54 protein-coding genes and 3 pseudogenes (1 of these 57 only partly in view) are annotated in these 57,671 nt (G+C 61.9%); 19 read left to right on the top strand and 38 right to left on the bottom strand.

The window, feature by feature from the left end:
* The first annotated feature begins 315 nt into the window (after nt 1-315).
* The 3 genes from DFR67_RS23645 to DFR67_RS23635 all read left to right on the top strand — a co-directional run bounded on the left by DFR67_RS23645 (nt 316) and on the right by DFR67_RS23635 (nt 3,442).
* Nucleotides 316-1,017 carry a GAF and ANTAR domain-containing protein gene (locus DFR67_RS23645; protein ID WP_110471933.1) on the top strand — a complete coding sequence of 234 codons (702 nt, stop codon included), beginning with the start codon at nt 316-318 and terminating at the stop codon, nt 1,015-1,017.
* Between the two features lie 254 nt (nt 1,018-1,271).
* Complete coding sequence (locus tag DFR67_RS23640) at nt 1,272-1,976, top strand: GAF and ANTAR domain-containing protein (protein ID WP_245938113.1); 705 nt, start codon at nt 1,272-1,274, stop codon at nt 1,974-1,976.
* Between the two features lie 200 nt (nt 1,977-2,176).
* Nucleotides 2,177-3,442 carry an IS256 family transposase gene (locus tag DFR67_RS23635; RefSeq protein ID WP_110471932.1) on the top strand — a complete coding sequence of 422 codons (1,266 nt, stop codon included), beginning with the start codon at nt 2,177-2,179 and terminating at the stop codon, nt 3,440-3,442.
* A gap of 77 nt (nt 3,443-3,519) precedes the next feature.
* Here the strand turns inward: DFR67_RS23635 and DFR67_RS23630 are convergent, their stop codons facing one another.
* From DFR67_RS23630 to DFR67_RS23615, 5 genes are all read right to left on the bottom strand, one after another.
* Nucleotides 3,520-4,161, bottom strand: coding sequence for an RES family NAD+ phosphorylase (locus tag DFR67_RS23630; RefSeq protein WP_110471931.1), 642 nt, complete (start codon nt 4,159-4,161; stop codon nt 3,520-3,522).
* Between the two features lie 4 nt (nt 4,162-4,165).
* Nucleotides 4,166-4,759, bottom strand: coding sequence for a hypothetical protein (locus DFR67_RS23625; RefSeq protein ID WP_110471930.1), 594 nt, complete (start codon nt 4,757-4,759; stop codon nt 4,166-4,168).
* Between the two features lie 202 nt (nt 4,760-4,961).
* Entirely contained in the window at nt 4,962-5,336 is a 375-nt protein-coding gene (locus DFR67_RS23620; protein WP_110471956.1) for a histone-like nucleoid-structuring protein Lsr2, read from the bottom strand.
* 78 nt (nt 5,337-5,414) lie between these two features.
* Entirely contained in the window at nt 5,415-5,579 is a 165-nt protein-coding gene (locus tag DFR67_RS30630) for a hypothetical protein (protein ID WP_158540022.1), read from the bottom strand.
* Between the two features lie 412 nt (nt 5,580-5,991).
* Nucleotides 5,992-6,198: a hypothetical protein gene (locus DFR67_RS23615; protein ID WP_110471929.1), complete on the bottom strand. Its 207-nt coding sequence runs from the start codon at nt 6,196-6,198 to the stop codon at nt 5,992-5,994.
* Nucleotides 6,199-6,865: 667 nt separating this feature from the next.
* On the opposite strand from DFR67_RS23615, the pseudogene DFR67_RS31245 reads away from it, so the two are divergent.
* A pseudogene (locus tag DFR67_RS31245) lies at nt 6,866-6,992 on the top strand (heat-shock protein HtpX); the annotation flags it as partial.
* 8 nt (nt 6,993-7,000) lie between these two features.
* Here DFR67_RS31245 and DFR67_RS23605 read toward each other — a convergent pair.
* A complete protein-coding gene (locus DFR67_RS23605) occupies nt 7,001-7,678 on the bottom strand; it encodes a TetR/AcrR family transcriptional regulator (RefSeq protein ID WP_425451327.1) in 678 nt (225 codons plus the stop codon).
* Between the two features lie 109 nt (nt 7,679-7,787).
* Between DFR67_RS23605 and DFR67_RS23600 the strand changes: the two genes are divergently transcribed.
* The 4 genes and pseudogenes from DFR67_RS23600 to DFR67_RS31240 all read left to right on the top strand — a co-directional run.
* Nucleotides 7,788-9,359: an MFS transporter gene (locus DFR67_RS23600; protein WP_110471928.1), complete on the top strand. Its 1,572-nt coding sequence runs from the start codon at nt 7,788-7,790 to the stop codon at nt 9,357-9,359.
* A 25-nt stretch (nt 9,360-9,384) separates the two neighbouring features.
* On the top strand, nt 9,385-9,906 hold the full coding sequence (locus tag DFR67_RS23595) for a PaaI family thioesterase (RefSeq protein WP_110471927.1): 522 nt from the start codon (nt 9,385-9,387) through the stop codon (nt 9,904-9,906).
* Between the two features lie 146 nt (nt 9,907-10,052).
* Nucleotides 10,053-11,477: an adenylate/guanylate cyclase domain-containing protein gene (locus DFR67_RS23590; RefSeq protein ID WP_245938112.1), complete on the top strand. Its 1,425-nt coding sequence runs from the start codon at nt 10,053-10,055 to the stop codon at nt 11,475-11,477.
* A gap of 211 nt (nt 11,478-11,688) precedes the next feature.
* Nucleotides 11,689-12,256 (top strand): annotated as a pseudogene (locus DFR67_RS31240) (GmrSD restriction endonuclease domain-containing protein); the annotation flags it as partial.
* A gap of 91 nt (nt 12,257-12,347) precedes the next feature.
* Here DFR67_RS31240 and DFR67_RS23575 read toward each other — a convergent pair.
* Nucleotides 12,348-12,554 carry a hypothetical protein gene (locus DFR67_RS23575; protein ID WP_110471925.1) on the bottom strand — a complete coding sequence of 69 codons (207 nt, stop codon included), beginning with the start codon at nt 12,552-12,554 and terminating at the stop codon, nt 12,348-12,350.
* A 643-nt stretch (nt 12,555-13,197) separates the two neighbouring features.
* The gene (locus DFR67_RS23565; protein ID WP_425451329.1) at nt 13,198-14,394 is read right to left on the bottom strand and encodes an alkane 1-monooxygenase; all 1,197 of its coding nucleotides are present in this window, start codon (nt 14,392-14,394) and stop codon (nt 13,198-13,200) included.
* A gap of 877 nt (nt 14,395-15,271) precedes the next feature.
* Between DFR67_RS23565 and DFR67_RS23560 the strand changes: the two genes are divergently transcribed.
* On the top strand, nt 15,272-15,646 hold the full coding sequence (locus DFR67_RS23560; RefSeq protein WP_342766753.1) for a hypothetical protein: 375 nt from the start codon (nt 15,272-15,274) through the stop codon (nt 15,644-15,646).
* Nucleotides 15,647-15,974: 328 nt separating this feature from the next.
* Here DFR67_RS23560 and DFR67_RS23555 read toward each other — a convergent pair whose 3' ends face one another.
* A complete protein-coding gene (locus DFR67_RS23555) occupies nt 15,975-16,568 on the bottom strand; it encodes a TetR/AcrR family transcriptional regulator (protein WP_425451328.1) in 594 nt (197 codons plus the stop codon).
* A 15-nt stretch (nt 16,569-16,583) separates the two neighbouring features.
* Here DFR67_RS23555 and DFR67_RS31235 point away from each other — a divergent pair, with 15 nt between their 5' ends.
* Entirely contained in the window at nt 16,584-16,724 is a 141-nt protein-coding gene (locus tag DFR67_RS31235) for a hypothetical protein (protein ID WP_230461868.1), read from the top strand.
* 81 nt (nt 16,725-16,805) lie between these two features.
* On the opposite strand, the gene DFR67_RS23550 is transcribed toward DFR67_RS31235, so the two are convergent.
* The 5 genes from DFR67_RS23550 to DFR67_RS23530 form a co-directional block, all read right to left on the bottom strand.
* Complete coding sequence (locus DFR67_RS23550; RefSeq protein WP_110471922.1) at nt 16,806-17,723, bottom strand: alpha/beta fold hydrolase; 918 nt, start codon at nt 17,721-17,723, stop codon at nt 16,806-16,808.
* Nucleotides 17,713-18,783, bottom strand: coding sequence for a ferredoxin--NADP reductase (locus DFR67_RS23545; protein ID WP_110471921.1), 1,071 nt, complete (start codon nt 18,781-18,783; stop codon nt 17,713-17,715). The genes DFR67_RS23550 and DFR67_RS23545 overlap by 11 nt, the downstream gene beginning before the upstream one ends.
* The gene (locus DFR67_RS23540; RefSeq protein ID WP_110471920.1) at nt 18,780-19,649 is read right to left on the bottom strand and encodes an SDR family NAD(P)-dependent oxidoreductase; all 870 of its coding nucleotides are present in this window, start codon (nt 19,647-19,649) and stop codon (nt 18,780-18,782) included. The genes DFR67_RS23545 and DFR67_RS23540 overlap by 4 nt, the downstream gene beginning before the upstream one ends.
* A gap of 41 nt (nt 19,650-19,690) precedes the next feature.
* Nucleotides 19,691-21,214 (bottom strand): flavin-containing monooxygenase, encoded by a 1,524-nt coding sequence (locus DFR67_RS23535; RefSeq protein WP_110471919.1) that lies wholly within the window; start codon nt 21,212-21,214, stop codon nt 19,691-19,693.
* Nucleotides 21,215-21,372: 158 nt separating this feature from the next.
* Nucleotides 21,373-22,341, bottom strand: coding sequence for an AurF N-oxygenase family protein (locus DFR67_RS23530; protein WP_110471918.1), 969 nt, complete (start codon nt 22,339-22,341; stop codon nt 21,373-21,375).
* Nucleotides 22,342-22,474: 133 nt separating this feature from the next.
* Here DFR67_RS23530 and DFR67_RS23525 point away from each other — a divergent pair, with 133 nt between their 5' ends.
* Together DFR67_RS23525 and DFR67_RS23520 are read left to right on the top strand one after the other, a co-directional pair.
* Nucleotides 22,475-22,816, top strand: a complete 342-nt coding sequence (locus tag DFR67_RS23525) for a DUF4873 domain-containing protein (protein ID WP_110471917.1) — start codon at nt 22,475-22,477, stop codon at nt 22,814-22,816.
* Between the two features lie 43 nt (nt 22,817-22,859).
* Nucleotides 22,860-25,970 carry an MMPL/RND family transporter gene (locus DFR67_RS23520; RefSeq protein WP_425451326.1) on the top strand — a complete coding sequence of 1,037 codons (3,111 nt, stop codon included), beginning with the start codon at nt 22,860-22,862 and terminating at the stop codon, nt 25,968-25,970.
* Between the two features lie 248 nt (nt 25,971-26,218).
* Here the strand turns inward: DFR67_RS23520 and DFR67_RS23510 are convergent, their stop codons facing one another.
* The 10 genes from DFR67_RS23510 to DFR67_RS23465 form a co-directional block, all read right to left on the bottom strand.
* The gene (locus DFR67_RS23510) at nt 26,219-27,862 is read right to left on the bottom strand and encodes a fatty acid--CoA ligase (protein ID WP_110471915.1); all 1,644 of its coding nucleotides are present in this window, start codon (nt 27,860-27,862) and stop codon (nt 26,219-26,221) included.
* A gap of 27 nt (nt 27,863-27,889) precedes the next feature.
* On the bottom strand, nt 27,890-28,369 hold the full coding sequence (locus tag DFR67_RS23505; protein ID WP_110471914.1) for a hypothetical protein: 480 nt from the start codon (nt 28,367-28,369) through the stop codon (nt 27,890-27,892).
* Nucleotides 28,370-28,622: 253 nt separating this feature from the next.
* The gene (locus DFR67_RS23500) at nt 28,623-29,555 is read right to left on the bottom strand and encodes an MlaD family protein (RefSeq protein WP_110471952.1); all 933 of its coding nucleotides are present in this window, start codon (nt 29,553-29,555) and stop codon (nt 28,623-28,625) included.
* Between the two features lie 26 nt (nt 29,556-29,581).
* Complete coding sequence (locus DFR67_RS23495) at nt 29,582-30,619, bottom strand: MlaD family protein (RefSeq protein WP_110471913.1); 1,038 nt, start codon at nt 30,617-30,619, stop codon at nt 29,582-29,584.
* Complete coding sequence (locus DFR67_RS23490; RefSeq protein ID WP_110471912.1) at nt 30,619-31,668, bottom strand: MlaD family protein; 1,050 nt, start codon at nt 31,666-31,668, stop codon at nt 30,619-30,621. Before DFR67_RS23490 ends, DFR67_RS23495 begins: the two co-directional genes overlap by 1 nt.
* The gene (locus DFR67_RS23485; RefSeq protein WP_110471911.1) at nt 31,662-32,657 is read right to left on the bottom strand and encodes an MlaD family protein; all 996 of its coding nucleotides are present in this window, start codon (nt 32,655-32,657) and stop codon (nt 31,662-31,664) included. The genes DFR67_RS23490 and DFR67_RS23485 overlap by 7 nt, the downstream gene beginning before the upstream one ends.
* The gene (locus DFR67_RS23480; protein ID WP_110471910.1) at nt 32,654-33,652 is read right to left on the bottom strand and encodes an MlaD family protein; all 999 of its coding nucleotides are present in this window, start codon (nt 33,650-33,652) and stop codon (nt 32,654-32,656) included. The genes DFR67_RS23485 and DFR67_RS23480 overlap by 4 nt, the downstream gene beginning before the upstream one ends.
* Nucleotides 33,653-34,687 carry an MlaD family protein gene (locus DFR67_RS23475; protein ID WP_110471909.1) on the bottom strand — a complete coding sequence of 345 codons (1,035 nt, stop codon included), beginning with the start codon at nt 34,685-34,687 and terminating at the stop codon, nt 33,653-33,655.
* 8 nt (nt 34,688-34,695) lie between these two features.
* Nucleotides 34,696-35,559, bottom strand: coding sequence for an ABC transporter permease (locus DFR67_RS23470; protein WP_110471908.1), 864 nt, complete (start codon nt 35,557-35,559; stop codon nt 34,696-34,698).
* Between the two features lie 10 nt (nt 35,560-35,569).
* Nucleotides 35,570-36,277: an MlaE family ABC transporter permease gene (locus DFR67_RS23465; protein WP_211325145.1), complete on the bottom strand. Its 708-nt coding sequence runs from the start codon at nt 36,275-36,277 to the stop codon at nt 35,570-35,572.
* 696 nt (nt 36,278-36,973) lie between these two features.
* On the opposite strand from DFR67_RS23465, the gene DFR67_RS23460 reads away from it, so the two are divergent.
* Nucleotides 36,974-37,852, top strand: coding sequence for an SDR family NAD(P)-dependent oxidoreductase (locus DFR67_RS23460; RefSeq protein ID WP_425451325.1), 879 nt, complete (start codon nt 36,974-36,976; stop codon nt 37,850-37,852).
* A gap of 308 nt (nt 37,853-38,160) precedes the next feature.
* Here the strand turns inward: DFR67_RS23460 and DFR67_RS31615 are convergent, their stop codons facing one another.
* Genes DFR67_RS31615 through DFR67_RS23445 form a run of 4 tightly spaced genes read right to left on the bottom strand, consistent with a single transcriptional unit; the run spans nt 38,161 to nt 41,280 of the window.
* The gene (locus DFR67_RS31615; protein WP_425451324.1) at nt 38,161-38,379 is read right to left on the bottom strand and encodes a mycothiol-dependent nitroreductase Rv2466c family protein; all 219 of its coding nucleotides are present in this window, start codon (nt 38,377-38,379) and stop codon (nt 38,161-38,163) included.
* Between the two features lie 39 nt (nt 38,380-38,418).
* On the bottom strand, nt 38,419-38,829 hold the full coding sequence (locus tag DFR67_RS23455) for a DUF302 domain-containing protein (protein ID WP_110471906.1): 411 nt from the start codon (nt 38,827-38,829) through the stop codon (nt 38,419-38,421).
* Between the two features lie 38 nt (nt 38,830-38,867).
* On the bottom strand, nt 38,868-39,098 hold the full coding sequence (locus DFR67_RS23450; protein ID WP_110471905.1) for a YgaP family membrane protein: 231 nt from the start codon (nt 39,096-39,098) through the stop codon (nt 38,868-38,870).
* A gap of 28 nt (nt 39,099-39,126) precedes the next feature.
* Complete coding sequence (locus DFR67_RS23445; protein ID WP_110471904.1) at nt 39,127-41,280, bottom strand: MMPL family transporter; 2,154 nt, start codon at nt 41,278-41,280, stop codon at nt 39,127-39,129.
* 154 nt (nt 41,281-41,434) lie between these two features.
* On the opposite strand from DFR67_RS23445, the gene DFR67_RS23440 reads away from it, so the two are divergent.
* On the top strand, nt 41,435-41,701 hold the full coding sequence (locus DFR67_RS23440; protein ID WP_010843899.1) for a metal-sensitive transcriptional regulator: 267 nt from the start codon (nt 41,435-41,437) through the stop codon (nt 41,699-41,701).
* 659 nt (nt 41,702-42,360) lie between these two features.
* Here the strand turns inward: DFR67_RS23440 and DFR67_RS23435 are convergent.
* From DFR67_RS23435 to DFR67_RS23420, 4 genes are all read right to left on the bottom strand, one after another.
* The gene (locus DFR67_RS23435; protein WP_110471903.1) at nt 42,361-43,428 is read right to left on the bottom strand and encodes a BtrH N-terminal domain-containing protein; all 1,068 of its coding nucleotides are present in this window, start codon (nt 43,426-43,428) and stop codon (nt 42,361-42,363) included.
* Between the two features lie 134 nt (nt 43,429-43,562).
* Complete coding sequence (locus tag DFR67_RS23430) at nt 43,563-44,765, bottom strand: NAD(P)/FAD-dependent oxidoreductase (RefSeq protein WP_110471902.1); 1,203 nt, start codon at nt 44,763-44,765, stop codon at nt 43,563-43,565.
* Nucleotides 44,762-46,150, bottom strand: coding sequence for a cytochrome P450 (locus DFR67_RS23425; protein WP_110471950.1), 1,389 nt, complete (start codon nt 46,148-46,150; stop codon nt 44,762-44,764). The genes DFR67_RS23430 and DFR67_RS23425 overlap by 4 nt, the downstream gene beginning before the upstream one ends.
* 20 nt (nt 46,151-46,170) lie before the next feature.
* Complete coding sequence (locus DFR67_RS23420) at nt 46,171-46,491, bottom strand: 2Fe-2S iron-sulfur cluster-binding protein (RefSeq protein WP_110471901.1); 321 nt, start codon at nt 46,489-46,491, stop codon at nt 46,171-46,173.
* 118 nt (nt 46,492-46,609) lie between these two features.
* On the opposite strand from DFR67_RS23420, the gene DFR67_RS23415 reads away from it, so the two are divergent.
* Nucleotides 46,610-47,620 (top strand): helix-turn-helix transcriptional regulator, encoded by a 1,011-nt coding sequence (locus DFR67_RS23415; RefSeq protein WP_110471900.1) that lies wholly within the window; start codon nt 46,610-46,612, stop codon nt 47,618-47,620.
* A 90-nt stretch (nt 47,621-47,710) separates the two neighbouring features.
* On the opposite strand, the gene DFR67_RS23410 is transcribed toward DFR67_RS23415, so the two are convergent.
* On the bottom strand, nt 47,711-48,322 hold the full coding sequence (locus DFR67_RS23410; RefSeq protein WP_170135272.1) for a TetR/AcrR family transcriptional regulator: 612 nt from the start codon (nt 48,320-48,322) through the stop codon (nt 47,711-47,713).
* 215 nt (nt 48,323-48,537) lie between these two features.
* Here DFR67_RS23410 and DFR67_RS23405 point away from each other — a divergent pair, with 215 nt between their 5' ends.
* The 3 genes and pseudogenes from DFR67_RS23405 to DFR67_RS23395 all read left to right on the top strand — a co-directional run.
* The gene (locus DFR67_RS23405) at nt 48,538-49,077 is read left to right on the top strand and encodes a PaaI family thioesterase (protein WP_342766752.1); all 540 of its coding nucleotides are present in this window, start codon (nt 48,538-48,540) and stop codon (nt 49,075-49,077) included.
* A complete protein-coding gene (locus DFR67_RS23400) occupies nt 49,074-50,291 on the top strand; it encodes a cytochrome P450 (protein WP_110471898.1) in 1,218 nt (405 codons plus the stop codon). The genes DFR67_RS23405 and DFR67_RS23400 overlap by 4 nt, the downstream gene beginning before the upstream one ends.
* Before the next feature lie 455 nt (nt 50,292-50,746).
* Nucleotides 50,747-50,953 (top strand): annotated as a pseudogene (locus DFR67_RS23395) (TetR/AcrR family transcriptional regulator); the annotation flags it as partial.
* A gap of 365 nt (nt 50,954-51,318) precedes the next feature.
* Here the strand turns inward: DFR67_RS23395 and DFR67_RS23385 are convergent.
* The 5 genes from DFR67_RS23385 to DFR67_RS23360 all read right to left on the bottom strand — a co-directional run bounded on the left by DFR67_RS23385 (nt 51,319) and on the right by DFR67_RS23360 (nt 56,852).
* Nucleotides 51,319-52,104: a DUF2637 domain-containing protein gene (locus DFR67_RS23385; protein ID WP_158540021.1), complete on the bottom strand. Its 786-nt coding sequence runs from the start codon at nt 52,102-52,104 to the stop codon at nt 51,319-51,321.
* A 580-nt stretch (nt 52,105-52,684) separates the two neighbouring features.
* Nucleotides 52,685-53,401 (bottom strand): ParA family protein, encoded by a 717-nt coding sequence (locus DFR67_RS23375; protein ID WP_110471894.1) that lies wholly within the window; start codon nt 53,399-53,401, stop codon nt 52,685-52,687.
* A 368-nt stretch (nt 53,402-53,769) separates the two neighbouring features.
* Nucleotides 53,770-54,966: a hypothetical protein gene (locus DFR67_RS23370; protein ID WP_110471893.1), complete on the bottom strand. Its 1,197-nt coding sequence runs from the start codon at nt 54,964-54,966 to the stop codon at nt 53,770-53,772.
* A 182-nt stretch (nt 54,967-55,148) separates the two neighbouring features.
* Nucleotides 55,149-55,442, bottom strand: a complete 294-nt coding sequence (locus DFR67_RS30965; RefSeq protein ID WP_211325144.1) for a hypothetical protein — start codon at nt 55,440-55,442, stop codon at nt 55,149-55,151.
* Nucleotides 55,443-55,667: 225 nt separating this feature from the next.
* Nucleotides 55,668-56,852, bottom strand: a complete 1,185-nt coding sequence (locus tag DFR67_RS23360; protein ID WP_110471892.1) for a beta-ketoacyl synthase N-terminal-like domain-containing protein — start codon at nt 56,850-56,852, stop codon at nt 55,668-55,670.
* A gap of 132 nt (nt 56,853-56,984) precedes the next feature.
* On the opposite strand from DFR67_RS23360, the gene DFR67_RS23355 reads away from it, so the two are divergent.
* Nucleotides 56,985-57,671 carry the 5' portion of a sensor domain-containing protein gene (locus tag DFR67_RS23355; RefSeq protein WP_110471891.1) on the top strand. It continues 1,833 nt past the right edge of the window, so 687 of the gene's 2,520 nt are visible here — the first part of the coding sequence; it begins with the start codon at nt 56,985-56,987; its stop codon lies beyond the right edge, outside the window.

The raw sequence follows: 57,671 nt of genomic DNA, 5'->3' as shown, positions 1-57,671 counted from the left end.
GCAATTTTGAGGTCACCGGGATCACTGTCACCTCCAAACGCTCGGTCGTTGACACCCTGGCCCCCACCAACGACGATGCCCGCACCTTCGACATGCTGCAAAAGCACTGCGGGCAGGGCCCGTGCCTTGAGGCTGTGTGGCAGCACCGCACCGTCCGGGCGCCCCTTGTGTTTTTGACGCCGCCCGCAGACACGACCACCATCTGTCCGCCCTGTCCTCCCGGGACGTCATGGGCCAGGCCAAGGGAATCAGGCACGACGTAGTGTTGATGTCATATCGCGCACCCCAGCTCGGTGGTGACGAAGGGCTCAAACAATGGGCACTGCCCGCGATGACGGCTACCGTCGTCTGGCCGACCTCGCGCACGAGATGAGCCAGCACCTGCCCGACACCACGGCAACCGCGTTTGACGACCTCATCGCCGGCGCCGTCACCCACATCCGCGCCGCCCAGTACGCTGGCGTCACCGTCGTCGCCACCGACGGCGCCGTCACGACTCCCGCCTCCACCGGCGATCACCCCCGAACGCTCGACGCGCTGCAGCAACAACACCGCCAAGGCCCCTGTTTTGATGCGGCCACCGACCACGACAGCTACTTCATCGCCGACCTGCACACCGAAACCCGCTGGCCCCGCTTCTGCTCCGACGCCCTTTCGTACACACCTATCCGCGCCATCGCGTCCTACCAACTGTTCAACACCCACAACAGCGTCGGAGCACTGAACCTCTACGCTGAGGACCCGAACGCGTTCAACCAGCACGACCGCGACCTGGGCTACATCTTCGCCGCCCACGCCGCCATCGTCTGGGCCGCGGTCGAGCGCGGCGAACAGTTCCGCAGCGCCCTGGCCTCCCGCGACATCATCGGCCAAGCCAAAGGCATGATCATGGAACGCTACAACCTCGGCCCCATCCAAGCCTTCGAACTCCTGCGCCGACTATCGCAAGAGACCAACACCCGCATCGCCGACCTCGCCCAGCGACTTGTCAACAACGAGCACCCCGACAGCCTCTGACAGAGATTCTGACCGAGTGCACCGACTGCATCGACCTGGCCGCAGGTCGTTGGGTGCTTGCGGCGGTTGCGGAGATAGTAGAGTCGGACACGCGCAGCAATTTGCTGCGTTAGGACCGGCGGAAGGCTGTGGTCGCACAGAGGACGCCGCGACGGGCCTGTTCGCCTGGGCGTGCGCCCGCCGCACCTGGGTGATCAGAGCCGTGGTCGATGCTCCGTCGCCTGCGGGCGGGCAGAGAGATGGTGACAACCCTGATGACCACCGAGCAGCGCGGTACCCAGACGCATTTGATGCTCGCTGACCTGGCGCGCGCGATGCACGCGAAAACTCGCCTGGGAACCGACGCCGTACTAGCCGAGATCACCGCCTCCGCATTACGGATCGTCGACGGAGCCGTCTCCGCGGGCATCACCGTCACCAAAAAACGCAGAATCATCGACACCCTGGCCCCCACCGACGACGACGCCCGCCACTTCGATCTGCTGCAGCAACAGTGCGGACAAGGCCCATGCCTAGATGCTGCCTGGCAGCACCGCACCGTCCGCGTCCACGACCTCGTCGCCGACAACCGCTGGCCCGACCTGGCCGACGCAGTCCGAGGGCACTCACCCATCCGGTCTTCAGTGTCGTACGAGCTGTTCACCCACGTCGAAGGAATGGGCGCGTTAAACGTCTACGCCAACCACCCCGACGCCATCACCGACGAAGCGGTCGAAAAAGGCTACGCGCTGGCCGCGCACGCCGCGCTGGTCTTCGATGCCGCCCGCAAACACGACGACTTCCACAGCGCCCTGGCCTCCCGCGACATCATCGGCCAAGCCAAAGGAATGATCATGGAACGGTTCAACATCGACGCCACCGCCGCATTCGAACTGCTGGTCAAACTATCGCAGGACTCCAACGTCACAGTCGCCCAGATCTCACGCCAGCTCGCCGACACCAAACCCGAGGACACCTGACACACCTGACACACTCGCAGCGGCGCCACCACAACCGTCACGACGCAAAGCAACCACCGCCTCCCGCCCACCACAGCCTTACGTAATATTTATTCTCGGCGTACTACGTTGTGGCGCAGGGGATTTGGGACTGTCTGAATAACGGTGGATCCGGTCCTTGATTCAACACGCCGAGCTGAGCTTGGCGGGAAGGATCGACGATGACCGAAACACTTGATCCCATGGTAGAGACTGAGGTGGATCAGAAGCAGTTGGCCGAGCAGCTCCTGGCTCAGGCCAAGGAGCAGGGCGTGGAGTTGATGGGCCCGAACGGACTCCTCAATCAACTCACCAAGAACGTTCTAGAGACCGCGTTAGACGCGGAGATGACCGAGCACTTGGGCTACGAGAAACATGATGCTGCCGGCCGCGGCAGCGGCAACTCCCGGAACGGTACACGGTCCAAAACCGTACTTACCGAGATCGGGCCGGTGGAGATTGAAGTGCCACGTGACGTCGACTCTTCGTTCGACCCGCAGATCGTTAAGAAGCGTCAGCGACGCTTGACGGGTATTGATGAGATCGTATTGTCCTTGACTGCAAAGGGTTTGACGACCGGCGAGATATCCGCGCACTTTCAGGACATCTACGGAGCGTCGGTGTCGAAGGACACGATCTCACGCATCACCGACAAGGTCGTCGGGGAAATGACGGAGTGGCAGAACCGGCCACTTGATCGGGTGTATCCGGTGATATTCATCGATGCGGTGCACGTGAAGGTGCGCGATGGGCAGGTCACAAACCGGCCGATGTATGTGGCGATCGGGGTCACCGTTAATGGCGAACGCGACATCCTGGGGATCTGGGCCGGCGAGGGCGGTGAGGGCGCCAAGTTCTGGCTTTCGGTCCTGACCGAGATCAAGAACCGTGGTGTGGCGGACGTCTGCATCGTGGTGTGCGACGGACTCAAAGGATTGCCTGAGGCGATCAACACCGCCTGGGAACTCGCCGTGGTGCAGACGTGCATTATTCATCTGATACGCAACACCTTTCGGTTCGCATCACGGAAGTATTGGGATGCGATGGCACGTGATCTCAAACCTGTCTACACCGCTCCGTCGGAGTCTGCGGCCAGGGAACGATTTGCAGAGTTCACGCAGAAGTGGGGTCAGCAGTATCCAGCGATCATCAAGATGTGGGACAACGCGTGGAGTGAGTTCGTTCCGTTCCTGGACTACGACGTCGAGATTAGGCGGGTGATCTGCTCGACGAACGCGATCGAGTCTGTCAACGCTCGCTACAGGCGCGCGGTACGGGCGCGTGGGCACTTCCCGACCGAACAGGCGGCGCTCAAATGCTTGTATCTGGCCACGCGTGCTCTGGACCCGACAGGGAAAGGTAAGGCACGATGGGCAATGAGGTGGAAGCCCGCGCTCAATGCGTTTGCGATCACCTTCGAAGGACGCATCACCCCGAACGGTAACTAACCGACATCAAGGTCGGATCCACCGTTAATCGGACACTCCCGGGGATTTACAAATCCTTGCGGGTTTGCATGTCGTTGTCAGGGCGATAGGGGCAATGCTGCGTTGTGTTCGGCGAGCAGTGGGGTCAGTAGCGCGCGGCCTTGGGGGGTGTCGAGTTCGACGGTCCAGGTGGCGGCAAGTGCCTGATGATCGTCGGCGGTGGGGGTGGCGAGCATCCAGGCGGTCTGGTTGTCGTTATGGCGTGGTCGGTACTGCAGTCCCGCGAGATGGGGGTGGGCAGTGAGGATGGCAGCGGCCCAGCGCCGTGTGGTGAGGTAGCCCGATGGGTCGCTGTGGGTGAGCCAGGATCCAGCGTTGATGCGAGCGGAGCCTGTGCCGGTGAGGTCGGCGACGTGTAAGTCTGTGAGAATCTCTAGCTCGGTCAGTGATCGACCGGCTATTTGACTGTGAGGCAGTAGCCGTGGGGTTTGGTCGACAGGCAGGTTTCGGCACAGTGTCTCGGCCACAGCTGCGTTGGGTGTGTCGCCGAGGTAGAGGTAGGCGTAACTACCGTCGAGGCTGTCGAATCTTCCGCCGCGGCGTGGGCTGGGTTGAACGGTGGGATTGGGTGTGTTCGGACGGCGAGTCGTCGAATGAATACGCCAGAGCCTGGTCCCGGTTGTGATGGTTGTGGTTCGGGGGGCAGGCAGGGCTGCGGGCGGATCGGGCAGCGTCGACATATGCCTAGTCGGCGAGGAGGTCGTGGGCCATATCGCGCAGATCGTCGTCGCGGCGACCGTCGACGGCCAGCTCCGCGGGAGAGCGTGGGTCATCGCTGAAGTCGGTACGGTTCAGCCACCACGATGCCACCCCCCACGGATCGTTCTTGGCATCGAGGAGCTTGTTCACTTCAGCGACGATCGGTCGAACCCGGGAGGACGCGGCGTCGAACTGGAACTCGGGGTACAGCCGGCGCTGTCCCACGGGCAGCGCAACCACCACGCCGGCAGCGAGCAGTCGACTCGCCGTGTTGCGACTGGTGGCCGCTTTACCCAGAACCCGGCTCACCGACGCAGAGTCGAGCATCGGATGGTCCTCGAGCAGCGGGGCGGTGGCCTCCCCGACGATACGGGCACGTGTAGCCGAGGCAGTCACGTCTGCCAGCCGCTGAGCCAGCGAACGTTCCAGACCCGGGCCCATCGCCAGAAGGGCACTGACTTGATCGCGCACCGACCGCAGACTGTGACGAGTCGCCAACTCGTGACTCAGAACGCCTAACAGAGCATCATCAGAGAGGGCACTGATGGATTCCTCTACCGCACGCGTGTCGATCGTCATGGGCCTACCTCCTACGTGCCACCAGAGTACCGCGTACCGACTGTGTCGGCACGTTGTGTCGCTGCCCCACGTCAGAACCTGGCTGCGGACCCGCACGACCGCGGGTTGGCGCAGCATCCCACAGCAGTGGGCGGACTACGCGGCTCTATTCTCGGCGCTGGGGTCGGATCGGAATCACGGCGCGCACAGCGTGACGGCGGGTTCAGTTCTGTTGGGTGTAGGCCTCGATGATGTCGGTGGGGATGCGGCCGCGGCTGCTGAGTTCGTAACCCTGCTCTTGGGCCCAGGCGCGGACGGTTTTGGTGTCGGCGGGAGCGTTCGAGTCGCTGGCAGCGATGCTGCTGTTGCCGGTTTTCTTGTGTCCGGGGCTGCGTTTGCGGCCGCCGACGCGGCGGGATTTGGCCAGCAGTGTTGATATGGGCACTCGGCCGGTTTCGATGCGGTCGAGGTTTGTTGTGCTGGTGTCGAATTCGTAGTCGACACCGAGCCAGGACCAGCTGACGGTGTTGATGTCGTCCACGTCGAGAGCTTTGCCGTCGAGGTCGTCGGTGAACTCGAGCCGGGTCACGGTTGCCACGAAAAGCACGTCCTTCACGATCGCAGTGGTGGGTTGCTGTGTGCCGGTGACGATAGCTCAGACCTTCGGACCTGGTGGTCAGGCGGCGACGGTGTCGAAATAGCCGTCATAGTTCGTGTCGTAGTCGGTGACATCGCTCCAGCCGTCGTAGTCGACATCGGTCATCACGGTGTCGACGATCCCGTCGAAGTTGGTGTCGTACTCCTCAACGTCGGCCCACCCGTCGCCGTTGGTGTCGGTCAAGACGGTGTCGATTTAGCCGTCGCCGAGGCTGAGTTCGACCTCCGGTTCGCTCCAACGCTCAACGAGTACCAAAGCGGTACATAAGAAAAAGGCCGTGCGGAGCCAACGTGCGCCCACCGACGTCTAACCCGCATGGACGACGAGCTACCCGAAATCGCACGCCAGGCGACCGCGACCGGCCTCCACCTGGTCCGCTGGGATCAGGAACTGCAGGACGATCAGGAGCCGCCCGACCGCACCACGTGATCAAAGCCGTCGAGGTACCTCTTCGGATACCACGTCGCGGCGCGCGCAAAGCGAGCATCTAGACCTCGAACACACGAACAACAGCTACCCCATCATGGCGCCAGAGAGCCCAGATTCGTCGAGAAATGCTGAAGCAGCTGCCCAGCGACACTCGCCCGACACTGCATCACCGAAGATTATCGAGGTGCCAGTCGAGTGCGGCTTCCCAGAGATCGATCTCGTAGGCACTGAACAGGTGCAGGGTGTCTTCGGTGAGGATATAGCCGACGTCTCTGCTGGCGAGGACTTTGGCCTTGATGACCGGGTCATCAACCCCGGCGGCAAGTCGGTCGAGCATAGCGTCGAAGGCATCCGCCGACAGCGGGGTCGGCACGGGCGCATCGGGTCGACCAGGAGCGGATCATTCGGTCCAGGTTCGCGGCCGAAGCGCTCCACGAAATCTCGCCGCAGTGCGGCGAAAACATCGGCCATCTCCGAGGCCTGTGGATGCTCCGGCGACATCGCCAAGGTGACATCGCCCGATGTTGGGTCAACAGCTCGCTGGACATAGTGCGGATCGCCGTGGCGCTCGAGGACCAGCCGCGCGTGTTCTTCGCGTCGACGTTCCTCGGCGGCGAGCCGTGCTTTGCGGGCACGATTCTTGTCGGCGCGGGATCTACTCACGGACATAATGTTACCAAGCGAGAACTACGAATAGTGCCCTCTTGCAGGACTTTCGAGCTTCTACCTTACATAAGGTATCTTATCGTCGTGACTACTTGTGCCACAACACGTTTCGTCACCAGTGACGAAACGCACCGCGCTCTTCGTCTGCGCGCGGTAGTCCCGGTACGTCACACCGTCCAGGCTGACAATGACTTCGGGGTTTCTGTCGAACGGTGTCGCCGGTCGACTACGGCCCGACGACCGCGTGTTCGAGGCGATGTTCGACTGCTGCTCGGTAGAACCATGTTGTAGTTAACTATTGACGGTGCGTTCGACGGTGTCTGGTGTCAACTATCCGTGCGCTGCCAAGCAGAAACCGGGCCCCAGACATGATGGTCCTTGACGACCCGGCCGGGCCAGGGCGTGGAAGCGTTTCGCCCGATCCGCGACGAGATTAAGACCCGCGTCGAGGCGCTGATCGCCGAATTGACGTCCCAGCCCGCCGCCTCGGGCGGGTGCTGAATCAGAGATCAGTCCGGGGTCACTGTCAGCGCGCGTTGCGCGGAGCGTGCAGCGAGGAAGTCGTCGACGAGTTGCTGGCGTTCAGCCGGGCCGATCGGCGGGAGTGCGGTGAGTCGGGTGAAGACGATGGGTCCGACGAGTTGGGTCAGGGCGAGATTGGTGTCGAAGCGACCGAGCTCCTGCTGGGCTCCGGGGCTGCCCAGGATCCGGTCGAACGGTTCGCGGTATTGGTTGACCACCCGTGCGCGAAGGGAACTGACCGGGTTCCGGTCTTCTTCGGGATGCGATGTCGCCCCGGCCGTGCTGGGTTGGGCGGACCCGAGGGCCAGCCACCCGAGCATCGTCAGTTGGGCGGGGGCTTCCTCGATGAGCTTGGCCTGACGGTCCAGCAGTTCGATCAACTGTTCACGGATCGTTCCGGACGCCGGCGGCGCGGTGACCGGGGGCAGCAGACGCTCGAACGCCGCGGCCAGGAGCTGGGTGCTGTCGGTGAAGTGCCGGTAGAGGGTGGTCCGCGCGACCTTGGACGCCTTGGTGACCGCGTCGATCGTGACGGCCTCGATACCGCCGGTCGAGAGCAGGGATGTCGCCGCGTCGAGCAGTCGTGCGCGTGAGCGTGCCTTCCGGGGATCCACGAGCCGGTCCTCGTCGTCGTCGGTGTTCTGGTTGATCAACTCTTCGCCCACCTCGTAATTGTGCCCTCGGATCAGTCGCAGGCACTATCCCCGCACCCCGCATTGTGCTACTCATAGTAGTGGAACGCTACCAACTGTAGCGTTAAGTGGAGGTGGCTGCATGACCGCCGATGGTCGAGTGCTGCTGTCGCGGGCTCAGAAGTGGACGTTGGTGGTCTCGTGCCTGTCGGTGGCCCTGGTGGTCGCCTCAATGGCGGCCCTGTACACCGCGCTTCCGAACATTGCGGTGGCCACCGGGGCGACGCAAACCCAGCTCACCTGGGTGGTCGACGGGTACACGCTGGTGTTGGCGTGTCTGGTGTTGCCCGCCGGGGCCCTGGGTGACCGCTACGGCCGGCGGGCGGTGCTGATCGTGGGGTTGGCGCTGTTTTCTCTGGCCTCGGCGGTGCCACTGTTGGTATCGACACCGTGGTGGTTGATCGCGGCGCGGGCGGCGGCCGGGGTGGGGGCGGCGTTCATGATGCCGTCCACGCTGTCGATCCTGACTGCGGGATTCCCCGAGCAGCAGCGGGGGCGTGCGGTCGGGATCTGGGCGGGGGTCGCCGGGTCCGGGGGCCTGCTGGGGATTCTCGGGTCGGGGCTGCTGCTCGACTACTGGTCGTGGCAGTCGATCTTCGTCGGCCTGACCGCGGTGGGGGTGTTTCTGCTGTTGTGTGCCTTCACCATTCCCGAATCCCGCCAGGAAAATCCGCCGCTGATGGATGTGATCGGATCGGTCGCGGTGGTGTTCGCGGTCGGACTAGTGGTGCTCGCCATCATCGAAGCCCCAGTACGCGGCTGGTCGGATCCCGTGGTGGTCGCCGGGTTCGGGCTGGGGGTGGTGGCCACAGTGGTGTTCGTGGCGTGGGAGTTGCGGGCGGATCATCCGCTGCTCGATGTGCGGTTCTTCGCCCGTCGGGGGTTCGGGAGCGGATCGTTCTCCATCACCATCCAGTTCCTGGTGACGTTCGGTGTCTTCCTAGTCCTCGTCCAATACCTGCAGTTGATCTTTGGATACAGCCCGTTGGGTTCAGCGCTGGCCTTGGCGCCGATGATGGTGCCGTTGGTGCTCTTGTCGGCGGTCGCACCGTGGATGACGACCCGGCTGGGGTTGCGGTTGATGACGGTGACCGGTCTGCTCGCCATCGCCGCGGGGTTCTACTTCATCAGCCGGCTCGATTTGGACTCCACCTACGTCGACGTGATGTGGCCGACGCTGATCTTGAGCGCGGGTCTGGGCCTGACCGCGGCGCCGGCGACGGCGGCTATTGTCGCGGACACCGCGGTCGAAAAGCACGGGGTCGCCGCGGCAGTCAACGACGCCACCCGCGAGATCGGCGCGGCGATCGGCATCGCGGTCGCCGGCAGTGTCCTGGCCGCCGGGTACAGCCACAACATCGCCCCGGCGATCGCGCGGCTCCCACCGGAGGCGCGGGGCCCGGTCGCCGACTCACTCGCCGGTGCCCTCGAGGTCGCCGATCGGGCGGGACCGGCCGGCAAGCAACTCGCCGACTTCGCCAAGTCCGCGTTCCTGCACGGCGTCGAGCAGTCCGCGATCGTCCTCGCACTCATCGCGGCGGCGGGTGCCGCGATTCTGCTGGTCTGGGCACCCGGCCGCGCTTCCCCGGACGCAGGCGCATCGAGGAGCCCGGCTGAACCGGCCCAGCGCAGTCGATCCCGCGCCCGCGGCTAGCCAGCACCGTTGAGAAGGAACGCCCATGACCCAGCTACCGCTGCCGCCGCACTCGCCGACCTGCATGGGGTGCGGGCCAGACAATCCCGCCGGCCTGCAACTGGTGGTGTTCCGCTCCGGCGACGAGGTCTACACCGATGTGACGTTCGACGAACGCCACATCGGTGCGCCCGGCCTCGCGCACGGCGGGGCAGTAGCCGCCGCCTGCGACGACCTGTTCGGCTTCGGCCTCTGGATCGCCCGCACCCCGGCAGTGACCCGGAGCCTCACCGTCGACTACCTCGCCCCCGTCCCGCTGCACCGGCCCCTGCGCATCAGCGCCCACGTCCGGGAGATCGACGGCCGCAAACTGCACCTTAAGGCGACCGCCACCGCCGACGACGGCACCGCATTGTTCACCGCCCAGGCGGTGTTCATCGCCGTGTCGATCGAGCACTTCGCCCAACATGGCGCCCCCGGCGCCGTCCAGGACCTACTCGACCGCCTCACCTCCGCGCTCGACCACGACGGGCCGGACAGACCGTCACCGCACCCGCCGGACCGCTGACACGACCGAAAGAAGATGCATCGGTAATGCGGCACACCACCAGTGCCCGTCCTCACCCCGGGCGGCCACACCCACCAGAAGCCCACAATGCGGCCCGGCCAGTTCCGGTGCTGTTACGCACGAAGTGGGGTCTACCACTGCTGACCGTGGGCTCGAGCGTGGGCGGGGCCGTCGTCGTCGCGCTGCTGATCGTTCTAGGCGGCGCACCGCACCGATTCGGCGCCCAGCTCGGAACGCTTCTGCAGATCCTGGCGGTCTACGTGGTCGTGGCTCTGCTCACCGCAGTTCGCGGCGTCCTCGCCCTGCGTCGACGCAGCCTCGGGTGGCTGGACACCTCCTCTGCGCCGACACCCGACCACGCCCGCCACACCCTGCGATTGCCCACCGAGTCCACCGTCCTCATCGGATCTCTGTGGGCCGGGGGCATCCTCGCGATGTCCGGCTCGGCCTTCGCGCTCCTGCCCGTCTGGGAGGCCCTCGGCGGAACCCTACTCATGACATTGGGCGGACTTGCCACCGTCGGATACAACTACCTCTTCGTCGAACGTGCACTCCGTCCAGTGATGGCCACGATCCTGGCCGTCGACACCCCACACGCGCCACCACGAACGTCAGTCATCTCCCGGCTCATCCTGACCTGGGCGCTAACCTCCGCGCTGCCATTGGCCGCGGCCATCGCGCTCCTGCACTATCCAGATGCGGCACCGCCCGACCGCATCCGCGCCGCGACCTACCTCGCCGCCCTCGGACTCGTATCCGGAGCCCTCGCGGAAACACTGCTGGCCCGCGCCGTCGCACAACCGATCCACCAGATGCGCGGTGCACTCCGCCGCATCGGGCAAGGCCGGCTCGACGTGCGCGTGCCCGTCAACGACAGCAGCGAAATCGGGGTACTGCAATCCACCGTGAACGACATGGTCCGCGGACTCCAGGAGCAGGACCGATTGCGCGACCTGTTCGGACGGCACGTCGGAAGAGACGTCGCGCAACGCGCACTCGACCGAGGAGCCGACCTGACCGGCGAAATCCGGGAGATAACAGCACTGTTCGTCGACGTAACCAATTCGACGGCACTCGCCCACCAGATCTCACCGCAAGAATTCGTCGACAAGCTCAACCGCCTCCTCGCAGAAGTGATCGCGGCAACCGAGAGCCACCACGGGCTGGTCAACAAATTCGAGGGAGACGCCGCACTCTGCATCTTCGGGGCGCCCGTCGCCCGAGCCGATGCCGCTGACTCCGCACTCCACGCCGCACGGCAGATCCGCGACCGCGTCCTGGCTCATGGGGAACTCGACATCGGGATCGGACTCGCCACCGGCCCCGTCTTCGCCGGAAACCTCGGCACCGACCAGCGCCTGGAATACACCGTCATAGGCGACGCGGTAAACGAAGCATCACGCCTCACCGAACTCGCCAAACACGCGCGGGGACGGATCCTCGCCAGCGACGCCGTCATCAGAGCCGCCAGCGAACCCGAACGCGAATACTGGACACCACACGGCGACTGCTCCCTCAGAGGACGAACCCTGCCGACACAAACCTGGGAAAGCATCCCACCCGGGAACTGACCGCAATCCCCCGCAACCTGCATCGAGACCGACAGCGCATGGAATTCTTGGTCGGGAAGTCGAAGCAAACCTTGGCGCCGGGTTTCCCGTCACCACGGTCGCCAACCACAGCGCGACGCCTTCAGCACCCGAACCTACGACGGTTCGATTTCCCCGGTATATGACTATGACGATGGGGACGATCAAGCCGGATTGAGCCCCATTGAGCACAGGGTCCAACTCGTCGAGCGCAGTGCAAATCGACCACGTAGTCGCGTTGTCGGATGCCTGGCAGAAGGGCGCCCAGCAGCTCTCCCCCACTCAGCGTCCGATTTCGCGAACGATCCCCGCAACCTGCAGGCCACCGACGGCCCAATCAACCAGCAAATGGGCGCCGGGGATGCGGCGACCTGGCTGCCGCCGAGTGATGCCTACCGCTGCACCTACGTCTCCCCCAGGTCGAGGTCAAAGCCACCTACCAATTGTGGGTCACCCAGGCTGAAAAAACGCCATCACCAGAGTCCTCGCTGGCTGTGGGGCCACCTCGGCGACTATCAATGTCGGCCGCGGCCAGGCAGCGAATGCTCCTCGCCCGCCAACCTCGACCCCGCTGCCCTCCCCCACACCAGACCCTGTCGCGCCGGCAGAGGTAGCCCCGGAGGACCCTGCTGATCCTCCGTCGGTGTCGTACGCGAACTGCGCCGCAGTCCGGGCGGCTGGGGCTCCCGATCTATGCCGGCCAACCCGGGTACAGCAGCAAACTCGATCGCGACGGTGACGGCGTGGCCTGCGAGACCTGACCCTCACCGACAGGCCCACACCGTGCCGGTCACTGACAGACGGAAAGCCGCGACTCTGCTAGAGGGTCGCGGCTTTCGTTGTCTAAGTTGGCTAATCGGCGAGTTTGGCGACTGCCTGGGCCCACAGGAAGTACTTGTTGGTGCCCAGATCGCGCACGGTCTTGATGTTGAACGCGTCCTTGAGGTGCTGGGCATCGCCCGGGCTCACACCTTGGAGCGCCTCGACGGGGGCGCCAGCGAGCTCACTGATCGGCTTTTCCTCGTATGCCTTGTCGAACTTGTCGGCAATTCCACCCATTGAAAATAACCTCCTGTGCTCGGCTCGGTGTACCGGGTTCGGCACACTGCCACCATCGGAGGAGCGTTCGACGACCAGATCGCAGTCATCAACCCCTGATTACACTCCTATGGCGTCGTGCCCAGCACTGATTCTAGGGCAAGGCACCCGGCGTGTTTGCGGGTGTCGCGCCAGCACCTGTACTTGTCGTTGCGCCTCACCTGTTGACTGGCATCGTGGCCGGACCGCAGTACGTGTGCCATTACTGCTGGCGGGGCGTCCTGAACGGGTGCCGCCTGTTCCGAATCCGATGCTCGCCACCCTGGGCGAAGCCCCATCTGGGACTGGCTGGGCGCTTAAGTGGGACGGGGCGCGCGCCCTGGTCGAAAGTGATTCCGCGAGAACGTACGTGTGGAGTCGACACCGCAACAACTTTTCCTCACACTTTTGCATACAACGCCGAACGGGCATACCCCATTCGCTCACCCACTCCGCTCAACCCGAAATTGGACCCATGTTCGCCGATTTCAAGCTCAGCGGCATCAATGACAGCTTCCCGCCGAACCGCCCGGTCCACCCTGGGCCCAGGCGGGCGGCCGCGTTTACTTCCAGGCACTTCACCCCCACTGACAATATTGCGTCGCCACCCCTCCCTTGAACCACACTAGCCCTCGGCTGACGCGCCGCCGTAGCGCTGCTCGATTTTGTCGGCCTTGGGCGGGTGAACGTTCACCCTGGAAAGGTCGCCGTTGTAGTGGCTGAGCACGCGGGGATCCATCACCTTGCGCCACAGCGGGGGGAAGAACGCCAGAACCACCATCATTGCGTAGCCCGCGGGAAGTTGAGGGGCCTCGCTGCAGCTACGAAGGGCCTGGTACCGCCTTGCGGCGCGCGCGTGGTGATCGGAGTGCCGCTGCAGGTTGAGCAAAACGACGTTGCTGACAAGGTGGTCACCATTCCAACTGTGCTCAGGGCGCACCTTTCCCAATCTTCCTTCGGCAGTGGGTATTCGAAGCAATCCGTAGTGCTCGATGTAGTTCACCGCTTCGAGTACAAGCATGCCGATGACCGCCTGCAGCGCGAAATAGGGCAGCATCGCCCACCCGAAGGCTGCGACGATGACGACGACAATCGCAACACTCACCGACCAGGACTGGAGAATTGTGTTGCGCCAGTTCCAGAATCGGTGGCCCTGACGATGTAGACGAGCGGTTTCGAGCTCGATACCCGAGACGAGTCCTCCGTACAGCGCGCGGGGATAGAACGCGAACAAAGACTCGCCAAATCGCGCGCTCGCCGGATCTGCAGGGGTTGCGACCTTCACGTGGTGGCCGACGTTGTGTTCGACGTAGAAGTGCCCGTACACCGACTGCGCCAACGCGATCTTGGCCAGGCCCTGCTCCAGTTTCTCGCGTTTGTGGCCCAACTCGTGAGCGGCGTTGATACCGATTGCGGCACTCATGCCCACTGTGATCGAAAGGCCAACGCGCTCACCCCTGGTCATGTCCGCGAAGGCCAGGCACCAGAACCCGAAGAACAGGCCCGCGTACTGAAGCGGGACGAAGATGTAGGTGCACCACCGGTAGTACCGGTCCGCCGACAACGTCCGCACCGCATCATCCGGCGGTCCGGCACGGTCGGGCCCCCGGATCAGGTCGAGCAGTGGGACGACCACGAGGAGCAGGTAACCACCGAAACCCCAGAGCAACCCCGACACACTGTTCGCCAGCAGGCACGCGATGAACGGCCCGGCAGGCACGAGTAGACACAGCGGCCACAGGTGACGTTTGGGGTCCTTCCAAGTCCGAGTATCCGACATACCCCGGTCCTCGACTTCAGCTCTGGGCTTGGTGTGGTGCATCAGCACAGCCACCTCGTCCGCAATCTTCACGCGTCTTCACACTTACGGATCCCTTCCGCGGAACTGCATACCCCAAAACCCGGTTGTTCGACGTCAGGACTGGTTCACCCGCAATGGCCGCTTTCAGTCCGTCTCGCCGTTCACCAAATGCAATTCTCCACTAATCGTCTGTTGCGCAATTTAAACACAGCATCTCCGATACGGGAGTGGCAGATTAACGGTGGATCTGGGCCTTGGTGTCGGTTAGTTTTGCTGCAGGGTGATCCACCGTTAATCCGACACTCCCGGGTTCCTATGTGTTTGTCAAGTGAAAGTGAAAGCCTTCCTGGGGCCAGGCGATGAAGCACTAGCTTCGTGGAATCAAACTGCGCGACCCAGCGATCGGACCCCAGGCGTTCGACTCTCTACTCAAGGCCGAGTGTGTCCGCCAATACATCGATGCGCCCGAAAGATGAATGGCCCGGGGTCGATGACGTTTAAGATCGCTGTGCACAAATACATCTGGTGTCTCAACCATTGCGCCTACACGGCGAGATCGGACACATCAACCGTCGAATACGAGACCGCCTACTGGTCGAAACCGAGATAGCCGACTACCATAAAATCCAGCTCTAGCAGAAGCCGGAAACCAACCAATCGAGCCTCCAAAAATGGGCGATTCCCGACTCTGGAACGCATCATGCATGGCCGCACGGTCGCTTTGAAACGGCGAAGCGCACTGAAACGAAGGGCTGAATCACGCTTTGGTTGGGTTAGCCCACCGGGGTTGTGGTCGGGTGTTTTAGATCTCTGTCACGGTAGCGGTAACTCCGGGGTGCAGGTCGGCAACAATTCTGACTGGGCTTAGATAAGAATCGCGACTAGAGGGAGCGGAAATTTGAAAAACACCGAAAATCAGTGGAGCAGAAAGCCGAAGACGGGACGTGTCGTTGCGGCCGTTGCGTCTAAGAGTCCGGCGGTGGTGACGGCGAAAACGGCCTATAAGACAGGAAGGGCTACGGCGACGGTGTTGCCGAAATTGATCGGTTTCGGAATCGCGGGAACAGGGCTGGCGCATCTTGTTCTTCCGCAGGCTTTCGAATCGATCACCAAGCTTGCATTTCCCGAGAACACGCGTGAATGGATTTATGCGAACGGTGCAAGCGAGACCATGATCGGCCTGGCCATCTCAAACAGCCCGACCCGCGTTTGCGGTTTGGTCGGGTTGGCCGCATACGTTGGTTTCCTCGGCAGTCGAATCGTCCGAGCCTGAAAGTGACCGCGCGGACTACACTGCTTGAGCAGGCAGTGAAGTATCTACTTGTCAAGCTTCGCTGTTTCCGCTCATAAATTTTCGACCGTCGCGGTTGCAGTTCTACCGGGGCGAGGGTCTGCTATGTGGTGTTGGCCCGGCGTGTCCGCTGGCTCTGTATTCCCGCCGCCGGCCTCTCCGGGTCCACTATGCTGCCGGGTACGCTGTTCGCCGTATCAAACGCTCGCCGTCCCTGGGCTGCACGATCGACTGACAACAATCACCCCGGGCCCGTGACGCGCGGCCACTGATTACGGATAGTTCGGCGATTGGCTGATTGCAAACGCGGTCAGTTCACTTCGAGGCGGGACGCGAAACCGGGATGGCTGAACGGCAGATCAGGTGAGAAGGCAACGCCTACTGTTGCGCCTGCGCCGTTGATAATTCCCCACGTCGTCTCCGATAGGTGTGCGGCGAAATAGCTGTCGTTGACCCCTTGCTCACGACCGCTGTCAATCCACCACTGAGTCGCAGATAGCCCAGCACCCAGGATGGACGCCACTGCCAAGGGAATGATCGAGGCATCTGAGTGAATACGTTGCAGACTCTCAGTGAACCGATCGGCGACGACCTCCATCACCGACCTCAACTGGTCAGCAACTCCACCATTTCCCGATCCGGAGTACTGAAACAAGTGATTCGCCATAAGGAACCTGACGACCACGGGGTGTTTCCCAACCAGCGCGACGTAGGACTGGACCGACGAGCGAATCATATCGTCAACAGACGCATGATCTTGCTCAACAAAGATTGTGACTTGCGCCGACTCCCACATCAACGCACCGAGCTTCGCCGCCACTGCCCCGTTTAGACCCGCTTTGTCGCCGAAGTAGCGGTACAGCTTCGGTTTAGACACGCCTGCCTCCGCAGCAATGTCGTCCATGCTCACGCCTACGCCATGGCGGTCGATGGCCCGTATGGCCGCATCGACCAACTCCGCTCGTATTGCGACGCGATGGTCATCCCACCGGGTGCTGCGGGCATCACGCACCCGACGCTGTACCTGAGATGGCGCGGAGGAAACGCGGCGGACGACTGACATTGTGGAAACTATCCTACTGGAAGCCCGCAAGCTATCAGCGGCCATGTGCGTGACCCCGTAGGCATCGATACTTCGCTGTCAACGTTCTACGGTCGCTGCGTCCAATCGCGCCGCCGCTTCGTTGAAATCTTTCGGTGCCTCCATGTTGATCATGTGACCGATCTGCGGCAACGCCACTAGATCATGCAACCGACCGCGCTGCTGCAGCCGTTCGGCGAGATCAGTGGAATGAACCTCAGGTGTCAACTTGTCGGCAGAACCCACGATCACCGTCGTCGGCACCGCAAGTGAGTCGACTCCTTTGCTGACGTCGATGGAGGCCAGGACCTTTCCCCACATTCCCCGCACCGCAGGTGGGCAACGCAATAGTATGCCGGAACACTCCGCTATAACGTCGGCCGACGCGTGCGGACCCATCGTCCCGTATTTTACCAACCGTCGGTTGAAACGAGTGTCAAGCATCTCCGGTCCCGCGATGGCGAGCCCAGCCGCGAAGGCCCGTTCCAGTGTGGCGCGGAATCGACGTGGCGACCTTATTAACGTCGATCGGCTAACCAACTGGGAGGGGCCAGTGCTCGCCAACACGGCACCGCGCGATAGGGGGAGCACAGAGTCCGGGTGCTCGGCAGCCCAACCCATGATGGACATCCCGCCCATACTGTGACCGATCACCAAGGCCTTACGACTCGACGTGACGACCGCGCGCAAGACAGCCTCAAGGTCGTCGCCGAGCAACGACGAAGAGAATTGGGAGTGCCCCCGGTCGCTCCAGCCATGTCCGCGTTGGTCGTACACCACCACACGGTGTGTGCTGGCGAAGTGTTCGATCTGAGGTCGCCAGAACCGGCCCTGGCAAGCCCACCCGTGGCTAAACACCATTAGTGGCGCATCATCACCCAGCCCGTACTCCTCGACAAACAACCTCGTGCCGTCACTCGAGAGAACCTCCCGCGATCGCGCCGGCAATAGGCCAGCTCCCGGACAGTCAGAGATCATCGAAGCTCACCGTCACAGCGTCGGTGAGCGGAAGTGCCTGGCACGCGAGTCGCTCACCGTCCTCAATGTCGTCGTTGACGAGGATGTTGTTCTGCGCCATCTCGACATCGCCCTCGATGAGCTTGCACACACACGCGCTGCACGCGCCCTCTCGACACGAGTACGGGGCGTTGTGCCCTCGTGAGAGCAGCACATCGAGCAGCGGTGTGTTACGTGGCCATTCCGTGGTGATGCACTCTCCGTTGAGGTAAACCGTAGCCGTAGCTACACCCTCGTCGTCGCTGAGTCGACGCAGTGTGGCGGTGTCAAACGGGTCACCCGCCAGTGACTGGAACACCTCCCGATGTACATCCGAATGGTCCACTCCACAGGCGGCGGCAGACCTTTCCACCAGATCCATGAATGGGGAAGGACCGCAGGTGAAGATCGACGACCCCTTGTGATCTCGAATAATCTTCTCGACAGCCACCGATGTGGGGAGCCCGTTCTCGGACTGAAGCCAGTAGACCAAGGTGAACCGCTCGGGGAATTCGGATTCGATCTGCTGAAGCTGGCGCTCGTACATGACCGAATCGGCGTCACGGTTCGCGTAGAATAAGACGACTTCTCCACTGCCCGATACCAGTGCTGACTTCACCAGCGACAGGACCGGCGTGATGCCACTTCCGCCGGCGAAGAAGAGCAAGTCAACGTCGAGGCTCTTAGCGGTGAACTTTCCCGATGGCGTAAGTACGGTCACCTCCATGCCGACGGAGACGTTGTCACACAACCAGTTCGACGCATATCCCCCGGCGGTGCGCTTCACCCCGATCTCAAGGCGAAAGTCATCGACATGGGGCGAACTGCTCAGCGAATAGCATCGTGCGACGTGGCCCGTCTGGTCCGACGGAATTTTCAGCGTAATGAACTGACCGGGTAGATGCTTGAAATCGTCGACAATCTCGTCAGGCACTTCGAACGCGATGCTGACGGAGTCCTTGGTCTCCTGCACGACCTCCGACACGGTCAGCGTCCGCGATCGCGCGGTCGCGGCCGGCCGATTTTCCTGCTCGACGGTCATTTGATAATCCCCCGCTTTCGGGCCAATGCGTAGCCCGCACGTGAAACAGGCGCAGAGATGTCCTGGTAGCGCGGTCCCACAACGCGCGCGACAAAGTCGAAGCCCCGTGCGTCTGCGCCGATCAGCACTCGAGGCTTCTTCTTGTCCATTCCCTTGAGGATGGTGGACGCCGCTTTCTCCGGAGTGGTCCGGGCAATGTTGTTGAACATTGTGGCAATGGTGGCGGTATCTGCCCCCATATCGGATACACCCCGAGCGTTATTGACGATATTGGTTTTGACACCGCCGGGGTGAACGCATGTCACTGTGACCGGATGCCGACTGATCTTCATCTCTTGGCGAAGCGCTTCGGTGAAGCCACGCACACCGAACTTGGCGGCGTTGTAGGCACTCTGACTGGGAATACCGACCAGGCCGAAGACGCTGGAAGTGTTGACCAGATGACCATCACCGGAGGCGATGAGATAGGGCAGGAAGGCCTTCGTCCCATTGACGACACCGCCGAAATTGATACCCATCAGCCAGTCAAAGTCCTCCCAAGACATGTCAACAACGTCGGCGCCGAGGGCGACGCCGGCGTTGTTGAACACCATGTTCACGCACCCGAAAGATGACTGGACGCTCTCGGCGTAATCCTGGAAGGCAGCACGATCTGCCACGTCCAACACGGCGGTCTCGACTTTCGCCCAATGTGCGGTAGGGCACATAGCCGCCGTCTCCGCGAGATGTACCTCGTCGACGTCGGACAAGGAAAGGCTGGCCCCGCGTGCGGCCAGTTGAAGCGCAAGGGACCGGCCGATCCCTGAAGCGGCTCCCGTGACGACTGCGACCTGGTTCGCATAGTTATCTGTTGTCGAACTACTCACTGTTGAATACTCACACTTCTCGATGACCTACGGCTGGGTTGTCAGGCGATCTCGTACTCGGCGGGCTTGAAGTCCTTCGTCGCTCGCCAGTACTGCCAGGTGAACCCGGGCCACACCGTACGGTTGACACCCTGCGAGTCCAGATACCAGCTCGTACACCCGCCGTTGGTCCATACCCCCTTGGCGAGCTTGTGCTGAATGTTCTTGTTGAAGTGTTCTTGAACCTCGGGCCGCACATCAACGCGCTGCGCTCCGCGACTGTCGACGGCGTCGATGGCCTTCATGATGTACTTGATCTGCTGCTCGATCATGAATACGACAGAGTTGTGCCCAAGACCTGTGTTGGGCCCGAGCAGGAAGAACAGGTTCGGGAAGCCCTCGGTGGTGATGCCGAGGTGGGTGTTGATACCCGTCCGGTGCCAGTGCGACGGCAAGTCTTCGCCTCGGGCGCCCTTGAGCGCGAGTTGATCGAACCCGTCCGTGACATGGAACCCTGTGGCGTAAATGATCACATCTACAGGATGTGACACGCCGTCAGCGGTGACGATAGAATTCGCAGTGACCTTTTCAATCCGATCACTGATCACTGTCGTGTTGGGCGCGGCGAGTGCAGGGTAGTAGTCGTTCGATCCCAGGATGCGTTTGCATCCGATGCGGTAGGACGGCATCAGCTTTCTGCGTAGTTCGGGGTCGGCGATAGAACGCTCGATGTTCCATTTCGCCACCTTTTCGATTGGTCGCATAAGGTTGGAGTGGCCGTTGAGCCCGAAGGCCAGGCTCTCTGCGCCCCAGTAGACCGACCACCGAGCGAGGCGGCGAGTAACAGGAATCTTGCTGAGCAGGGTCCGAAGTGCAGTCGGCACTGCGAAGTTCTTGCGTGGAAGTACCCACGCCGGGGTTCGCTGGAAGACCGTGAGTGTGCTGGCCTCCTTCTGTACGAACGGCACAAACTGAATCGCGCTGGCACCGGTGCCAATGACGGCCACCCGCTTGCCCTGAAGATCAACCGTGTGATCCCACTTTGCCGAATGGAATGCCAGGCCGGTGAAATCGTCAATCCCAAGGATATTCGGATAGTTCGGGATGTGCAGAGCGCCGACACCGGACACGACGAATTGTGCGATGTACTCTCGGCCCGACTCGGTACGCAGGTGCCACCGCGATTCGAACTCACTCCAGTATCCGGAGACCAATTTCTGCCCAAAATGGATCTTCTGAGTGACACCGCGCTTGTTGGAGATCTCTTTCAGGTACTGCTCGATTTCGGGCTGCGAAGACCACACCTTCGACCAACTACCGCGGCTCTCGAACGAGTAGGAGTACATCAGTGACGGCACGTCGCATGCGCATCCTGGATAGGTGTTGTCGCGCCAGGTTCCACCGACAGAATCGGCCTTTTCCAGCACGATGAAGTCGCTGTAGCCGCGCCGGCGGAGCTGCACGGCCATACCGAGGCCAGAAAATCCGCTGCCGATGATGAGTACTTTGGTAATTATGGGCTCGGCTATTCCCGGGTCTATCGCCGTGGCGGCGCGCGCCGCGCGCTTGGTGTTGGAGGACGGCATTGAGTGAAAAACTCCCTGATCAAATACAGCAGACGGACCTGCACGCGCCGGGGACGCGTCGCAGGTGTGAGAATGTCATCCACCCGAGCCCGCGAACGGAGACATCCGAACGTGGGGTCGAGGGTTGGCTAGTGGCCGAGGGGGCCAGGCTGAGGGTGTTAGCGCAGATCGTCGGGCAGGCTGCGCGTTGCGCGCCACATCGCCATCGTGAATTTCCCCTCCATCATCCCGGCCTCGTGGAAGAACCGAATCATAGGCTCGGACATAAACTGCAAGTTGACGCGGTAGTTCGGGCTCGTCTGCTGCGCCCACAGCCCGCGCATACGGCTGATTCCGACAGCGGGGTACACCTTCGGATTGATGAGCAACGGGTACGCAAAGTTCGCAATGGCCGCCAGCGTGCCTCGATGCCAAGCGCGCGAGATGCGTCCGCGACGCTGCATCCCCTCCACCATTTCCAGCCGCGCGAAGGTGATGTGGCGGGCCTCTTCGAGAACGTGGATCTTCATGAGCTGGCGCAGCTGCGGCTGCATTTTCGGGTCATTCATCGCCTCACGCTGAGCGCGGTCGAGTATCTCTTCGATGAGCAATGTCGCGCCGGATACAGACGGGCCGAGAGGCACAAAATGCAGAATCTTCGCGAAGCCCAAGAACCCCTTCGGCAACTTGTACGGCGCCAGTCCCGTCTTGTTGATCAACCGGGCAAACATCGTCGAGTGACGTGCCTCGTCGCCGATCTCGTTAAGGGCGTAGAGGGCCCTTTGATCTGTCAGGGCACCTTTGGCAGACATTCGGAGCAGCGCTGAGCTGAGCAGATTCTCTGCGTAGATACCGAAGCTGAGAATGCTGACAATTTCATGGCGCCCGAGTTCCACCTTCTTCTCATCGCTCATTTTCTCCCACAGCTTGGTGCCGTAGAGCGAGACACGATGCTCGGGCAGGAAGTACTTTCCCTCCTCCCAGGGCGAGTCCCAATCGATGTCGATCTCCGCGTCGTAGAACTTTTCGGCCGCCGCCCGCAGGAGTCGGCCGGCAGACCTTTGCATGTCGACGGGCTTGCGGGCACTGACGCGCGAAACCCCTTCCGTCGAAACGTCGGGGTTGATCTCAACATTCTGAACGGTCATGTGACACCTCCGTTGTGTTCCGGGCCGAGCTGAGTCTCGTCTTTATACCCGATACTCTGGGTACCCGATACTGCTAGTGTCGCTGCCAGTGTGTTCTTTTGTCAACGCTTGATGTAAAGAAAGTGAGCTTTACGTGTCTGACGACCACGACCTGGACTACTCCGGCGAGGGCACCTTGGTGTGCCGCGGCAAGGAGATTGCTGTCGGGGTGAAAATCAAAGGTTATTTCCAGCCCCTCAACGGCTTCTACACCTGGTACGGCAGGATCGACAAAAATGATGCGCTCGGCACGCTCCTCGCGGGCAGGCGCACGGTTGCTGTCTTCGTGACACCAGAGGGCCGCGCCGAGTGCGTCGTGGGCGATCCTGATTTCTGGGACCGCTATCGCATTACGGGCACGAGCAGGCCGCCGTACCACATCCCCACCACGCTCGAAGACGTGGAGTCGATAGCAGAGAGTGAACATCACAGCTGACCGACCCGCGCGGAGCCGCCTGTGGGGCGTTCCCCCACATCCAATGAGTCCGAGAGGAAGTTCGTACGTGGCCAGGTCGTCGATCGTTCACAACCGTCCATCAAGGCGTTCTGCCGGAACCGGTGAGTACAGCGCTCAACTGGAAAAGGTCGCCTGGTTCACGCTGCGGCGCAAGGGATTCGTGGCGTCGGTCTGGGTCGTGGTTGCGGTCGGCTTAGCGGTGCTATTCCCGCAGCTGGAGTCCGTGATCCGACAGCAGTCGGTGGACCCGATACCCGCGGGCGTACCGTCATTTCAGACGCTCGACCGGATGGGTGAGGCGTTCAATGAGAAGGGGGCCAAGACCACCGTCTTCGTCGCCATGGAGAACGACAGGGGTTTCTCGGACGCCACCCGCGCCAAGTATGACGAATTGGTGACCGCACTGCGTGCGGACACGGAACACGTCATCGCAGTCCGCGATCTGCTCGGCGACCCACTTACGGAGAGTCAGGCGCTGAGCAAAGACAGGAAGGCGTGGTATCTGCCTATCGGTGTCACGGGGACGTTGGGCGGACCGGACGCTGCCGACGCCGTGGAAGCGGTCCGTGACACCGCGAACGAGATCTTTGATGGTACCGACACAATTGTTCGGGTGACCGGTCCACCTGCCACGTTCACCGACCAGCTCGCGGTCGGTGAGTCCGATCTGGTCGTGATCACGATCGCCACGGTGCTGTTGATCGCCGGGATCCTGCTGGTCGTCTACCGATCGGTCTTCACCGCTCTCATGCCGCTGCTGGTGGTCGGCATGAGCCTGGCAGTGGGCCGCGGGGTGCTCTCGGGTCTGGGCGAATTGGGCATGCCCGTGTCTCAATTCACCTCGATGTTCATGACGGTAATTATCTTCGGCGCCGGAGTCGACTACTCCGTATTCCTTATAAGCCGGTATCACGAGGGCATCCGGGCAGGCGATGCCCCTGACGTGGCCATTGCGAACGCCACAGCAACGATCGGTCGCGTGGTGCTCGCGTCCGCAGCCACAGTTGCCTTTGCTTTCTTAGCGATGGCGTTCGCCAAGCTCAGCGTGTTCAACACGCTCGGCCCGGCGTGCGCGATCTCTATCGCCTTTGGCTTCCTGGCAACCGTCACTTTGCTGCCCCCCGTGCTGTCGTTCGCGGCGAAGCGTGGTGCGGGGCTACCTCGTCGTGACCTCACCAGGCGGTACTGGCATCGGGTGGGAACGGGGGTGATCCGGCGTCCGGTCCCGCTGCTCGCGGTGAGTCTGGTGGCACTGATCGCTCTCGGCCTTATCGCGACCACCATGACAATCACCTATGACGATCGGGAAGGTCAGCCGTCGGATACCGGAAGCAACGAGGGATACGCGCTGCTGAACCGGCATTTTCCCAAAGACACCATCATCTCCGAGTTCCTTCTGGTGGAGTCGAACAAAGACATGCGCACCGGCCAGGGACTGGCCGATCTTGAACAGATGGCGTCGCGCGTCGCGCAGACGCCCGGTGTCACCCGCGTCATCGGGGTGACTCGCCCGACGGGCGAGAAGCTTGAGCAGGCTGAGTTGTCATGGCAGAACGACCAGATCGGTAGTGGTATCACCGAACAGACCGGTGACGCACAGTCGCGGAAGGGCGAACTGGAGCTACTGAGGACCGGGTCCTCACAACTCGCCGACGGTCTTGCTTTGCTGAACGAACAAATCACCACCAACCTCGCGCCGCTGTCGGGGTTGCTCGAGCAGGCTTCGTCGGCCGGCGAGGAACTCAGCCAGTATCGTCCGCTCGTCGATCAGCTGGCTGCTGCGGCGCCCGCACTCGATGAGTTCTCCCAACAAGCTCCTGAACTGTCTCGAGTGGCACGACAGGCACAGTCGGCTGCCGACTCCGTCGCACCTGCGTTGAGTGCACTCGATGCTCCCTGGTGCGTTCAGATCCCGCAGTGTTCGGCCTTGCAGGCACAGACCTCGGACATCCGCGCATTGGCCGACAACCAGTCCCTCGGTCGTTTCGCGGACTTCGCTACCCAGCTCGGTGGAGTTGAGGGCCCGGAAACGGCGGACCTCGCGCAGTTGCAGAGTTCATTGAACGTCCTCGACTCCGCGCTGCAGACGATCAACGGCCAGGACCTCGGCAGTCGGTTGTCACAGCTCCAGACGGGCGTCCGAGCGCTCGCCGACGGGGCCCGACAGCTGTCCGGCGGTGTGAGCGCATTGGTGGACAGCAACCTGCAACTGCTGGCGGGCCTGTCTCAAGTGGCCGCCCAGCTACGCGCGCCCGCCCGGGACATCGGCAACTCTGACTCGGCAACGGGGTTCTACCTACCCGCCGACGCGTTCAAGGATCAACAGTTCAGCCAAGTGGCGCGCCAGTTCATCTCGCCGGATGGCAAGACTGCTCGCTTTGTAGTGCAGACCGCCTACGATCCGTATACCGCGGATGCTATGACGTTGGCGAACAGTCTGTCGAAGGTGGCCGAGGACGCCATGCCGAACACCACGCTGCAGGGTGCGCGCGCATCTGTCGCCGGGTTCCCGGCGATCAACGCCGACATCCAACGACTTCTGGCGTACGATTTCAAGTTACTCGGATTCGGAACGCTCCTGATAGTCGGCTTGATCCTAATGCTCTTACTCAGGGCGATCGTCGCACCGATCTATCTACTGGCCACCGTTGTACTCAACTACGCAGCCGCTCTGGGCATCGGTGTCCTTGTCCTCCAACACATTTTCGGCAATGAAATAGCGTGGCCCGTCCCGCTGGTGTCCTTTATCGTCCTGGTTGCAGTGGGGGCCGACTACAACATGCTGTTGGTTTCCCGGCTCAGAGAGGAATCGACGGCCAATGTCCGGCTCGGAGTTCTACGCACCGTCGCATACACCGGCTCGGTCATCACCTCGGCCGGTTTGATTTTCGCGGCGAGCATGTTCGGACTCATGCTGGGATCGATCGACGTGATGGTGCAGATCGGCTTTATCATCGGTATCGGGTTACTCCTGGACACCTTTCTCGTTCGCACTATTGTCGTCCCTGCGCTGGCAGCATTGCTCGGTGAGGCGAGCTGGTGGCCAGGGCGGCTGCACCGCGCGGCCGTGAGCCGGGATTCCACCGAGGTAGGACCCTATGCCAGAGGACCTTTGACGACGTCTAATCGCTGATGGCGGGGTGAATCTACATCAGGCGCGCGAGGGTTGACAGGAACTCTCGGTTCCTGCTGTGAAACGGCCCCACGATCAATTGCCCATTCGCGCTAACGCTTTCGCTACACCCCGTGCTGTGGTGCTCGGTCGCAGTGTGAGTCATCGCTGCGGACTGCCTGGCCTGAGCACTTCTGAGAGCATCAGCCGAGGCGGTGAACACCAGACGGCGGCGGTTCAGCGAACCGCCGCCGTCAGCGAGAATGTGTTCAGTTCGGCACGACGACGAGATCCCCGTCGGCATGTTGGGCACGCAAAGCTCTTTTGTCGAACTTGCCCACGCTGGTGCGTGGCACCTGGTCCACGAACGCCCAGTTCTTGGGAATCCACCAACGAGGGATCTCGGCGGGGCAATTCTCGAGGAACCACTGGCCGAGTTGATCGGCGGTAACGTCGCTGCCGTGCGTCCGGACGACCACGGCTAGGGCCGTCTCCTGCCATCGCTCGTGGGGGATAGCGATCACGGCAGCCTCGGCCACCTGAGGATGGCCCATTATGGTGTTCTCGAGCTCCACCGATGAGACCCACTCGCCACCGGACTTGATGACGTCCTTCGTTCGATCGGTGAGCGTCAGATAGCCGTCCGGGCTGATGTGGCCAACATCGCCAGTCCGCAGCCAGCCGTCACGGAACTTGTCGCTGTCTTCGTCCATATTGTAATAGCCACCGGTGATCCACGGCCCCCTCACTTCCAGTTCCCCCACGGACCTGTCGTCACGTGGAACCGGCATACCGGCCTCGTCGGTGAGACGCATCTCGACGCCACAGATGGCACGGCCCTGACGCTTGCGATACGTCATATCGGATTCCGGTGCGACACCGGCCGGTGGTCGACTCACCGCGGCGAGTGGCGAGGTTTCCGTCATCCCCCACGCTTGGATAATCGGGACGCCGAACCTGTCCGCGAATCCCTCGATCAACGACTGCGGCACCGCCGCACCCCCGCAGGCGACCAGACTGATCGACGACAGATCCACATCGGGATGCGATGACCCAAACTGCAACAGATCGTTCCAGATGGTCGGAACGGCACCCGCTTTCGTGGGCCGATGTGTCTGAATCATGTCCGCCAGAGGCGCCGCCTGCAGGAATCGGTCGGGCAGAAGCAAGTCGGCACCCGCCATAAGGGCCGCATAGGGAAGACCCCAGGCACTGGCGTGGAACATCGGCACCACCGGCAGGACTCGGTCACCCTCCTCCACGGCGAGCGCATTGCCGGTACAGGCTGCCATCGAGTGAAGGAACACCGAACGGTGGCTGTAGACAACCCCCTTGGGGTCTCCCGTGGTTCCGCTGGTGTAGCACATAGCCGCCGCCGATCTCTCATCGGGTTCTGCCCACGGAAAGGCCGGGGACTCCGCAGCGAGCGCGTCCTCATAACGAATGATTTCGACGCCGTTGCCCTCCAGCGCCGACACCTCCCCATCGCCGGCGACGAACACGACACGTACGGTCGACAGGCCCGGCAGCAACGGCGCCAACAACGGCACCAGCGAACTATCCGTAATGATGACCCGGTCCTCAGCGTGATTCGCGATGAACGACAGTTGGGACGCAGACAACCGCAGATTCAGGGTATGCAGGACGGCACCCATGGCGGGAACCGCAGCGTACGCCTCTAGGTGCTCCTGATTGTTCCACAGCAAAGTAGCTACACGGTCATCGTCGCCCACACCGGCACGACGCAGAGCATTGGCCAGCTGACCGCAGCGTTCCTCAAGGGGCCCGTAAGTCGTGGTTCGAGCCGGTTCGGCGCCGCCGTAGGTGATCACCTGCCTTCCGGCGTGATTCGTCGCGACGTGGCGAAGGATCGACGACACCGTCAAAGGTACGTCCTGCATCGTGCTCTTCATGAATACTCCTTCTGCGGCACAGCCGCCTTATTCTGCTGGGCCATAGTCCTGGATCTGCCAGCCCCCAGCCGTTTTCGACACGATCACCTTTAACAACGTCGGCAGTTCACTCGGTTGTGGGTTCTGCACGTTCTGCGTCTTCTGGCTCGCGAAGACCATCACCGTGTACTCGCCGTCGGTGTCCCCGGTGACGCTGGTGGCCAGAACGCGTCCCGACGCTTGCACCTGGGCCTGCTGCATGATCTGCGTCAGCGTCGGTCGAACCTCGTCGTAGCGCTTAGTGAGCGCCTCATCTGCGTTCTCCTTGACCGCCGCGAAAAAGGCGTCGGTGTTCTGATAGCTGTAGGTCAGGGACTTGGTCGTGTAATCCGAGGCGGCCTCCGCCGCCGCAGCCCGTTGTGCGGCGTCGTTTTCCAATACCGACTTCGCGTCGTCGGCCTCGAGGTAGAGGTAGGCGAACACGCCGACGAGCACAGCGAGCACAGCGATCACGGCCGAAACGACCACGGCAGCACGTGATCGCGGCCATACTGACCAGCGACGCCCACTCGGCGAGGGGGGGTCGACGTCGCTGTCGTCAACCCCCGTCGCGGCTACGGAAGCGGTTTTGGCGTTTTCGTCTACCAGCAGATCGCCATCCGTCGCTGGTGCCACACCGCCCTCGACCTCAGTGGCCTCAGTAGGCGGTCTGGTCTGCTCGTCATTTGTCATCTGGGGACCTTCTGTGTAATTGCGGTGACAGTCGCTTGCGGACAAGCCGTCATCTTGGTGATTGCGACACGGTGATGGGGACCTCGGCGCGACCTGGTTGCGACGTCGGGAAGGTTCGGGCGAGGAGGTCGCCGATCGATCCGAAGTCGACGTATGTGTCCGCGACCTTCTCTGTCGCCGGTTTCACCGCCCGGGTGATTGTCACCAGATCAGGCTGCAGGATCTGGATATAGCCACTGAGCTTGTCCACAAGCTTCAACACGGGAGGCCACTTGTCGTACGAGGTGGTTGTGAACTCGATGAACGCCCGCTGAATTCGCGCCAATCCGTTCACGGCGTCAGGGGTACGCACAGCTGCCGTACTGAGGACGTCCCCGACATTGGACATGAGGCCGAGCAGGAACTCGGCGTTGTCCGCGGTCACCCGGACGGACCCATCTTTGCCGACGAAATCGACTAGGCGGTGCATCATGTCGCCGATCATGTCGAGGTCTCCCTGCCGTCCTGCGACGGCCTCGGCGACGGTCTTGTTGATGGACTCGACCGAAGCCGGGTCGAGCCCATCTGCCACCGCAGCCATCTTCGGCAACACCTGGGGCACCGATTGCGACACGTGCACCGCCTCAGCGGGCACCACGTCTCCGTTGTCGAAGTACCCGCCGGTGGCCGTGCCCCCGGGCACGAAGTTGATGTACTGTTCCCCCGCGAGCGACAGATTCTGGATCGACATCACGCTGTCCTGGGGGATTCTGTGATCGGAATCGATCGCCATCTCGACCTTAAGTGCCGAATCCACGACGTTGATGGAGGCCACCTTTCCGACGGGTATCCCCCGCACCATCACCGGCGACGTGTCCAGTAGACCGCCTGAGCTGTCGATGAAGGCGGTTAACGAGTACTCGGAGCGGGTGGGGTTGACGCGTGCCACGCCGACGACGAGGTAGCCGAGCCCTACGACGAACACGACGGCCAAAGCCACCATCGATATGAGCGTGCTGCTGCTGCGGTTCACGGCATCATTCCGATCGATTTCAACACGGTAATGAACGATTCGGCGTCACGCCGCGCCAGGTCCCGACCATCGATGGAGATGTCCGAGAGGTTGATGTCAGGCGACCCCACGAATGGAATGAGTTTGTCGCGGATGACGCGCGTTGCCTGCTCCGTGAAGGACTTCGAGTAAATGTCGGAGTTGGCGATCGAAGCGATCACCGGGGCGATCGCGGCCACCGACTCCTTGATGCGTGAGTACTCCGGATCCACGATCCTGCCCGCGGCCACAGCGAAATCACGCAAGTTGGCGATGAGTAACGCGACGTCGATCAGGGAGTAGCCGAGGCCATAGAAGTTGCGTCCGCCCTTAGTCAGCATCCGGTCGATTCCCGACGGATCAGCCAAAATCACCTTCAGAGTCCGATCAGCCGACCTCAACACCACGTCGAGCTTGTCAGTGTTCGAGGAGACCTCCGAAACGGTCTCCAGCGTTGTCCGATACAGGGCATCGAATTCCTGCGGATCCTTGGGGAACGAGGTGTTCAATGTCGAGATGGCGGTGTGGATCTTGTCGAGCTCACCGCCGCCGAGAACATTCGCCATCCCACGCATGACGTCCTCGACATTCGCTGCCGGCTCGGTCCGTGCCAGCGGGATCACCGAACCCGACCGCAGCAAGGCACCCGTCCACGGCTCGGCTGGGGGAAGGATGGCAACGTAGATCTCACCAAGGAGAGTGTCCTGACGCAGCTCGGCTCGCGATTCGCCCGGCAGCTGAGTCTTGTTATCGATGCGAGCTTTGACGACCGCATGCCCGTTCTCGTACGTGACATTCTCGACGGTTCCAACGCTGATCCCCTCCGCGAGGACTTTTGCGAGGGCCGGCAGGTTGAGTGCGCTGGTGAACTCCATCTGGATGTCGTAGCCGTTGCCGTCAGAGGTTCCTATGGTCGGCGGATTGTCGGCGTTGATCCCACACGACGTCACGAACACCATCGCTGCCATCAGTGCGATCACCATGGGTCCGAGGCGTGCCCGGTTGACTGAGATCATCAGGCCCCTCCACCCATCATCCCGGCGATCGTCCTTGATGCATCGCCGGGCCCGCAGACGCCGTTTGCCACTGGCGCGGCGCAGCCACTGACGAGGCTTCGCAAAGGCAGCGACACTGCGAACGCCTGCACGATCGACTTGGCATCGGGGTGTTTCATGATGAGGTCTGCCGTGCGGGCTGCGACCGCTGCCACCATGTCCGGCTGCTCTCCCATGCCGGCGATGAGCGGAACGGCAGCATCACCGATCGCGAATATTGGGGGGCCGAAATCCGTTGCGAGCCGCGAGAGGATCGGTACGAACGTCCCCGCGTACTCGACTGCCGCGCCGAACGTCTGGCCGAACGCGACGATGACATTGATGGCACCCACGAAGTTGTCGAAGAGGGCGGTCAGCTCTTTGTCGTTCTCGGTTGCCACCCCCGTCAGTGTTGCGAGGTTCCCGACGATCCTGCGAACCTGTCCATCCCGCTTGGCCGGGTCGTTGATGAGCGTGGCAGAGTCCTTGATGATCCCGGAAACGTCACCCTGTGTCCCTTCCAGATTGCGGGCGACGAGCTTGAGGGACTGCAGGACGGCGTCGGTGTTTCTGCCGTTGTCCTTGACCAGGTCCTCGGACAAGTTGCTGATCGAGTCGAGCGTCTGACTGACTCCCAGCGGGGTTCTCGTCTTACTCAACGGAATACACTGATTCGTCTCGTATCGGGCTCCACCGGAGTACGGCTTGGTGAACTCGATCTGACGTTCGGTCACGATGGATGTCGACACCATAGTCGCGCCGACGTCGGCGGACAGCGGCACGCTCTTGTCGACCTGCATGTCGATCCTTACACCGGACTGACCTTTATTCTGGTGTACCCCGACGACGCTGCCCACCTTCTTGCCGAGCATGGCGACTGCGTTGCCTTCGAAAAGGCCCGATGCATCGGTGAACTCTGCGCACAGGGCGCGCGTGTCGTCGGACGCTGTCCGCCCTATCCCGATACCAGCGACGACCACAACCACCACGGCGATCAGGAGCAGCAGCCTTCGGACCCAGGTTGTCAGCATTTGTCGTCACCACTCGGAATGCACACACTAACCTCTGGCTCTGTGCTGGCCGGCGCACCGACCGGCGCCTGGAGGAGGACGCCGAGGCGCTGAGTGATCTGATCGACCTGTGTCAGGGCATTGGAGTAGCCCGGCAGCTCTGTCGACACCTTGTCCAGGAGCGTCTTGAACTGTTGCACGGACGGTTCGATGCCATCGCGGTACGCCACGAGCGGCCTCGTCAGGAGTTTGAACAGACGCCTGAGATAGTCGAACCCATCGCGGACGTTCTGGATATCAGGTCCCAGCGTACTGGCCAGGAAGCTGAGTTGACGGAGAAAGTCGACCAGCACCTGCTTTTGGTCGGCGAAAGCTTTGACGTATTCATCCGATAGAGCGACCGTCTTGTCGAGCTGACCGTACTGTCGCTCTAGGAGGTCCATCAGACTGCTGGTGTTCCTCAGTGCGTCGGGAATGTTTGTGTTGCCGTCGGAGAACGCATTCTGCAGCAGCGCCGCAGTTTGACGGAGATCGACGCCGTTCACATCACGAAACACCGGCGTCGTCGTCTCCATCGTGTTCGAGATGTCGTAGGTACTCGATGTCTGAACAAGGGGGATTGCCCCCGACAGCGCGGTCGGTCCTGACCCTGGGTCCAGATCAAGAACTCGCCCGCCGATCGGCGTGATCAGGCGAACCGCTGCGGTAGCATCCGAACGGACTGACACCGAGTCGTCGAGTCGAAACTTAACTGTGATAACCGTTCCCGTGAGGTCCACCGACGACACCTTCCCTTGCCTTATCCCCGCTATACGCACCTGATCACCCGACTCCAGCCCGCCTGTGTTGACCAGATGAGCCGAGTACACCTTCTGGCCGGGCGGTGCGACATACACGGCACCGGCGATCACCAGACCGACCACCACGGTCACCACCACCACACCGGCGACGATGAGGTCGCGTCTGCGTTCGGGCTGGTGATGCGACCGATTTCGATTGAACAACCTCACTTACACACCACCAATCGTTGCCCCATAAGCGCGATCTGCGCTGTATCCGGCAGGGGCAGCAGACCTTTCGAACATCGCGCCTCGCTCGGCGTGGAATTCGTCGCAGCGGCCAGCGAGTCCATAAGGGGCTTGAGCAGTACCGCGCCGTTGAGTAGACCCTCTAACTCCCCGGGTTCTCGCGCCAGACGCTGATAAATCGTCGCGAAACTCTGGTCGTACGTTGACTCAAGTTGCTCGCCGGTGATGACCGTCTTCGACATGGAGCGGTTGACCTCGCGTAGCGACTCGCGCAGCCGGTCACTCACGCGACTGAAGGCGTCGACGATCGATCCCAGCTTGTCGACGAGTTCGACCATCTCCGCCGAGCGGCCTTCGAGCTGGTCGGAGACCTGGCCGAGACTCGTCACAATATTCGTGATGATCTCAGACCGCTGGTTCCCGTAGGCGGTGATGTTGGCGATCTGCTTCAGAACAGGCGCTATGCCCCTTCCATCACCTTGAGCAACGCGCAATAAGTTGGACTGCAGTTCATTGATCTCGTCGGCATTAAGCGTGTCGAACACCGGCTTGAACCCGTTGAACAAGGTGGACACATCAAATGAGGGAATGGTCTTGTCGAGCGCCACCTGTGTGAGTGCTCTCTGTGTCATTCCCTGTGCAGCACCGATCAATTCGACATATCGCTGTCCGAGAAGATTCTGATATCGCACGGCGGCGGTGGTGTTCGATGTGATCGTGACGTCGTCGTTCAGTTGGAAATGAACGACCGCCGTGGGCCCTTTCAGGTCGATCGCCGTCACGTAACCGACCTTGACTCCCGCCAACCGCACACCGTCGCGAGGCTTGAGCCCGGATGCATCGGAGAAGACCGCAGATCGTTCAGAACTCGGTCCGTCCGAGCTGGGTTGGAGGATGGCGATGATCACGTAGGTGAGAACGCCGATGATTGCGGCGAACGCGACGATCTTGATGATGGTGGGAGTTAACGACTTCATCTACCTCGGTCCTCCTGCTGCAAGCGCGCTCTGCAGCGCAGGTGATGTCTGCACTACCAGGGCGACCTGAAGTTGTACTCGCTCGCCGACCTGCGGCGTGGCCTTGTCGATGCTGTCCAGGATTTGCGGGATGGTGTACACGGTCCGCGCGAGCCCCGATGCCGATCTGGCGACTGGCCTCGCCAGATCGAGGCCGACGTCCAGTAGTGAACTCAACGCCGGGTAGTTCGTGGTCAACAGTCCTCCGAGTGCGCCGAAAAGGACCTCGCCGGTGTCGTTGAGGTTGCCCTTGGTCTGTTTGATGGCCTCGTCGGTGGCGAAGAAGTCAGCGATATCGACGTTTAGGAGGATGCCCGGAATGAACGGTGTCATGAAGTCGGCAACACCCTGGGACAGGTCTGCCGCGATCGCCAAATCCTGGCCCACTGGCCGCTGTTGAACGTCCCGAGTGATCTGTGCTATCTGGAACATGAGCTTTCCGGCGTCGGCAAACGTTTGGGAATCGTCGACGACAAACTTCACCACGGAATTGAACGCTGGCTGATCGAGAGCATTGACCAGCTTGGAAAGTTTTCGAATCAGGGTCGATACCGACGTTTGTTCGGACTGCTGCTTGCTGACATAGACGCTGTCGCCATCACGGATGAGCGCTCCCTGCCCGGGGTCGACAATCTCCAATGCCGTCGGCCCCAGCGCGCTGGCGGACGTGTAATTCACCGCCAGGCCCTGACTCAACCGGATGTCGTCGTTCGCTCCGGTGAGCTCAATTTTCACAGATGTGCTTTGGTCGCGCACCGACACCGAGGACACCTTGCCCACCGTGAGGCCCCGATACTTCACCTCCGATCCGCCCTTCAACCCGTCACCAATCGCGTCGGTGGTGATCGTCACTGTTTTGTTGTCTTCAAATTTTCCGTTCGCGTTTCCCACCAGAAAATAGGCGGCAACCACCACTACGACGAGGACCCCAATCCCCCGCAGTGTCAAATTTGTTATTGAGGGCGCGCGCCCTGACGGATCTTTATAAACAGCCACTTCAACCCCTAGCCCGAAATCCTGACGCCCGAATCGAAGCCCCACATCAGCAGTGTCAAGATCATGTCCTCCACAACAATGATGATGAGACTGCTGCGTATCGCTCGACCAGACGCGCGGCCGACGCCTTCTGCTCCACCGGTGGCATAGAAACCCTGGTAGCTGTGGATGATGACGACCGATACTACGAAAATCAGGACCTTGATGACTGAGAACGCCAGATCCTGCGGTTTGAGGAACGCATTGAAATAGAAGTCGTAGGTGCCACCTGACTGGCCGTGTAGCAGGATGACGACCAGCTTGGCCGCGGCGAAACTTAGTATCAGCGTCACGATGTAGAGCGGGATGATGGTGGTGATCGCTGCGACCACGCGTGTGCTGACGACGTATGGAATCGGCCGCACCGCCATCGATTCGAGTGCGTCGATCTCTTCGGCGATGCGCATCGAACCGATCTCCGCAGTGAGGCGACAGCCGGCCTGGGCTGCGAAGCCGATCGCGGCGATCATCGGTGCCAACTCCCGAGTGTTGGCGTATGACGAGATGAACCCGGTAAGGGATCCCATCCCCACCAGGTCCAGCGAGGCGTAACCCTGGATGCCGATGGATGCCCCGACAGCCATTCCGAGAATGACCAGCACGACTGCGGTACCGCCGCCGACCAGAACAGCGCCTCGTCCCCAGGCAAACTCTTGTATGTACAAGAGCGTCTGTCGTCGATAGGTGGTCGCGACGTGGCGGATTCCTGCGACGGTGTCGATGGTGAACGTGGTGATGTGCCCGAGTTGTGCGGGGACTTCGGCGAGGGGCGTCACAGAACGCACGATCGGGCGAGCGACAGAAGTGAAACGGGTGGATGGTACTGCGGTCACGAGCTCTCCGTCATCCGATGGTCTGCGGGACGAACATGATCGTTAGCTGGGTTATAAATACGTTGATAACGAAGCACGCCACCACCCCCAGGACCACGGTGGCGTTGACAGATGTCGCCACACCCTTCGGGCCGCCTTTCGTGGACAGACCCCGGTGACATGCGATCGCCACAACAACGAGACCGAACACCAATGACTTGATCAGTGCCACAAGGATGTCCGCCGACGAGGCGAACGAGGCGAACGAGGCGACGTAACTTCCGGGCGTGATGCCCTGGACGTTGACGCTCAGGATGTAGCCGGCCACGAGACCGGTAAACACGATGAGCATGCACAACATTGGAGCGACGATGAGAACCGCGACGAACCGCGGTGCGACGACTCGACGGGTCGGATTGAGTCCAAGAGTTTCCATGGCATCGATTTCTTCACGGACGGTACGTGCGCCGAGGTCAGAGGCGATGGCCGACCCTGCCGCACCACCGAGCAGAAGGGCTGTGACGATCGGTGCCCCCTGCTGAATGATCCCGAGTCCACCAGCGGCTCCGGCGATCGACGTGGCCCCGACCTGCTGGGTCAGACTTCCGACCTGCACCGAGACGATGACGCCGAACGGAATCGCCACCAGGATCGCCGGCAACGTCGTGACGGTGATGACGAACCAGGTCTGTACAACGACCTCCCGGAAAGGAAACCGTCCGGTGACAATATCGTGCACGGCCCACCGTAATGCCTGGCCGGCGAGGGCAATCGTATTTCCGAAGGTCGCAAGACTGTCTGTCGCACGACCAGCAAGTTCCGTAGCGATACTGATTCTCCTTCACCTTGCTGAACAGCCCTCCGCGATGGGTGTTCGCACAGTACCAGGTACTTGCAGTACCCCATTCGCGGTTTGGATACTTCTGCCGGAATTAACCAGCCGGCACGACGGAACACCGGCCCTGTTGACCCTCGATGACGCGTCCGACCCGTCCCTATGTGCGGCAGTGGCTCTGCGAGGCTGGCAGGTCTGCTCCGAGTTCGTTATTTCGGTTGAGCACGACCGGGCTGACCTAAAGCATCGGATGCACGCGTGTTCGTGTGAGCAGCGCGTAACGTAGGGTCGCCCGCCGGTTCTGAGTTCGACTTTTCAGGTCCCCTCGTTGCAAGCCGGGACCTGTGGCCACAGCGGTCCACGTTTACATTCTTTGATCGCCAGCGCTCGCCTGACGTACAGAGATCGACACGTTGTGCCGTCAGGCATGTAAATCACCTGCAGCACAACTTTGTTCGGGGAAAAAATGCGGAATCGGTTCCGGCTGCGCTGGATTCGCTAGTGAAGCCAGCGGCAGCGATCGCGCCGACAGACAGCGTTTGCACCCCAGCGGACGGCGGGCACTGGTGCTGCGGGGCCTCGTGATCTACGGTTCCACCCATGGTGACAGTAGCCGTGAAATACGTGCCAGCCCGAGTCGCGCATACAGCTTTACAACGGCCACGCACGCCGGTCGAGCTCGTCAACACACTTCGCACCAGATCGCCGGCTAGACGGTTACAAAACTTGACCGTCCTCGTCACTGGCTCGTCGTCGGGCATCGGCGCTGCGGCAGCTGAAGAGTTCGCCCGTCGTGGAGCCCACGTCCTGACGGTGGCGCGTCGTGCCGACAGCCTCGACGAACTCGTCACTCGTATCCGGGCCGCGGGCGGCTATGCCGACACCTGTCCGGCGGATCTCTCCGATACCGACGACACAGCTCGCTTGATCCAGTACGTGCTCGAGGAATACGGCTGCCCGGACATCGTCGTGAACAACGCCGGGCGGTCGATTCGCCGCGAGGTCCTCGACTCGACTGATCGGCTACACGATTATCAGCGCACCATGGCGGTCAACTACTTCGGTCCCGTGCAACTGACGTTAGGGTTCCTACCTGCCATGAAGGAGCGCGGCAGCGGTCACTTCATCAACGTGTCCACCTGGGGTATCCCGATGGGCGCCATGCCGAAGTTCTCGGCATACGCGGGGTCGAAGGCCGCGATTACCGCTTTCGGACGCAGCATAGCGTCGGAGTTGCGCGGCACAGGGGTCTCTGTGACGACAGTCTTTTTCCCGCTCGTCCGGACACCGATGATCGAGCCCACCGACGAATACCACCACACTCCCGCGCTCACTGCGGCTGAAGCTGCGGCCTGGCTTGTGCACGCGGCTGTCTACCGCGATCTGGAGGTCATGCCGCGAGTGGCACGGCTTCTCCGACAAGTGGGCGCGGCATCATCGAGAATCGCGGACGGGCTTGTAGAACGCCATGCGCCCTGACGTGTGTGCCCCAGATAGTGGCCCCGGCGAGGTGATTAACTTGCTCGGGGGCCGATATGCGCGGACACGGGATAGCTGACTCATTCGGTGCGATCCACCGGAGCCGCCGAGACCGTCTTGGCTTTCCCGGTGAGCGCCGCACACTGCGCTGACGTAGGTGTCGTGGAGATTGTCGGCGAGCTGGGGATCGAGGCCGCTTTCGGAGAGCGCGTCGGCCACCATTGCTGTGGTGACGTCGGCGCTCTGGGGTACACACGCTTGCCTAGGGCGCGGTGTAGAGCGGCCCGAGTGCGCTGTCGCCGGTCTTGTCATGTGCAGCGGCAAGGACCACGACGCAGCCTGCGAGAGACCTCTATGTGGTGCTGTTGCTGGTGCTCGGGAACATCTGCGCCCTCGTTGAGCACTGCCAAACTCATTTGCCGCCAATCGATCTCGATGTCGCGGCGCTGAGTGGTTTTGAGCAGCCACCGGGAAGCGGCCAAGGCGAACGGGCATGCCGGGTCAAGATAGAATGTCCCTGCGCTCATAGGTACTCGTTGCGGTCGCGGACTGTTGGACGTGTTTGCTCACGTGGAGGCTATGGCTTCCAATGCGGCGATAGCGGCCGAGAGTTTGGCTGACGCGTCGGTGGCCACCGGTGCAAGTTCAGCTTCCCCGGAGACCTCGACCATCAGGTCGGGATTCATCGCTTCGACGATCGAGTTTGATCGATTGGTGGGGTCGGTGCGGACCACGACATTGCAGGGCAACAGCAGACCGATCTGCCGATTGACTCCCAGAGCGCGATGAGCCAAAGGTGGATTACAAGCCCCCAGGATCAGGTAATTTTCCATGTCCACATCGAGCTTCGTTTTCAGGGTGTCTTTGACGTTGATCTCGGTGAGGATCCCAAAACCCTGATCGGCCAATGCGGCGCGGGTTCGTGCGACCGCATCGTCGAACGGGAGGTTGAGGACGGTGGAGATTGACAGTGACATAACAGCTTTCCTTCCGGGCGGGTTGAACGTGATCGGATTTAGCGGAGGTCGGCGCGGCGCTGTAGTCCCAGGCGGTGCATCAGCAGGCTCGCCGGGCACCAGCCCACGGCGGCGAAGAGCAGCAGGTTCACCGCTACGAAGGCGGTCAGCAGCAGCCACCAGCTCGACACACCGGCCGCCAGGGCCACGCTGAGGAGAATCATCAATCCCGCGAGCAGTGGCACCGCTCGTTCGACGGTCCACGTAGGTGCGGTTGTTCGACTGTTCATCGGGTCAAAGTCCCTTCTGATGGGGTGTTTAGTGGGAAAATGAGATCGTGGGCAGGACTCTTCGGAGCCAGGTCGGTGACCACCATGCGGCCCGCCCGGTCAGACGAAGCAATGCCGGTAGCAACATCAGCCTGATGAGAACGGCATCGAGCAGAACGGCAACACCGAGGATGATGCCCATCTCTTTGGGAGGCAACGGCTCTGCCAGTGCAAAGGTGAAGAACACGGCGACCATGACCGCTGCCGCGGCGAAGATGATCCGTCCCGAATGCGCCATCCCGTCGATCTGTGCACTATCGGCATCGCCGGTGCGCTCGTAGTGTTCTTTGGCTGTGGCGAGCAGAAAGACGGTGTAGTCCATGGCGATCGCAAAGATCATCGCGAAGAAAAACACCGGCCCCCAGCCGTCAAGGAAGCCTTGCGGGGTGAATCCGAGCAGCCCGGACAAGTGGCCGTCCTGAAAGATGAGCTTGGCGACACCGAACGCAGCCGCCGTCGACAGGAGACTGACGACGGTCCCGATCAACGCGATCAGCGGGGCCTGCAGCGAGATGAGCAGCAGGACGAACCCGAAAACCAAGATGATGCCGACGATCAGCGGAAAATAGTCGTTGAGAGCCTGTTGCAAATCGAGGTTCTCCGCCGGGGCCCCGCCGACCAGCGCATTCTCGGGAAGTGCGCCGCGAAGCTCACCGACGATGACGCCGAGTTGAGCATCGGAGGGATCGACCGCTGGCAGCGCTTGCATCAACACGTAGTCGGTGCCGTCGAGCGCCGGTTGCGGCGGGGTGACCATACTGATTCCAGGGGTCTGTGCCGCCGCGGTCGCAGCCTGCTGAGCCTGGCCCGAGGGTGCCACGATCTGGAGCATGCCGGGGGCGCCCTCACCCATCTGCTGCTGGACCAGTTCATAGCCCTGGCGCACGGGCGCATCCTCGGGCACCACCGAGATCGAGGGCATGGCCACCTTGAGCCCGATGACCGGTATGGCCAGCGCGATCAGAACGGCCAGCGAGCCCAGCGCGAACGGCCACGGGTAGTTATGCAGGATCTTGCCCCAGCGTTCGAACAGCGGCGAACGATGTTGTTGGCGTTTGGCATACGGAAGCGACGCGGCGTTCACTTTCGGTCCCAGAGCGCCCAGGGTGGCCGGGAGCAGCGTCAACGTGGCCGCGAGGACAAACGTCACCGCGAGCATGATGCCCACGGCCATCGTCCGCACCGCAGGAGCCGGTACCAGCAACACCGCCGACAAGCTGACCAGCACGGTCAGACCCGACAACACCACGGCTTTACCTGCGGTATCCATCGTTTCGGCGACCGCGTGGGCCTTGCTGGTGTGATTTCTGAGGGCATCTCGGAATCGGGACACGATGAACAGGGCGTAGTCGATGCCCAGGGCGAGGGCGAACATCATCGCGAAGTTCATGGCCCACACCGAGATCGGGGTGACTTGATTGAGCAGGACCAGACCGCCGGCCGAGGCGACCAGTCCCGCGATGGTGAGCAGCAACGGCAGCCCAGCGGCCACGAGCGACCCGAAGGCCAAGACCATGATCGCCAACGTAACCGGCCACGAGAACAACTCAGCCTTGATCATCGCGTCATGGTTGGCCTTGTTGAAATCGCTCCACAAAGCCGAGGCTCCCGTGGGATACACCTCGACACCATCACGCGAGAGCTCAGTGAGCTCCCCCTTGACCTCGTCGACCGCCCGAACCATGTCGTCGGTGTTCGCATTCGCGCCGGCGATCAAAATGCCGGTGTGCTGATCAGGACTGATCGTCATCCCCGCCTGCGGGGGCACCACCGCTCCGAACCGGGCATCACCAGCAAACACCGCTGTCGCATTCGCGATCGTTTCTTGCAGCACCGGGCTGTCGACGGTGTCCCGGTCGGAGTGGATGACGACCTGCACCGCAGCCGACGAGTTCCCGCCGAAATGCTGGCCCGCCAGCTCACGCACCTGCACCGACTCCGACCCGTTCGCCTGCCACCCGGCACCAGCCAACGATGAAAACACCGACGGCGCGACTGCACCCAGCCCGATGAGCACCAGCAACCAGATGGCGAACACCCAGCGGGAACGCCCGGCCATCGCCGCGCCCCAGCGGCCCAGCACGCCGGGCACCGACGTCGGTGGTGAGCCGGGCTGTTGAGCGGTGGTCGTGGTGTCGGGCATGGCAAGCAATCTCCTTCTGCAAGAAACTGATACCCCCAGGGGTATTTGGTCATAATACCCGTGGGGGTATCGGCCGTCAATCCAAGGGAAGCGTCACACCCATACCCCCTGGGGTACCCTCGAAGTGGATGGACAAACGAGGAAGGCGTGACCGGTGACTGGTGACGAAGAAGCAATGACGGCGGTACTTAACCGGCTCCGCCGTGCGCAAGGACAACTCTCCGGCGTGATCGCCATGATCGAAGCTGGTCGCGACTGCAAAGACGTGGTGACCCAACTCGCCGCTGTGTCCCGCGCACTCGACCGTGCCGGCTTCAAAATCGTTGCCTCAGGGATGCGCCAATGCATCAACGGCGCCGACGGCGACCAGGCGCCCTTGACCGAAGCCGAACTGGAGAAACTGTTCCTAGCCCTAGCCTAACCAGTCTGGCCAAGCGTTGGCGCCTAGCATGGCCTTGAACTTTTGCGACGGAACGACCCAACACCATGAAAGTGCCCGAGCTAAGAGCCTCGTGTCGCAAGTCCGCGCTTTCTACAATGCCGGACTTTTCGGAGCACCGCGCCTCAGCGATCGACATCGGCGAGGTGGCACGGGGTTCGCAGTTAAGAATCTTCGAGCTGCGCACGCAGCGCGACGAAATGAACAGCCGGATCAAGCGTTCGCAACCCCTCCCCCGCCTTCGGTCGTTCTTGAAGCAAGTTGGGCGAGCGGGCAGAACTCGTGGGAGCTGTTCAACACGGAAAAGTCTATAGACGGGTCACCAATCGCAGCGTGGTACAAGATATTTGGCCTAGTCGTTGCAAACTTCCCTCCGTCTCGGGCGGGAGCGGAGCAGCGACACTGGACCTTTGCGCTGTCGGGATCGGACGGTAAATCCGTTGGCGCCGCTCGATATACTGAGTTCAATGTGTGGTGGTCAGCCATGAATGGTCGATGTCTGTTGCGAGGCAGCGCGCCACTTTGAGCCCGGTCAAAGACCAGTTCCGTTCAGGCGGTGAGGGATCCGCGTGTGCGCAATGTGCTCGGGCAGAATAGTCCAGGGTCATACGCACCGGGGTGTGTGCGGAATAGTACTGAGGTCAGCGTGCTATTGCACTCAGCGAGCTCGAAGCGGACTCAAGGGACTCGACTAGGTTCAGTTCGAGCTCTGGCATACGGCCGGCCGACATGGCCACCGTTTCCGCGCGAGCGTGCGCGTCGATGTCGCGTTGGACCCCCGCACGTGCGGTGTCGGTCCATGCCTGTGCACAACGGTCGGCGGCCACGGCGAGATCTGCTGTGGCGGGATCTCCTGTTAATCGTGCGATGTCGGCGCATCCGTCGGCGAGCAACCGGCGGAACAGTCCTCCGCCGGTTCCTGCTTTTTCGATGAAGGCGCTCAGGCTGAACAGGAATATCTCGAGCTGGTCTACGGGGAGGTCGGTCCAGGTCGGAATGTCGGCTGCGAGTTGAGAGGCCGCCGCGAGGCCTTCGTCCCCTGCGGCCTGTGCCGTCAGGTCGACGATTCCTGGCTGTGACGGGTGTCGCATACTGGCGGCGGACTGGCGAAACGCTTCCGCGGCCACTTGCGCTAGGTCTGGCAGTTCGTTTGACCACGCGATGCGGTACGTGCAGTGTCGTGTCGGTTGTGGAAATGATGTCGAGGATCGCGCGCGGGCCAGCGCCTCGAGTGAGACCTGTTGCACCTCGGCGCGGTCATTGTCTACGACGTAGGCGATCTCTTCGGCCTCGTCGTAGCCGATAATCACGATGTCGTGTCGACTCATCTGTAGTTGGACCCGCAGGTATGGCAGCTCAGCGATGTCGCCCCAAACGAGGCTAGGCCTGCCTGCGTCGATCTCGTCGCGGATCCACGACCATCCTTCCTCGGGATCGTCGGTGGTAAGGATTTGGACCTGTGCACCGAGGCGGCGGGGTAGATCGATCTCGAAGTCGGCGCCTCGTCCTACCAGGTAGAGCGGTGGGACGAGGTCGTTCGATCGGAGGTAGGACAGTCCCAGAGCGCCACCGAGGGCGAACACCAGGCCTTCATCGGGTGGGCCATCCCATCCCAAACCGTGCCAGTGCAGAAGATCGCGCATTGCGCCCGAACCACAGTGTCCCCCCATCCGGTGTGGGTAGTCCTCGATCACGGTTGGGCGTCGCATCCGTACTCCTCACGGCTCAGTCGATCAGGGTTTGGTTGGGCTGGCAGGCATTTGACGGCGTACGGCGCTGAAGGTTTCGTTGATGCTCGCCGTTATTACCTTCTCATCGTGCTCGCGAATCAGCGAGTACAGGGTCATACCGCTATTGGTGAGCTCAGTTTGGTTCGGTCGGTGGGGAGTTTCTGGGCGATGGCCCGTTTGCTGAACATGAAGTCCCGCGGGCGGTTGATGCAGTCGGCGGCGAGGAGTTCGCCGGCGCGCAGGTAGAAGCAGGTGAAGTCGCCGTCACGGGTCGGATCGCCGCGCAGGACGGTTTCGTCATACCCCGAATTAAGACCGGCAATCTGGAGTTTGTGGTGGTATTGATCCGACCAGAACCATGGAAGCGCGGCAATTTTTCTCTGTTTGCCGCAAATTGTGGCAGCGGCTACTTTGGCCTGCTCGCCCGCGCTCGGCACGGACTCTAGGCGTATGCGGCGGCCGTATCGGGCCATGTTGTGAATGGCGCAGTCACCGGCGGCCACGATATCGGGGGCGCTAGTGCGTGCTTGGTCATCGATAACGATGCCGTTGTCCACGGCCAGACCTGCGGCGGCGGCCAAATCGGTGTTCGGCTCAATACCGATGCCGACGATGACAAGGTCGGCAGGAATTGATTCACCATCGGCCAGGGCCACCTCCCGGACCCTGCCGACGCCGGACAGGGCCTCCACCAGCGCGTCCGTTCTGATGTTGACGCCTTTCTCCCGATGGATCCGGTCGAAGAACGCCGACACCTCGGGCGCGGTGACACGCTCGAGGACGCGGCCGGTCGCTTCGAGCACGGTGACCTCCAGACCCAGCGCTCGCAACGAGGCCGCCGTCTCGAGACCGATGTAGCCACCCCCGACGATCACGGCGTGACAACCGGGGCTGGCGGCCACCCGGATCCTGGCGACGTCGGCCGCAGTGCGTAGGTAGTAGACCCCGGCCAGGTCGGCTCCCGGGGTGAGAAGTCGTCGAGGGCGGGCACCGGTGCACAGCGCGAGCTTGTCGTAGGGCAGGGCGTCGCCGTTGTGTAGGATCACATGACCAGCCGCGCGGTCAACCTTCTCTACTGTTGCATTGAGGAGATGGATGCGCTGCTTGGCGTAGAAGTCTGGGCTGCGGATCGCGAGGTCGGCGAGGGTGCTGCGGTCCGCGAGGTAGGCCTTCGACAGCGGAGGGCGATGGTAGGGCAGGGCCGACTCGTCTCCAATGAGGACGATCTCGTCGCTCCACTTTTCCTGGCGCAGGCTGGCCGCGAGCTGGGCGCCGGCGTGGCTAGCCCCGACGATAATGGTTCGCTGCATTGTCATGTTCTCGATTTCGGGGTGAGGCGGACCATCATCTTGCTGATGCCTCGGACGAAGTTGGATTGCACGTATTCGGGTTCTCCGATGACTTCGATGTTCTCGAAGCGAGGGAGCAGTTCCTCCCAGAGGATCCGCAGTTGCAGTTCTGCCAGCCTGTTGCCCATACAACGGTGGACCCCGAAGCCGAAGGAGATGTGGTTGCGGACGTTGGCTCGGTCGATGATGAAATCATCTGGGCGATCGAACACGCGGTCATCGCGGTTGCCCGAGGCGTACCACATGACCACTTTGTCGCCCTTGCGGATGAACTGCCCGTTCAGCACGGTGTCGCGTGTGGCGATCCGACGCATGTAGGCCAGCGGTGTCTGCCACCGGATGACCTCCGAGGTCATATTGGGGATAAGGTCGGGGTTTGCTTTGAGCTTCTCGAATTGATCCGGGAATCGGTTCAACGCGAGCACACCGCCGCTCATCGAGTTCCGAGTCGTGTCGTTACCTCCGACGATCAGCAACAAGAGGTTGCCCACGAACTCCATCGGTCGGCTGATCAAATCCTTGGTGTTGTCGTTGCTTTGCAGCATAGTGATCAGATCGAACCCGGGTTCTTCTCCGGCAGCGGTCCGGGCAGCCTTGTCGTGCCAGTGCTCGCTGAGACCTCGCGCCATCTCGCGCATTCCCACGAAAATCTCGTCAAGGTCGGACGGACCGCCGTTGGTCTGTTCCATCGACGTCGCGAGATCTGACCACTCGACGAGCTTGCGACGCTGCTCGTACGGAAAGTCCAGGAGAGTCGCAAGCATTCTAGCGGTCAACTCGATCGAGACCCTTTGTACCCAGTCGAACGGCTCGTTCACGGGAAGGTCATCGAGGACCTCCTGGACGCGCGATCGAATCAGTCCTTCCATTTCCCGAAGATTCTTGGGCGCGACCACACCTTGCACAGCGGCCCGCTGCCGGTCGTGGCGTGGCGGATCCATCGCGATGAACATCGTGATGTCCAGAAAACGAGGCGGGGTCCCGATCACGATCAGTGGTTCGGCGGAGAAGACCTCATGGTTCTTGTCGACCGCGACTATGTCGGCATGGCGGGTGATGGACCAGAACGGCCCGAACGCACTATCAGGCAGGTAGTGCACCGGCGCTTCGTTGCGCAAGCGTTCGTAATAGGACTGCCAGCGTCCCTGCCGGTAGAGGAAAGGGTTACTGAGGTCGATGTCGGCGAGTTCGACGTCCTCGACCGGCGGAATGGGCCGCTCGACGAAGATCTTCTCCCCGTCCGTTCTGGTCACCCACCGTCGGGTCTTGTCGTACAGGTGCGCGCCCTGTATCTGCAGATCCACCGGGATGGCCGACTGGACTCGTTCGGTGATTGCCTCAGAAACCTTCACGATGACTGTCCGTTCTCTCGTCACAGCTGGTACTCGGGGAGTTCGACGATCAACCCGTCCCACAGCTCGGTTGCCGTCATCTGGCAGGACAGCCGCGAGGTCGGTTGACGCTCGGGGTGCATCGCGAGCATCTCCTCCTCACCTGGGCCAGAGCGACCGACTTGCTCGGACCACTGCGGATCAACCATCACATGGCAGGTACCGCACGCGGCCTCGCCTCCGCAGTCGCCGTCGATGCCGGGCACCGCGTTGTTGGTCGCGATCTGCATCAATGACTGGCCTGCTTCGACCGGCACTTGGTGCTCTTCGCCGTCGTAGGAAACAAAGGTGACAATTGCCATAGCCAACTCCTGTTACGTTGTCCTTGATGTGGGGCTGCTTCAAAGTGTCGTGGAGCACAAGCGCTACGGCTATGTTTACTCAAGTCATTAACTTGTGAATTCGGGTCAGGACCACCACATGAACAGGGATTCGTCAGTACCCCCGCTGGTGTTCGCGCAGATGCTCGAGAGCCAGGCGCTCGACCCGGATGCCATCGCGCGGCTTCGCGCGATCATGACTCGCGACGGAGCTGACGAGGCGACGCTGCTCGAGCGAGATATCCCGGCATCACTGCAGTGGTTTCGGCAGGTGTATCCCGAGCTCGACATCGAAAAGGCAACTCTGCTGGGTTTTGCGTTCGCCGAACAGGCCCGTCTAACGTCCTTTGGAGCCCTGAGTGTTCCGCTGGTCAGTGCGGGCTCGATCACTGAGGTCGTGGAATTACTCACCTACCTGCCGGTGATCTCGACAGCCTTTCGCCCGCAGCTGCATCCCGGTGACCACGGCCTCACGGTCGGGCTCACCGCACACACCGGCGACCGGGCCCTGGACTGCCTTACTGTTACGTACAGTGGCGCAACGTTGTTGCGTCTGCTCGACATGCTCGTTGGTGGCGCCCCGACGGTCACACTCCACCTGAATTGGTCAGCGCCAACTGCCCTGGCGACGCTTCAAAACGACTTAGCCGCCGCCGGGCGCCTTCTCTTTGATGCTCCGATGTCCTACCTGTTCGTTCCCGCTGACACGCTCGACGAGGTGTGCCGGTTCTCCGATCCCCTCGCCTACCGGCGCGCTGTCGCGGAGCTGAAGCGGACTCTTGAGCAGAGAAGCGGAGATCTATCGTTCTCAGAGAAGGTCAGGAAGCTGTTGGAGAAAGATCCCGGGCAGCCACATAGCCAGTGGGTCGCAGACGAGCTGGCGGTATCGACAAGCACACTCAAGCGGCGCCTGTCTGCGGAAGGGACGACCTTTCGTGAGCTGCGCGAGTCGTGTCTACGTGAGAACGCGATGCTGATGTTGCTCACCCGATCGATGTCGGCAAGCCAGATCGCCTCCGAGCTCGGATACAGCGATCTGACCAGCTTCTCGCACGCCTTCAAGCGGTGGACCGGCCGCTCTCCGAGCGAGTTTTTGCACTCACGTCCGTGAGCAATCCCCACACCCATCGTGATTCGCTGCGGTGTCGCTTCAATGTCAAACCAAGGATGGTGGTGCACGCACCCTCGCAGACTGGGGGTGTCAATGGTCGCGATCTAATGTCAGCGTGGCGCAAGGAGGTTCATCGAGTCCCAGATAGCGCAGCGCAACTCGTGAGATCTGTCGTCCTGTATTTTGGCGGTCGCCAGCAGGCAAGACAAGGTGGCTCACGGTCAGCCGGACGAGCGCGTCGACTCCGTCAGCGACATCGTCTCCGTCTAGTTGTGGGAAGTGCTCGGCGAACCAGCACACCAGTTCGTGTGAGGCGATCTGCAGCAAAGTGGTCGAGGACGTCAGCAGTGGCAAGATCCCTGTTCCGCGTGCGTTTTCGTCTCTGACGTCGGCAGGATTGGATGTAAGGACCGCTTTGAGCAGAGGGCTGTCAGTGGCCTCTTCCAGCGTGAATCGCACAGAACAAACAATGGCCTCTGCGGCATCGCCGCGGTGTTCATCGAGAACTCGACGAATCCCCGCCAGGAACCGCTCTCCTTCACGCACAATGAGGGCGTCGCCCAACCCCTGCTTGTCCCCAAACTCTTTGTACAACGTTGGCCGAGAGACCCCAACCCGCGTAGCTATTTCAGCCACGCGCACCCGATCCCACCCCTTTTCCACGGTCAGAACGTGAGCTGCCGAGAGCACTTGCTCGCGCATGTGCCGTCGGAACGACATGCGCATTGTCTCGCTCCCCATGGCGACACTGTAGCCACATGACCGGTTTTGTACATGGCTGACCACAATGCAATGTTCAGCACAGGTGCAAGCCAATCAGGCGACCTTGACATTTCAGGCAGATATGACTGCACTGTTGACAGCTCTGTTTCTTTTGTAGTGCAGTTGTAGCGGCGAACTCCCCTGATAGGAGCGGTGTGACAGAGGACCCAAGCGGGATAGCAGGTGCGCCAGACTTGTCGGCCGGTAATATCGATCCCGTGCTGGCCGGGTGGGCGGCCGGAATGGTGGCCGAGCTGCCCGACGGTACGCAGCTACCTCCACACTCCCCTGGCTGCCTTGGTTGCGGGCCTGACAATCCTCACGGACACCACCTCGAGGTACACCGCGACGGCGACCGCGTGATAGCGGCGCTCACCTTCGACGAACGCCACGTGGGAGCGCCCGGTATAGCCCACGGCGGTGCAGTGGCCACCGTCTTTGATGATCTGTTTGGATTTACACTTTTCATCGTCGGCGAGTTGGCCGTTACCCGCCGGCTGCAGGTCGAGTACCTTGCGCCCGTGCGACTGGGAACTGCTTACAGAGTCGTTGCGAACCTCGACCGTCGCGATGGCCGCCGACTCCATGTCAATGCGCACCTGTCCGAGCCAGGCGGCCGCGAGATCGCCACGGCATCAGCGTTGTTCATGACGGTGACCCTCGAACACTTCGCGCGTGCACTTGAGCAGACATGAGTACCGACGCGAACGGCACTGACCTGCTCAGGGCGGCACTTCTTACTGACCATGGCAGCGCTGGTCCGTACGAGTCTTACCGACGACTGCGCACCTCCCATCCGGTGTTACAGACGAGTTCAGGGGTGGTGGTGCTCAGCCGCCACCGCGACTGCGACAGCGCGTTGCGCGACCGCAAGTTGGGCAAGGCCGACGAGTCACTGGGGTTTGGACTTACTGAGGTGCCCGTCGAGCTACAGCGCGAAGCCATGCACCGCTTCCGACGCACCATGCTTTTCCGCAACCCACCTGATCACACCCGGCTTCGCCGGTTGATCACCGACGTCTTCACGACCCGCCACGTCGAGTTCTTGCGCACTCGTATCGTCGCGACCATCGAGCACCTACTTGATGAGATGGCCGACAAACCCACCGTCGATGTGATGACCGATCTCGCACTGCCGCTTCCCGTGACCGTCATCGGCGATCTACTTGGCCTGCCCGCCGAAGGACGAGAGCTAGCCGCCCACTTTGTCCGCGACTTGGTAGCACCTTTGGAGCCGATGTCCGATGCACAAGCTGTTCGGCGAGCGGCCCGCGCCGAGGACTATCTGGCCGCATACCTTGGAACGCTACTCGCAGCCAAACGAATTCACCCGGCCGACGATCTACTCAGCAGACTCGCCGCAGCACACGGCGAGGACAGACTCGACGACGACGAATGCGTCGGTACCGCGATCTTGCTATTCGCCGCCGGTTTCGAGACCACCACCAATCTCATCGGCAACGGGCTAGCCGCGCTCCTAGCCAACCCTTGTCAAGCCGACCTCCTACGCCGGCAACCTGCGTTGTCCGCCAACGCTATCGAAGAGCTCTTGCGATATGACGCCCCGATTCAGACGAACGGACGTACCGTGCTGGAACCGACACAAATCGCCGGGGTCGACCTTGAGCCGGGACAGGTCGTAGTCACCTTGCTCGGTGCAGCCAACCGCGACCCTGACCACGTCACACGCCCCGACGCCCTCGATATCACCCGGATTGTTTCGCGGCCGCTGTCCTTCGGCGCCGGCATCCATTTCTGCCTCGGCGCCGCGCTCGCCCGCATGGAAGGCGCTGAGCTGTTCCCGCGACTACTGGATCGGTTCCCTGAGCTCGCCGCAACAGGAGAGGCTAAATGGCGACCGGGTCTCTCGTTCCGTGGTCTGATCTCGCTCCCAGTGGCCACTCAATGACAACACTCTCGCCCAGCTAACGTCCATAGGCTAGGGGCGCTGCGACTGCGCAACGCGGCGCAGCCCGACGCATTACACCCGCCTATGACCTGTGCCCGCTCCCCTCCTACCCGAGATGTCGTCACCGCGATCGGAAACCCGGATTCACTTGTGCGCGTGCACCTTAGCTGCGTCGGCGGTTCACGCCGTACGCCCGGACAAGCCCTTCAGGCAGCCCCCGCCGCAGCCCGGTCGCCCGCACACAATTGTGTTCTACGAGGCACGTCGCCGCCGGAGGACGCCCCCAGCGGGCGGCGCAGCCCCGAGCTGTCCTATCGCCTCGGAGTGTGGTGCAGGTGAGTTTCACGAGTGGCCTGCCCGGGTCGACTCGACTTTCGCTACTATCAGCAGCACTTCGTGACAACGGAGATCGCCGACGCCCGGGCAGTCTCGGGGATGGGACTGTGGGTGCGGTGATGGCGGCCAGGCGCGACTCGGGACCCCAGCCCAAGGACGTAATCGATGACAAAGACCCACGATTAGTTCGTTCACGCAATCGGTTAGTTGATGCGGCATCTGCCCTGTTGAGTGCCGGCGGGGTTGATGCAGTCACGGTCGGGGCGGTCTCCCGAATGTCGCGGGTGGCTCGAACGACGTTCTACCGGCACTTCGACGGCACCACCCGGACATTCCTGTCCCACCGGCCCGCACCAAGCTAGTATATCGAAACTATGTTCGACTTTTGGCAGCACTCCCCCACTCTGCATATTTTCGACCCCCCACGACAGGTGGAGGTCCACCTGTTGCCGACTCTTAGCTGGGCGTTCTTGACCGCCGGCCGGAGTCCGGTGTCGTTGGAGACGCGGGCCTTCGGTGTTCGTATCGAGCGAGTGCAGCCGGGGCGCCAGTTGGCCTGGATTCGTATGAGTTCTGGAATTTGGGCGGGCCTGGTTACTTGTGAGGTGAGCAGCGCTAACGCTAAATGCTTTCTGGAGAGCCAGTTTTGGCTTCCTGCGAGCCAAATTCGAGTTCCTGACCGGCGGCCGCCTTAGGCGGGGGCCAGCTCGTCGATCCGTTCGGTTTCCCAGTAGACCGGGGCGTAGGCGGCCCACGCATCGAGGAGCCGGGCCACCGTGTTGTGGTGCACGTTCACCTGGGCCCCAATGGCCCGCTTGGACAGCGCGGGGCGACTTTCTGCGAGCCACAGGATGCGGGCGATCGTCGGGGTCTCGGTAGTGGAGTTCGTTTGCTCTCGTAGGTGACGTGCCGGTTCGAGGTACTCCCCTACGGGTCGTTCCTCGACTGGCTGCGCCTCGCTGCTCTCGACGTCGACTAGGTCCTGGTCATCGATCTCTGCCGCCAGAACATCGCTCGATAGCTCGTGTGCGAACGGTTCCGGTGTCGGACGGGCGCTCGGACGGATGAGCAAAATTAGGCCGTGGGTTGAGAGCAAAAGAAAGGCCGGCGGGATCGTCCCACCGATGACCGCCGCGACCGGTGAGAGTGACCCGGTCCCGGTGACATAGGCGTGTAATGCGTTGCCGCTGATACTAATGACGGCGGCCACGGCGAGCAAGAGCCAGAAGAACCGGCGCCGGGCCGGAGTCGGATCGCTGGCTGCCGCAACGAGCGAGATGGTGGCCTGCAGGATCGTTCCGTCGATCAGCACAGGCGCGATCCAGGAGAGTTCACGCTGGGGCCAGATCTCTGTAGCGATGTCCCACAGCGCCGAGAAGCTCAGTGCGAAGCTGCCCAAGGCCAGAACAACTGTGACGGCAATGGCTGTTGCAACAGCGATCCGTTCGATGGGCGGGCGTTTAGAGTCAGTAGTCACGGTCACAGGTCCTGTCTGTGGTCGAGGTCCTGGTTGGTGGGCAAACACCGCCAGGACCGACTTATGTCGAGCGGTAGTTGTAACGTTAGAACGTTGAAACGTTAGAGGCGTGGACGGCCGGTTCGGTTGGTGTTGCTGTCAGCATGGGCACGCAGGTGGGCCACTGCTTCTTCCGGAGACATGGTTTCGGCTAGAAGTCGTACCGCGAGCCGTACGAATCCGCTTCGCGTGTCGATCTTCGGGCGGCCTTGGCGACCGATAATGCACGCTTGCTCTAGCCAGTCATCGGACTCTTTGTCGAAATAGATCGTGCTCGGCGCAACCTTTTCCGGCTTGGTGGTTGCGGGTGCTGCTGCTCCAGTGGCTGGCTCGCTTTTGGTCGCGGCTGTCGGCGGCGACACAGCGCGTTCTTTTCTGGGCGGTGACGCGGGCGTTGTCGGCGCGGCCGGCGTCTCCGCAACGGGAGTAGGAGGTGGTGCGAGCTCCACAGGAGTTTCACGAGGCTTGTGCCGTGCTGGCGGTACTGACCGGCCGCCTCCCTTACCTCGGTTGTTTTGTTGCCTCAGGGCGTCGAGACCGCTCATGACCGCACGTACTCCTTCACAAACTCGGCTGTTTCAGTAAGGGCAGTGGCCACCTTGGCCAGCGCTTTGGGAGGCGGATCCTCGGAGGTGATGGCGACGCGTTTGGTTCGGGTGCCGACGGCGCGAGCCTCGGGGATGGGCGGCGCTACTTGCACCGGTGTTCCGGCGACGATCTTCTCGAGCCGTTTGATGAGGTTTGCGGCCGGGACCGGCGGCACCATCGTTGGCGAAATGACAACGGGATAGTCCACCATGTCGGCGACCATCTGTTCAGTCGCATCCAGATCCGAGATGCGCAGCGGCGTCGGCGCCAAAACGATGTTGGCGACTGTCATAGCGCCATGAGCGTGCGGGCTGGCACCAGGGTGAGTGTCTACGACCACCCAGTCGGTGTCCCACTCATTTGCCCACTTCATCAGCGCGTCGGCCATGGCGTTCTCATCCGGGGCCTGGTCGTAAAGGTCAGGGTGTCCAGGAATTAACCGCGGTTTGTGAAAGCCTTTCAACGGTTTGGGCGTCCCACCGGAGCGGATGGAGTCCAAGATCGGGATGCGCACCCGGTCGAGGGGACGGTCGCCCCATTTCTTCGTCACTCCCCCACCGTCGTGCTCCAGGTCCACAAGTACTGCGTCCAATTGCCATGCAAGTTCGTAGGCGAGCGTGCTCTTGCCCACCCCTCCCTTGCGGGAGTGACAGACGATGATGTACGTCATGGGCGTCCTTTCAGAGTTGTAACGGCAGAACTGCAGTAGTCAAACGTTGTGCCGTTACAACGTTGTGCATTTGGCGGAACCAGGCTTTAAACGAACCAGCGTTGCAACACTTGAACACTACAACGTTCAGGGCTTGTAGGCATGGAACGTTCTGCAGTTACGCACTTTCAATGTTATGCGATTGCAGCGCTAAGCCATTGTAAACATGCAACGTTCCAGTGTTCAATATGTTGAACATTAAAATGTTACAGCGTTCCAACATTCTAACGTTACAACACTGCTCACGGTCGGTGGTTGATCCACAATCCACGCCCGGCGGTGGGCGGAGCGAGCGTGATCCACCACCTCTGAAGTGCGCACACGCCGGGTCATTGAGCCCCGTGTGTGCAGCGCACAGCGACGTCGGAGTAGGGGAGGGCCCAGCCCTTATCGTCGCAACGAGGACAGGCAGCAGCGGCGATCCGCAGGTGGTTGGCCTCGTCTTCACGCGCATCATCGATAGCCGCCGGCCGGTTGCGCAGGTCGTCGTGCTGATTGAGGATCATCGCGAGCAGTGGGATTGGGCGATGTGGACGCGCTGCAATCCAGTTGCCGTTGCCGGCGAGCGTGTAGTCGCGGAGCAGTGCATTGAGGTCGCGGCAGGTCCATCCATGGGCGGCTGGTTTAGCCAGAACGTGTGACCATGCGGCTGGGGTGTATCGACGGGCCCAAGTCGGAGTTCGTGGGTCCTGGCGCCATCTGGACGCCAGCAGGAGCCCTTTCTCGTCGGGTTCAGGCCCGATCCACCTCGTCCTGTCTGGAGCTTGGTCGCGCGCAGCGCGGCCTTTGAGCTTCCCAGCTGTGCTGGTGGGGGTTAGTGAGTAGTTACCAAGGGGGGATAGGCACCCTAAAGGGTGCTCTCCGAGGTGGGGTGCCGCGACACTGTTACCTGCGGATTTATCCACAAGCTGTGGGCTGTGGAGCGCGTAGACCGACGCCCATCCCTGGGCGCTGCTTCCGACGCGGTGGGAAGCGAGGCGTTCGTTGAGGGTGCGTTGGCGGCCGCGAAAGATCTCCGTTGCGACGCCGATGAGCCGGAGTACTTGGCGGGCACGTTGAACGGTGCGCTCGCCGTGGCCGGTCATCTCGGCGATGAGGTCGACGGTCGGCCGGCAGTTGCGGCCAGTGCCGTAGTCAGCGCGCACAGCGTGTGCAGCGGCGATTTTAATCAGGGTCTTGAGTGAGATGTCGTCTTTGCGGTGCTCTGTGCTGTGAGCGCCGATGCGGTGCCGGATCTGCTTGTAGTACTGGGCGTAGGCGACCGGCACTGCCCAGGTGATCCAGTGTTCGTCGCTGTTCCAACACGGAACACCGGCGTAGGCGTCGCGGCCGAGGTCTAGGGCGATGCTGTCGCGCACGCCCATCTTGGCCAGGATCGAGTCGGCGTCTTTGCCGGGGCTGGCGTGGGCGATGATCGCGAACAGGCGGCCGCGGGCAGTTGTGGCGTGGCCACGGCGCGGGCGCAGGGGAGTGGACCCGCAGTAACGGCGGGGCGCGAGTGATACGTCGGAGGTTGTGTCCGACACGTTATGTGCAGGGATTGCACACCCCTTAGGGTGCGCGCTACCCTGAGACCTGTCACGCAAGACAGTCCCTTCGGGGATATCGAGAGCGGAGCGGCGAACTCTTCTCTCAAAACTTCGAACAGGCTCTCCGGTTCCAGCCGGGGGGCTTGTTCTTTTTCAGTTATTGACGCTCAAAGTTTCAGTTAGGCGGCGGTGACGACCTCCTGGCCAGCGTCCGCGCGTCCTCTGCGATCCAGTTGCTCCTGGATGGCACGCAGCTCTTGCTCACTGGGCATACCGGGAAGCGCACTGCTCGGCTGCCCCTTCTTTTTGTCCGGGCCCGCAACCAGCTCGGGGTGTCCGAGTGCGATCGCCAGGAAGTCCGCCACGTACTGGCTCGCGGAGTAGCCTGCCCGATCGGCAACCTCGTTGACGCCAAGCTGCTTCAGTGGTCGAACGGTGACCTGGTCGCGATCGCCTTTATGCCGTTGTGGCATGAGCTGACCCCTTTCCGGTAGGAAAAATGTTCTTCCTGGACGCCGCTGCTCATGCTGCCGCAATCCCAGACATACGAGGGCACGACACACCGCAGGAATCTGAATTAGCATCAGGTTGGTTTTTCGGGGATCTCCGGCGCTGAGCTGCGTGTACCGACCCTGCGTGGGGCGGCGCGGGCTGACTGACCACCCTTCGCGCGCCGCCCCACCCAAGTCCTACGACGATCAGCTACTCGACGACGTCGGTGGGGCGAGGACCGTGACCGAGTTGTGCCCGCCCATACCCAGCGACGACTTCAAGGTGATTCCGGGCGTGGCTGGGGTCAACCCGTCGACGAGGCGCTGATCGCCTTTGGCCACTGTCGGGGTCGCCGGCACTGCACGCTGGGTGAAGCTCATGGCCACCGCCGCGATCTCTACTGCGGCGGCCGCCGCCTGGCAGTGGCCCGTGAGGGGCTTGACGGAGTAAATACCTACGTCTGCCGGCAACAGCGCTGACGCGGCCGCGGCTTCGGCGGCATCACACTGTTTGGTGCCCGGCCCGTGAGCGTTGAGATACCTGACCTGGTCCGCCGATACGTCTGCGTCGGCCAGCGCATCTGTGAAGCACGACTTCACGTGGGTGAGCGAGGGATCGACCGAGGTGACGTGGAAGCCGTCGTGACTCATCGCCCCGCCCAAGACGTTCAGGTAGCTGTCGGTCTCTTGTTTGGACATCACGAAACCCACCGCGGCTTCGCCGAAGACGAAACCGCGGCTGTCTTCTTGGAACGGCCGGCAGGCATCGAGCGGTTCAGCATCGGTGATCGCAACACCCAGCCGAACGAAGGTCGACACGACCTCCGGCGTTGCGGACAGATCGGTGGACAAGACCAGGACGTCATCGACTATGTCGTTGTCGAGCCACATCTTGGCGGTCAGGATCGCAACGGTTCCGGACGTGCACATCGCCGAGACGTTGACCGCTGGACCGTGGAAACCGTAGTCCTGCATCAAGGTCGACGCGGGTGTCGAAGGCGCCATACCCAGGTACTCCCGGATCGACAGTTGCGATCCTTGCCCTGGTTGGAAGGCGCGACCCAGCTCGAGGTCACCGAGCACGGTGGCGTGGACAAGGCCGACCCGCTGACCGGGAGTCCAGCCACGTGCGTAGGCATCTTCGATGGCGTCGCGGGCTGCCCACCTCATCGCTCGAGCAAAGCGGGTAGATCCGTCTGCCAGATCTCCTCCGGACGGAATGGTGGCGACCCATCCCGACTCCTCAATTGTTTTCCCGAAACCGGCAGTCAATTGAGCGGCGGGCTTACCCGAGGCGAGGCCGGTCCACAGCGCTTCCCGACCCCATCCGTAGGCAGTGACGGCCCCGACCCCGGTGATGTTGATGGGCTGTCTGCGAGTATTGATATTCATAGTGGTCTCTCATCTCTTTAGCAAAGCAAAGGCACACGAGGACTCGTGCGCTCCTACGGTCCCTGACCTGGCACGTTTCTGCGATGTCCGTTTGTTTTCTAGGTGTGGGTTAAAGGTTGATTTGCTGCTTCAATGGAGCCGGCGGCACTTGATCCAGGCTGGACAGAATGTCCGGTGGGGACGCGCGCAATGACGGGGGGTGAAATTGGGGTGAGTAGTGCCGATCCAACGTCTGGCGGCTTTCTTTCGCCGGCAGAGGTATCCACCGACACCGAGTCTTCGTCGGCAATAGCCCAGCGGTATCGACTGCTGGTGGAATTGAGCCCCGACGCGATCGCGGTGCACGAGGCCGGTGTTGTCGTCTACATCAATCCGGCAGGTGTGCGGCTAGCCCGTGTGCGATCCAAAGAGGACATGATCGGCCGATACATCACTGAATTCGTCCATCCCGATTCCATTCCGGAGATGCTTGAACGTCTCATGAATCTGGGGGAGGACGGGGCTGCCACCGAGCCTGCTGAGGCGTTGATGCTCCTGGCCGATGGTTCCACCAAGCCCGCTGAGATTGTCTCGGTCCGTACGGAGTGGGATGGCCGCCCAGCATTCCAGGTGATCATGCGCGACATATCGACCAAAAAAGCGGCCGAGGCTGCGTTGCAGTACCAGGCGGCGTTGGTCGATCACGTCAGCGATGCAGTCATTGCGCTCACCGCCGACGGCGTGATCGAAGCCTGGAACCCGGCTGCAGAGCGTGTGTACGGACTATCGGCGAACGCTGCTGTCGGGCGACCTTTCCACGAAGTCGTCAATGCCCGGTTC

Origin of the sequence: Williamsia limnetica (genome assembly GCF_003217475.1) — a bacterium.
In the GTDB taxonomy this organism is placed as follows: Bacteria; Actinomycetota; Actinomycetes; order Mycobacteriales; family Mycobacteriaceae; genus Williamsia; species Williamsia limnetica.
This window is presented reverse-complemented; position numbering and strand designations above follow the sequence as displayed.

Coding starts and splice junctions, on each gene's coding strand:
- DFR67_RS23645 (WP_110471933.1), top strand. CDS start 316: ATGGGCACTGCCCGCGATGACGGCTACCGTCGTCTGGCCGACCTCGCG.
- DFR67_RS23640 (WP_245938113.1), top strand. CDS start 1,272: ATGACCACCGAGCAGCGCGGTACCCAGACGCATTTGATGCTCGCTGAC.
- DFR67_RS23635 (WP_110471932.1), top strand. CDS start 2,177: ATGACCGAAACACTTGATCCCATGGTAGAGACTGAGGTGGATCAGAAG.
- DFR67_RS23630 (WP_110471931.1), bottom strand. CDS start 4,161: ATGTCGACGCTGCCCGATCCGCCCGCAGCCCTGCCTGCCCCCCGAACC.
- DFR67_RS23625 (WP_110471930.1), bottom strand. CDS start 4,759: ATGACGATCGACACGCGTGCGGTAGAGGAATCCATCAGTGCCCTCTCT.
- DFR67_RS23600 (WP_110471928.1), top strand. CDS start 7,788: ATGACCGCCGATGGTCGAGTGCTGCTGTCGCGGGCTCAGAAGTGGACG.
- DFR67_RS23595 (WP_110471927.1), top strand. CDS start 9,385: ATGACCCAGCTACCGCTGCCGCCGCACTCGCCGACCTGCATGGGGTGC.
- DFR67_RS23575 (WP_110471925.1), bottom strand. CDS start 12,554: ATGGGTGGAATTGCCGACAAGTTCGACAAGGCATACGAGGAAAAGCCG.
- DFR67_RS23565 (WP_425451329.1), bottom strand. CDS start 14,394: ATGCACCACACCAAGCCCAGAGCTGAAGTCGAGGACCGGGGTATGTCG.
- DFR67_RS23555 (WP_425451328.1), bottom strand. CDS start 16,568: ATGGACGACATTGCTGCGGAGGCAGGCGTGTCTAAACCGAAGCTGTAC.
- DFR67_RS31235 (WP_230461868.1), top strand. CDS start 16,584: ATGGCGGTCGATGGCCCGTATGGCCGCATCGACCAACTCCGCTCGTAT.
- DFR67_RS23550 (WP_110471922.1), bottom strand. CDS start 17,723: ATGATCTCTGACTGTCCGGGAGCTGGCCTATTGCCGGCGCGATCGCGG.
- DFR67_RS23545 (WP_110471921.1), bottom strand. CDS start 18,783: ATGACCGTCGAGCAGGAAAATCGGCCGGCCGCGACCGCGCGATCGCGG.
- DFR67_RS23535 (WP_110471919.1), bottom strand. CDS start 21,214: ATGCCGTCCTCCAACACCAAGCGCGCGGCGCGCGCCGCCACGGCGATA.
- DFR67_RS23530 (WP_110471918.1), bottom strand. CDS start 22,341: ATGACCGTTCAGAATGTTGAGATCAACCCCGACGTTTCGACGGAAGGG.
- DFR67_RS23520 (WP_425451326.1), top strand. CDS start 22,860: ATGAGTCCGAGAGGAAGTTCGTACGTGGCCAGGTCGTCGATCGTTCAC.
- DFR67_RS23510 (WP_110471915.1), bottom strand. CDS start 27,862: ATGAAGAGCACGATGCAGGACGTACCTTTGACGGTGTCGTCGATCCTT.
- DFR67_RS23500 (WP_110471952.1), bottom strand. CDS start 29,555: ATGGTGGCTTTGGCCGTCGTGTTCGTCGTAGGGCTCGGCTACCTCGTC.
- DFR67_RS23495 (WP_110471913.1), bottom strand. CDS start 30,619: ATGATCTCAGTCAACCGGGCACGCCTCGGACCCATGGTGATCGCACTG.
- DFR67_RS23490 (WP_110471912.1), bottom strand. CDS start 31,668: ATGCTGACAACCTGGGTCCGAAGGCTGCTGCTCCTGATCGCCGTGGTG.
- DFR67_RS23480 (WP_110471910.1), bottom strand. CDS start 33,652: ATGAAGTCGTTAACTCCCACCATCATCAAGATCGTCGCGTTCGCCGCA.
- DFR67_RS23460 (WP_425451325.1), top strand. CDS start 36,974: ATGGTGACAGTAGCCGTGAAATACGTGCCAGCCCGAGTCGCGCATACA.
- DFR67_RS31615 (WP_425451324.1), bottom strand. CDS start 38,379: ATGAGCGCAGGGACATTCTATCTTGACCCGGCATGCCCGTTCGCCTTG.
- DFR67_RS23455 (WP_110471906.1), bottom strand. CDS start 38,829: ATGTCACTGTCAATCTCCACCGTCCTCAACCTCCCGTTCGACGATGCG.
- DFR67_RS23450 (WP_110471905.1), bottom strand. CDS start 39,098: ATGAACAGTCGAACAACCGCACCTACGTGGACCGTCGAACGAGCGGTG.
- DFR67_RS23445 (WP_110471904.1), bottom strand. CDS start 41,280: ATGCCCGACACCACGACCACCGCTCAACAGCCCGGCTCACCACCGACG.
- DFR67_RS23435 (WP_110471903.1), bottom strand. CDS start 43,428: ATGCGACGCCCAACCGTGATCGAGGACTACCCACACCGGATGGGGGGA.
- DFR67_RS23430 (WP_110471902.1), bottom strand. CDS start 44,765: ATGACAATGCAGCGAACCATTATCGTCGGGGCTAGCCACGCCGGCGCC.
- DFR67_RS23420 (WP_110471901.1), bottom strand. CDS start 46,491: ATGGCAATTGTCACCTTTGTTTCCTACGACGGCGAAGAGCACCAAGTG.
- DFR67_RS23415 (WP_110471900.1), top strand. CDS start 46,610: ATGAACAGGGATTCGTCAGTACCCCCGCTGGTGTTCGCGCAGATGCTC.
- DFR67_RS23410 (WP_170135272.1), bottom strand. CDS start 48,322: ATGCGCGAGCAAGTGCTCTCGGCAGCTCACGTTCTGACCGTGGAAAAG.
- DFR67_RS23400 (WP_110471898.1), top strand. CDS start 49,074: ATGAGTACCGACGCGAACGGCACTGACCTGCTCAGGGCGGCACTTCTT.
- DFR67_RS23375 (WP_110471894.1), bottom strand. CDS start 53,401: ATGACGTACATCATCGTCTGTCACTCCCGCAAGGGAGGGGTGGGCAAG.
- DFR67_RS30965 (WP_211325144.1), bottom strand. CDS start 55,442: ATGCCACAACGGCATAAAGGCGATCGCGACCAGGTCACCGTTCGACCA.
- DFR67_RS23360 (WP_110471892.1), bottom strand. CDS start 56,852: ATGAATATCAATACTCGCAGACAGCCCATCAACATCACCGGGGTCGGG.